Origin of the sequence: Vibrio genomosp. F10 str. ZF-129 (genome assembly GCF_000287055.2) — a bacterium.
Classification (GTDB): domain Bacteria; phylum Pseudomonadota; class Gammaproteobacteria; order Enterobacterales; family Vibrionaceae; genus Vibrio.
Window position 1 is genome coordinate 1 of the sequence record NZ_AJYQ02000127.1, and the last position, 57,671, is coordinate 57,671.

Sequence of the window (57,671 nt, forward strand, 5' to 3'; positions counted from 1 at the left end):
GGCGGTTATGGACGCGATAAATACCGCCAGTGGGGGCAAAAAATGACAAAGAAAATAATGCAAAAGGGCGAAGTTAATAACCCAGTAAAAAAGCGCAGAACAATGGCCCATTGGATCAAGGAGTGTCTGTTCTATATCGTCTTCGTTAGCCTCATTTCCATCGGGGTCGATCTGTGGCGATCGCAAGATATGCCCAGTGCCACAGTCACGCCCATACAGGCACTATCGATGGAAGGAAAATACATTGATGTGATGGAGATGAGTAAAGAGAAGCCCGTTGTCGTCTACTTTTGGGCCACTTGGTGTTCGGCTTGTCAATTTGTTACTCCCACCATCAATCGAATTGGTGATTCTTATCATGTTGTGGGGGTTTCTGGCGCATCAGGAGAAGACCGAAAATTGGCAGGATTTTTGCGGACGCATGGCTACCAGTTTTCAAATATCAATGATAGCCGAAATACCATCTCAAGAGCGTGGGGAGTCACCGTCACTCCCACCATAGTGATCATCAATAACGAACAAGTGACGTCTATTACCACGGGCATAACAACCCCACCGGGGCTTTATGCGCGGCTATGGCTGTCTCACTTATAAGTTTCTCTTCGATTCCCAAACAAATCCCTATTTGCTATGTCGTGATTTATTGCTAAATCATGACCGTTTTCTAGTAGACGAGAATCTGATTTGGCCTTACTATTCGCTTGTTTGGGGAGTAGTCGCCTTTAGTTTACTTATCGTCATCTCGTTAAGCGTTCGCTTTTCCGGTAAGTATAAGTGGATTCATTACTATTGAATCTGACTTCGACAAGACCAACACAATCAAAGCGATATAGAGAACGTTCATGTGCTCTGTATCGTACATTTTGTTTGTGGAGGGCTTCGTTGCTGAGGTTACTGACTTGAGTTTACTGATTTCAAGCTTACTGACCTAAAGTGATCGATGTACGATCCCTCCACCCTGGAGGAATTATGTCCCTAGAAATTTACTTCGTTTTTGGTTTACTCACGCTTATCTTGGTTTTGCTCGACATTTGGCAGACCCGAGGCGGGAATATCTCGATCAAAAAAGCATCTATTTGGAGTGTCGTCTGGTTTGCTTTCGCTTTTGTGTTCGCGCTAACCCTTTTCTTTTTTTGGGATATCTACGCGCCAGACAGTGACTATTCAGCTAAAAAAGCCTCAATGTCTTTTATTACGGGGTATCTGCTAGAAAAGTCGTTGAGTGTCGATAATCTGTTCATCTTCGCCATCATATTTCATCAATATGCGGTTCCTGAACACTTAAGACCCAGAGCCTTACTTTGGGGTGTGGTTGGCGCATTAGTCTTAAGAGCCATAATGATTAGCGTGGGCGCTCAGTTACTAGAGCAATATCATTGGCTACTGTATTTGTTCGCGTTGTTTCTAATATGGACAGGGATTAATTTAGCAAGAGATAACGGCCATGAAGAGCTCAATCCACTGCCAGAGAAAATAATACGTCGTTTGATTCCTGTCACTGATGAGTTCAACGGTAATGCACTGTTGGTGAAAATTAAAGGGGCATGGATGGCAACACCAATGCTGATTGTGATTGGTGTGATTGCGTTTATGGATGTGATGTTTGCTCTGGATTCAATCCCCGCGATCTTTGCTGTAACGCGAGAGCCGTTTTTGGTGCTTGCAGCGAATGTCTTTGCCTTGATCGGGTTGCGTTCCTTGTATTTTGTGCTGCAAGGCATGATGGACAAATTTGTGTACTTAAAACCTGCATTGTCATTTGTGATGGTCTTTATTGGTATCAAAATGCTGCTGGTGGGCACCGATTATGAAATTCCGACCTACATTTCATTGATTGCATTGCTGGTCACCATGAGTATTGCGGTTATTGCATCTGTCAGGCAGCAAGTTCAGAAAAAACCACCTCAATGTGGCGTAGACAGCATCGCTGAATAAGGCTGAATAAGGCATGTTCATGATCCCGAATTGACGATAACCAGGTACTCAAACCATTAAATCTTGGCCTGCGGCTATTGAACCTTTCATTAGCCGCTATTCAGTCGCTATTCGTTGGTCGTTCATTGCGTGCCAATAATAAACAGCTTGCGGGATGGATTCTGAAATGGGCATCCTTTAAAATGAGGCTAATGCTGGCGAACGTTGCCAAACCAAGGAATACAATCAGATGAGCGATCTTACGCTACAACAAGAAAATGCACTCGCTACTTTTAAGAATAACCTGCACTTACCCAACAATGGATTCCATACGTTAATTATTGATTTGAGCAAAGAGTACCATTTGCCTTTTCAAAAGGTGCGAACGGTTTTATTGAAAAGCCAACGATCTATTGAGAAAAAAATCCGTAACGAATTTGAGGCCGTCAGCCATCGTGAACTAACGAAAGAACATTGGCTTGAGTTAATCCACGCCGCCTTACATGACTTAGCCCAACACAATACATCGGTGATGGAACTGCTAGCAAAAGATACCCATTATCAAAGTGCAAAAGCCGCCATGTTGATGCCCATCAGCACAGAAGATGAACGCGAAGTGATTCTAGAAAACCTATTCTATGCCTACGAAAAAATCGTGTTCAAACCGTTAGCCGCTATGCTTCATACTAGCCCACTTTATTGGAAGTTAATGCGGGCTGAAGAGCTGTTGCAAATGACACTCACTCACCGAGAGCACTTTACGGATTACCCGCAGTATATGGAAGCGGCAGCGTGTTTATTCGAACTAGACAGCACCGTTCGCTCGATTGAGTTATCCCAATAATGAGCTAGGCCGCTATTAAGCTGGCCCAGTAAGCAGTATTCGCCCAAATTACCTTAGAGAAAAACAATATGAGACATCTTACGACTATGGTGCATCCGAGTGTCGAGCACCTTGATGATAAAATTATCTTTAAGCGCAATGCTGCCAGAGCTATCGTTGTTGATGGTGAAAACATCTTGCTCCTCTATACCGAGAGATACCACGATTACACGATTCCGGGTGGCGGATTAGACGATGGTGAGGATGTGATTGCGGGTATGGTCCGTGAATTAGAAGAAGAAACGGGTGCTCAAAACATCCATGCCATCAAACCATTTGGCCTAGTTGAAGAGTTTCGACCGTGGTACAAAGATAACGCCGATGTAATGCACATGATCTCTTACTGCTACACCTGCAAAATCGATAGGCAGTTGGGCGACACCAACTACGAAGATTATGAAATTAAGAATGGCATGAAAGCGATGTGGGTCAATATTCACGATGCGATTGCCCATAATGAAAAGACCATCGCGGAAAGTGATAAAAAAGGCATGAGTATAGAGCGAGAAACCTTCTTGCTTCATTTAATTGCCAAAGAGATGATTTAGCCAAACACGAACACTGACATACAAATACCGACATCTAAAAACAAGAAATCCGAGCGTTATCGGCTCGGATTTTAAAAACATTCACCACAAGGTGTTGAATCAATTAGCGTCAGCGACGGTTTAGTCAGAATCGGCTAATCAAGGCGTCTATTTTTTGCCTTGTGTCGATTGCTTATCTTCTTCAGTCAGTTCACGAATACGGCGGCTGATATCACGACGTGCTTTAGAGATTTCAGCACTCTTAATAATGTGGTCATCCACGCGATCTTCATAGTCCGCTTTCATGTTTTTGATGATAGCAACGATTTCGTCGTGGCTCATGTCTGACTTAATGTAATCCATTAAGTTTTCTAGGAGATCGACACGCTTACGGTTATCGCGAACTTTCTTTTCGTTATCTAAAAGCTCACGTTTTAGTTTATTTTTACGACGAGCTTGGTTTACGATTTCAAATACACTACTCATAGGTTCCTTTTCCCAATAATTAATGTTAACTACCAACGATTAAAGCACAAGAGCCCAAGACATAACAGTCTTTAGATCAATACCATTCAGATCTTGCCGAATAATTAACCAACCACTGATGTACGCATTGTTTTCTTAGTTTGAATCACTATATTATGTCGTCCACAGAGAAGAGAACCGAACCCCATGAACCCTTCAGACATCATTGTACCTATAGAGCTTCAAGTTCAATCTATAGAAGAAGCCCATCGCATTGACGAACCTCAACTCGATGACAGTGTTGAAGGCTTGCAAGCGTTATCGTATAAACTTCGAGATGCTTACCGATCTGAACGAGAAAGGCTTGAAGTGACGGAAGTAGAATTAAACCGTTCTCGCATTTTTATGGTTGATAAAAATGGCAATATGAGAATCGTACCGCTAATGTCAGAACATTAGTGGTGTAAATTAGAGTCCAGAATAAGCGAAACCGAGAAGGATGATGAATATATGACGATCGAATTAACGCCACTAGAAGCTAGAATTATCGGCTGCCTGATTGAGAAAGAAGTAACCACGCCTGATTATTATCCTCTCACGCTCAATAGTCTCACCACCGCCTGCAATCAAAAGAGTAATCGTGAGCCTGTTATGGCCATCACCGATGCGGAGGTTCAAGACACCCTGGAAGCGTTGATTGCAAAACGTTTAGTAAGTGATGAAAGTGCCTTCAATAGCCGTACAAAAAAGTACATTCATCGTTTCTGTAATACCGAATTTGGTGATTTGAAGTTTACCGAACAAGAACGAGGCATCGTGTGTTGTTTGCTTCTTCGTGGCGCACAAACACCTGGTGAGCTGAGAACCCGCACCAACCGATTGTGTCAGTTTTCAGATGTAAAAGAAGTGGAGTCGATTCTAGACGCCATGAGTCATCGTGATGCGGGAGCTTTGGTGGTGAAACTGCCAAGAGAACCGGGAAAGCGTGAATCACGTTACCAGCACCTATTTAGTGGCGAAGTTGATATAGAAGCTTTAGCCGCTGCGATTCCAACACCCGCTGCCGGTAATTCAAGAGTTGAACAGTTGGAAGCGGAAGTTTCTGAGTTGAAGCTTGAACTTAGCGATATGAAAAAAGACCTTGATGAAGTCAAAGCACTTCTAGAGAGCTTAACCAGTTAATGACCGATTCTAAAGTGAGTGCTAACTGGTATGTATACTTAGTTAGGACTCCTAGTAACGCATTGTATTGTGGTATCACTACTGATGTTGATCGTCGCTTCCAGCAGCACTGCTCAGGTAAAGGGGCGAAAGCGCTCAAGGGGAAGTCACCTTTGAGCTTAGTTTGGAGTGATGTCGCAGGCATGAATCGCAGCGATGCTTCTAAAATAGAACATCGTTTAAAACGTATCCCAAAAGCGCAAAAAGAGTCCTTGGTTACTGGCGATTTGTCATTGGATTTATTGTTGAAAACCCAATAAATGCAAAAATTCGGTGCAAGTTGTGAACATGTATTAACCTTATTTATGGGAACATAAAAAAGGTTGGTAAGGAAATGAAACAACTAACAAAATTATCAGTGGCGATAGGCTTAGTCATATTGGCAACAAATTCTTATGCTGCAACCTCTGTGGCTGATGCTCGAAGTAATGGTATGGGGAACACCGGTGTGAGCACCGCAGACTACCTTTTAGCGCCATTTCATAATCCAGCATTGGCTGCGGTATACCGAGATAATGATTCCTTTGGAATCCTACTTCCAGCGGTCGCGGGTAATGTTCGAGATACCGATAAGACCATAGATACCATCGATGACTTGCAAGACACGATTACAAAATATGAAGCGAACTCTTCTGACACTTCGACAATTGATGAGCTCAATACACATCTGAATACATTGTCAGGAAATAAGCCGATTGTCGCCAGTGGTGGCGTCGGTGCGGCGGTTGCAATTCCTTTGAATGCTCTATCGATGAATATTTTTGTACGAGGTTATGCAGAAATACTGGCGCTTCCAGAGATAGCGCCAGAATCGGCGGGTATCCCTACTCGATATGAAACTTCAACGGTGGACATGGTCGCCTTTGGATACAGTGAGATTGGGGTGGCATTAGCAAAACGCTTTTCGTTCAACGGGCAGGACTTTGCGCTGGGCATTACGCCCAAATTTCAAGATATGACGACGTATAAGCAAGTGATCAGTGTTGAAGATTTTGATATCGGTGATTACGACCAAAGTGAAACATCGAAAAGTGCGTTCAATCTTGATCTCGGAGCCGTGTGGTTGTACAACCACTTTAGAGCGGCTATCGCTGTGAAAGATCTTATCTCTCAAGAGATTGATACCGTCGTTGCTGTTAATGGCTCTACTCAGTATAAATTAGATACCCAGGTAACCGTCTCTGGTGCGTATGCAATGGAGTACTTCGTCGCGACAATGGACTGGGATTTAACTGATCAATCGCGATTTAGCGGTTACAACGACGATACGCAATTTCTTCGCTTTGGCGTGGAAGGAAATGCATTTGGGTGGGCGCAACTTCGAGCTGGCTACCAAGTCGATCTGGAAGACACGCTTGATGATTCTGTCACTGCAGGCATAGGAATAAGCCCAGGAGACTTAGTCAGTTTAGATTTTGCAGGGAATTATGCAGGTGACAACCAATATGGGCTATCAGCAAATCTAGCGTTTACGTTCTAGTCGTCGCTTTTATTCGTGTATTAGTTTGCGCTTTTTTGCTCTTGTCTGCGCTGAATGGCTTTTGCTTTTGCTTTCGAGAACGAGACGGTAAAAACTAACTCGTTGGATGGCCGGTCTATAATGGCTTTAGCGCTCTTACCTTCCGGGGAAAGAGCGCATAGAATAAGAATTCAAATAAGAAAATGATCTCAATGATGCCAAATATATCGCGTTTAATCACACTGGTTATTTTACTACTACCCTCGACCACTGTTTACGCGCATTCCACACAAGAGCTGTCGGATTACTGGGGTTATTATGAATTTTTAGAGGCGCACCCCTCCGAATACGCGCTAACGAATTCATTAGCGACGCTAGTCAGTGAATCGCCGAAAAAGCTGTCTGTCACTCAGGATCGTCCGGTGACTATTTCGATTATTTACCCCGGTGATCAGATTTCCGATTATTGGGTGCGAAATATCAAAGCCTTTGAATTGAGAATGAAAGAGCTAGGCATTAATTACCAATTAAAAAAGGTGGTGACGCGTATAAACAGCGATGTTCGACAACAAAATGAATCGCTAATGCAAGCGCTTAAAGATAAATCGGATTACTTAGTTTTTACTTTGTATACCGTTAGACACCGCAAGTTTATGGAGCATGTACTGGGTTCGACGGACACTAAATTGATTCTACAAAATATCACCACACCCGTTCGGTCTTGGGATGATAGGCAGCCTTTTATGTACGTAGGTTTTGACCATGCGAGAGGGACCAAGCTTTTAGAACAATATTTTAAACAAAACATACCTGAAAAGAGCGCGTATTCAATGCTCTACTACTCAAAGGGATACATCAGTGATGCGCGAGGCGATACCTTTATTCAAGGGATGAGTCACCAAGGCAATTACACGCTTTCGTCCTCATTTTATACTCAGGCGACGAGAGAGTCAGGCTACCAATCGGCATTACGAGCACTGGACAATCAAAGTGATATTTCATTTATTTATGCCTGTTCAACTGATGTTGCATTAGGGGCGGCTGACGCATTGAAAGAGCTTGGCCGTGATGACGTTATTCTAAACGGTTGGGGAGGGGGCAGCGCAGAACTTAAAGCGATTGAGATGGGTGAGTTAGACGTCACTGTGATGCGAATGAACGACGATACGGGCATCGCCATGGCAGAGGCGATTAAACTTGATCTTGAAGGCGCGAAAGTTCCCGTTCTGTATTCTGGAGATTTTGAGGTCGTCACCTCAGACGATGTTGGTCAGCGATTAGACGAGCTTAAGCGTTACGCATTTAGGTATTCGGATTTAGAATGATATTTAGACTGTCTTTGAGCAATAAATCGACAAATCTAGCGACACTTATTACTAGAACTGTATTCTCGGTGATGGCTGCTGTGACGTTGTTTGTTTTATTCCAAAATTCGCAGGCCACCTCGCGTGCAGTAGACTCAGAAGTAGAAAGAACACGACGCCAAACGAACAGTTTAGTCCAAACTCTATTTAACTTAGAACTGACATCGTTACGAACGCAGCAAGACAGCTACAGCAGAAATGAAACATTAATTAAGGCATTGCACAGAGAGAATACGGATTTACTGGAACAATTCTTTACCGATATTGATGAGTTGAATCCCCAACTCCCCCCCGATTTTCGTTACCTTACCATCCAAGATAAGATCTTTTGGGGGGATGAAAGCTACACTTTTTTTGGGATAGAAGATGATTCATTGACAGAGATGAGCCAAAGCATGAACCGAAGCGGCAACTGGTACCTCGTTAGGGCGTCGTCCTTGTTAGGTTCGAAGATATTGCTATTAAGACGAATCCCAATTGTCGATCTAAGTACGGGTGAAGTATTGGCGATGTATCACATAGGTATCGTTCTCAATAGTAATTACTCTTTAATGGATGCCATAAAGCAGGGAAGTAATTCAGACAATGCATTAATGGTGATGGACAAGGAAGTGATCGCGTCAACCATTGGAAATGTGAATACCGACTATGAGGATCATGATGTCCTTAGCAATTTCGCAGGCTTAGCCACTTCAGGCCGCTATATCGTGGTTGCAACACCTTTGAGCATCAGTGGCACATCGACCTCTATTACCATCTATACCGTACAAAGTCGCATATCCCCCGTTGAATTTAATTATCACTATAACTGGTGGGGTGGTGTCCTCATGGTGTTTATGCTCCTACTCGGTATCGTTACCTGGTACTGGTTAAATAAACGAGTGTCAGCGGAGTTGGATTCTTTGATGGACTATGCAGAAAGCTCTGTCGATAAAAGGGAGATCACACACTTTGTGGGCAGTAAAGTGAAAGAGTTTGATCTCATAGGAAATGCGTTAGAGCACTCTTTTAAACGTTTGACTGAACAAGAAAAGCAATTTGAGGATCTGTTTAACTTCTCTCTTTCGCCGATACTGTTTTGGAATACACAAGGGGAAATAGTAAAAATAAACCCAGCCGGAGAAAAGTACTTTAATGCCCATAAAGCCGGCGATGGTACCCATCAAATCCTGGTTGACCAATTGTGGCCTAAAATAAAAATGGCGGCACAAGGCGCGACGCTGACAGGCGTTAATATCCCCATTGCTGAAAAGACGTTCCGTTGGAATTTATCGCCGATAAAAGTGAATGAACATGTCCGATGGATTATCACTCAGGGACAAGATATTACGAGTCTAATTAATGCGGAAAAACAGAGTGAAGCGGCGCGAGTTCAAGCGGAAGAATTAGCCCGATTACGAGCTGATTTTCTTGCAAAAATGAGTCATGAACTAAGAACACCACTGAATGGCATATTGGGTGTATCGCAGTTACTCAGAGGTTCTACCCTCGATCCGGTGATGCTAGAAAACATCAATGTACTGTGCAACAGCGGTGAGCATTTATTAGCTGTTCTTAATGACATCCTTGATTTTTCAAAAATAGAGCAAGGTAAATATAAGATCAAGCGTTCTTATTTCGCATCGATTGAAATATCCAAAACCATAGAGAAAATATTTTATCCCTTGTGCCAAGAGAAAGGTGTGGAGTTCGTCGTAGAAACAGACTTTGAGGAAAGTGACATCATTGCTACTGACCAAGTTAGATTGAATCAAATTTTATTTAATCTAGTCGGTAATGCCATCAAGTTTACTCACGAAGGTTCCGTCAAAGTAAGCATTACTCACACTGACAATTCCCACACTGAAAATAGTGTAGGCTCCCTGTTACATATCAGAGTCTCAGACACGGGGATAGGCATTGATGCGTCTCTTTTGGAACGTATCTTTGAACCCTTCGTTCAGGCCAGTTCATCCATATCTCGCGAATATGGTGGGAGTGGCCTAGGCCTGACGATTACCAAAAGTCTGATTGAATTGCTTGATGGGCGATATGAGATTGATAGTGATCTAGGACGAGGTACCACGTTCTCAATTGATATTCCGGTTGAAAGAGTGAACCGTGAGGTGTCGACCACAACAGACAATCTTGGAGAAACCGAAACCGCGCCTGCAGAGCTGTTTGACCGATCACTAGACGTATTACTTGTAGAAGATAACCATACCAACGCATTTATCGCCCGAGCGTTTTGTGAAAACTATGGCATGAATATTACGTGGGTGAAAGATGGTCAAGCGGCCATAGAAGAGGTAAAAAATCGACAATACGATTTGGTACTGATGGATAATCAATTGCCTAAGTTTAGTGGAATAGAAGCGACTCGAATCATCAGGGAAGAATTGCAGAGCAAAGTGGCAATTTTCGCTTGTACAGCGGATGGCATGCTCGACACTAAACAAGAATTTTTGGATAAGGGCGCGGATTACATCATTGTAAAACCGATCAAGCAAAATGAACTCTACCAAGCTTTCGTTTACTTAAAAGAAGAGTGCTTGAGCGAGTAACATAGGCAACAGTGTGTTAGGAGCATCCGGTTTATAAAGCGTTTGATAGTACGGCAAGTTCTAATATTTTGTTTTTAATGCTGTCGTTCATTTCGATGGGAGCGCTGAATCGTATCCCGATTTTATGTCCCTCTTTTTGCTTTTGAATATTCGCAATAGTGTATTTAATATTTTTATCAAGCAACTCAGTGACTTCAGATTGCACCTCGATCACGCTGCTTAATGTGAGCTCGTTTTCGCCAGCAAGAAACAGGGCACAGCCTGATACCGAAATATCCACTAAATGACCCTGATAGGTTTTGGTTTCCTCGGTGATAACCGCGGGTATGTCGAAAGAAAAGCGCTCATGGGTGCGAGTCGGTTTTGAAATAAAATGCTTAGGCTGACGTAAAAATATAGCATGCACAGGGCGAGATATTTTACTCAGTATCCGCGTTTTAAATGCGATCACATGGCCCAGTTTGGTATGGCAGATACCTCGAATAATGATCGAAGTATTGTCAATTTTCCTCATCAATAACGCTTCTTTAGCCTTTGTGGGCATATCGATCACGATATAGTGTTCACTCTTGTGCCCAATGATATGCGTCGCAAACGATAAGGTATCGTTAGGGCCAAACTCGATAACTGCCGAAAGCTTTAGCCCGGGGATTAGTAAAGGGTACAGGTCAGTGATGGAGTTTGAACGAGGCTTCATAAGTAAAAATAAACGAAAAGTGATAATTTAAATTATACACATCGTATTTTGAGCTCGCTGTGAAATATCGCCCTAAGATTAAGAATCGAGAAGACGGTAACAGTTCGAGCCAGTGTTCGACCGGCTCGCTCAATGTTATAGAAGTATAAAGCTCATTAACTTAATACTTGAATGTTAAAAACCGAAAGCTACCGAGCCAACTTATGATGAGCCCTGGAAAAATGACCCGCACAAAAAGCGCCCACGATAGAAAGCTCTCCGGCTAAACACAATACGGCTGCGACTTCAGCGAGTGCTTGAGATTTACCGGTACCATGTAACCCCAATATATCGAGGCAGGCTTTTTGACTGGGTAAGTTGGTTCCTCCGCCTACCGTCCCAACCATGATATTAGGTAGAGTGACACTGGCATAAAGCCCACCGTGTTTGTTGAGCTCCATTCGTGTCATACCTACCGCAGATTCTCCGACACAGGCGGCATCTTGGCCGCAAGCGATATAGAGCGCTGCCAGTGCATTGGCATAATGAGCGTTAATGCCTATCGTACCACTCAGCGCTCCACCGACGGTTGTCATTTGCCCAAATTGCATCATTTTTTCAGGGGTGGTGTGCAAATATTTTTGAATCAGCGCTTTTGATAGGTGTACCTCTGCCGTTACTTTTTTACCTCTTACGCTACGAAGAGAATGCGCATTCGGTTTTTTGTCGCCAGATAAATTGCCGTCTAAGAAAGCGTACTCTGGCTCAACGGGTGTTGCCGCTAGAATATGCTCGAAGACGGCGTTGGTGGCGATGGTCACCATATTTTGACCAGAAGCGTCGCCGGTTAAAAACTCAAAGACTAAGTAAACGTGGTTGCCTTCAATGTTCACACTAATATCGGTCAGTTTTCCGTAAGATGTGGTTGCCTGAGCGAGTTGTTTAAAGTGGTCGTATTGTGTGGTGATCCAAGCAACAAATTCGCCCGCCTGTTGCAAATTGTAGAACGCAAACCCCGGTGTGCGCGTGACGCCTTCATTTAATAACATGGCGCTGGCTCCGCCTGCTGCGGTAATGAGCTGCGAACCGCGATTATAAGATGCGACTAATGCGGCTTCGGTGGTGGCAAGAGGCACCAGAAAATCATCGCGTGCGAACAGGCCGTTAACTCGTAATGGGCCTGCAATACCCACAGGGACTTTGACTGTGCCAATAAAATGCTCAATATTTTTCGCATAAGCGTCTTTTTGCTCTAACGTTGATGCATCAAGAAGTTGCGCTTGATCTGTCATAGAGCTTAGCTTTTGCCACCGCTTATCGAGATTTTTGTCCGTAAGAAATGGGCTAGGCGTTAGCCGAAGTGAAGGCTTATCGAGATTAGGCTTAAAAATGTGCTCTAAGTTAAAGGAGCTTTCGTCGCCATGCAGAATGGAAACGTAATCACGTCGGTGTAAATGTAATTTAGGCATAGAAAGTCGAATCTTATAATTTTCAGAGATTCTACTGTGAAAGCAAATAAACTCAAGGCTGTTAGACACTTCACGTTAAAAAGTCATCACTAAATATGAATATCAAGCAAGGTTCCGATCATCTCTTGATCTCTTTGCAACATATTAGTCCCAATTTTGCTGTACTGGGTTGCTTGGTTCAGTTTGATTAAAGGTTCCGTATAGGATGCGACGTATTCATGTTTTGGTGCGTCAAAGTTGACTTCATTAAACTTTAATCCGTCTTTATCGATTGGAGACGTTGGTTCAGTCGGGGTAGCTAAAGAAGATTGAATCGGGAGGGCTTGTATTTCTTGCGCGGCTTCTTCAGCCATCTTAGATGACTGTTCAATAATTGGGTATCCAGACTGTATACTCGAAATTGACATAGGGCCCCCTCTACTAATAAAAGCTTAAGTCCTATTTGCAATTTCTGCAAGTTGTGCTAACCAGATTGAGCTAATTACGAAAAAAGGCTAGAGATGAGGTTGAGCTCTTCTTCAGTGACCAATTTAGCCACATTATTCCCAAGGCTATGTTGAATTTCACTTAACAGGCTTTTCAGTTGCTGCGGTGTCAATAAATGCAACTGAGTTTTCAATTGCTCAAAGTTCGATGGTGTCATAAACAACCCCCCCCAGTGGACTTTTATTTCGGCTTCTATTTGAACGTAATGAGATAGTAAATAACGGGGCCGTAGTAATGTCCGAATAACGTAAGTATTCTGTTATATGGTTGTTTATTGAGCAATCTGTTGCAGTGTTTTTTATCTTTTAACCAGGTTCACACAGTACTCTCAGTGCTGTTACTTTCCTTACTTTTAACTCGAACCGCCAGTTTGCTCGCCAGAGAATGCAGCTCAGGAATCATTCGATAAACCAAATGCAATTGCTGCAACACCATTCTAGCAGATTTATCATCATCTTCTCGCCATTCATTGAGTCGTCGGGTTAAGTCCAAATCGTCAATCAATGTGAGATCGCAACGCTCACATTGGTCAAACAACTGTTGATGAATCAAATTAAGATGTTTATGGACAACACTGTGCGTGTCTAATATTAATTGGTGAATCGTCATATCGTCGATTCTGGTTCTATGTGCGCCTAACGCTGAAATGTAGCTTAACAGGGCATGGTTCAAGGTTAAAAAACGGAAGCTTTCATCCACTAATGTTTGATACTTTCCAGGCTCTGAAAGCATGGCGCTTATTGCGTAGGTTAAGTTCGCATCGGCGTCGTGGGCTTGCCTGCGCGCCATTCGATAATTAAGTGTGTCTTTCTTACCGATTCGATATTGTGCGATGACTTGACCTAAGTACGCATTATTAGAATCGACGGCACTGGCCATGACTTTATGTAATCGTCTTGACTGCCACTCTGGAAAAATAAACATCACGGCAGCGACCGCGAGCGTACAGCCTATAAGTGTATCGGTCAGTCGCGGTAAAAGGACAGCATACCCTTCGCCCAATTGATTAAAACAAAACAGCACCAGCAGAGTGATGAACCCTGTCGCAAAGCTGTAGTTGTTGATGCGAAACGCAAAGAACATCACACCCGATATAATAATCAGTACCAATTGGCTCGCTTGAGAGGGGAATAGTGCTAATAAGGGCGCTCCAATTAACAGACCTGCAATCGTACCAACAACGCGAGAGGTCAATTTTTGTTTGGTGGCGCTGTAGTTGGGCTGGCACACAAACAAAGTGGTCAGTAAGATCCAGTACCCTCGATCAAGATCAAAGGCTTGCAGTATCGCGTAACCCACCGTTAACGCGAGCGAGAGCCTAACCGCATGCTTGAATAAGAGAGAGTCAGTACTAAAGTTGCTTTTTATTCGCAGCCACATACTTTTCAACGTATGGGCGTCCGTATCAAAAAGGCTGTCTTCTTCAAGTTGGTTCACATCTGGAGAACTCACATGGTTCAGCTGCTTTTCAACGGTAGCCAGGTTATTAAATAGATAACCAAGCTGGGCAAGGGATACGCGAGACTTCCCTTTTTCGTCTTGCTCAAGATAAGTCAGGGACTCTTTCAGTTCGTCTAACGCAATGATCGATTCACTCGAATGTTGATAAGGTGTCCCTAAGCGGATCGATTGAGCGATGTCTCGACATGCATTCGCTTGAGCTTGAAGCACATGTTTGAAACGAAACATAACATCTGAACGTTGGAAATCTTGCGCTAATTCTTGGTAACGATAGTGACTAGAGCTGGCGCGTTCATGAATATCTTGCGCCAAAAAGTAGATACTAAAGAAGCGGCTATTTCGATTGTCCATTCTTCCACGTTTTGAGCGTGTTAATAGTGTCGATTTACTGTGATTGAGCGCGGTTACCGTGGTTGCGTTGAGTTTTGCTTCCGCAATACGATGCGGTTGAGGAATCAAATTTGAGACGGGGTGAAATAGATTACTCTTAGATTCAAGGTAGTTGGCTAGCTGTAAGAAAACGTTGGCTAAACTTTGCTGAACGGGCTGCATCGGCCAGAAAGAGTGCCAAACCATAGACATGAAAAAATACCAAGCCGCGCCAGTTAATAGCAATAAGGGCTGAAACCAGATATTGGTACTGGTGTGTGCGCCTAGCATCGCATAAATTGCGATAAGCAGGGAACCAAAGGCAATACTTGCGTATCTAGGGCCAATGGCTCCAAGCATAATGAAGCCAAAAGTAGAGAAGGTTAGGCCTACTGCAAACAGTATTGGGTTTTGAAATAACACCTCAATTGAAATCGCCGCAAAGGCAAAACAACACAGGGTTAACATTGAGAATTTGAGTCGGCCTGTGAATGAGCTGTCGTTTTCCGAAATAGCGGCTGCGATAATACCAAGAATCAGAGGGATAATAAGAGAATTGAGTTGGTAATACCAAGTGGGAATAACAACACCGAGTAAGGTCACCAAAATGAGCAGGCTATAGTTGATGGTTTTATTTGCCCAATAAAGGCGAATCTGATTGGTCAATGACACGAGCACAAGCTTTAAAGTGTAAAACAGCAGTGTAGCAGATTTTTATAAAAAGGCGCTAACCTTATGAGGTAAATAGAAAAACAATAAAGCGTTTGGAATGAAATCAAACCAATGGGATGGGTAAAACGTCAAATTTTGACATTAATTTATCACTTAGACAGACGGCTGTAATATACTCATTCTACAGCAATTTTGGACCACTTTTTAATGCAATTAGCCGCCAGTAGAACCGCCCAGTATTTGATTCAAACCGAATACCATCAGGTCGAACTTCAATCAACTCTGTTGATCCTCTCCTCTCAGTTAGAAGAAGAGCACATTCCATTCCATGTGTGGAATGGCGAAGTCACCTTAAAGCGCGGTTTGTTATGGGGAAGTATTCAGTTTTTTGCGCATGAAGAGTCCGGTGAGCGACACTCTTGGTTGGTACAAGGTTTACCGTGGGAAGAATGCAGAGAATTTGTACGTCATGCTATAGCAAGTTATCAAAGGTGGCATCACGATCAATGCGAGCAACTGAATCAAATTTTGCCAAATTGGGAAAAGGAATTGAAAAGGCTAACCCATCTTCCTTCTTTCTTGTCCCATTCCCAAGTCGCCGCTTGGTCTGAAAACGTATTTAAGGGTTTTTCAGATATAGATATGACACTGGAAGAAGCCACACAACGAATGCCTAATCGAATGAAGGCTCTAGAACCTTGGTTGTTAGAGCCAGAATCGACGTTGCTGTCGCGCAATGATCAGTGGCTAGAAACCGAACGCTTAAACTGGGGCGTGCTGTTTAGTCAGTTAGAATCGTCTCCTTTGAATGTATCTCAGCAAAAAGCGGTATTGCTGAACGATGATCATAACTTAATATTGGCTGGAGCAGGTTCAGGTAAAACCAGCGTCTTAACAGCACGAGTCGCGTATTTGCTGCAAAGTCATACCGCACAGCCCGAAGAGTTACTGTTGCTGGCTTTTGGCCGAGAGGCCGCCAGTGAAATGAGCCAACGAATCGCGGATAAAATTGGCTTAGCCGGTGATCACGTTAAAGTCAGCACCTTCCACAAGCTTGGACTACACATCATCAATGAGGTGGAAAATCAGAGAGTGGAGGTGTCGCCGATTGCCGTTGATACCAAACAGCGAGAAGCCTGGTGTATTGACTGGCTAAAAAAACATTGGATGACCCCTACCAATTTCAAACGCTGGCAAAAGCACCTTTCCACATGGCCGATCGCCTATTTGGCTGGCGACGATGAGCTAGGTAGTCACGTAGAAAACCCGAAATTGATTGCTTGGCTTGAAAAGCAACTTACTCAACTTTCTGCCAGTGGCTTAACCAAAAATCAGATCCAAGAAAAGCTCATTTCTCATCGTGACTATACGCGTTTAAATAGCGAGATAGGGTTGGTTTGGCCATGTTATCAGGCGTGGCAACAGATGCTTAAAGAACAAAATCAGATTGATTTCAATATGATGATACGCCGTGCTACCCAATACGTAGTGACGAACAAGTTCAAGAGTCAGTGGCGTTACATCATGATTGATGAGTATCAAGATATTTCGCCGGATCGCTTGGCACTCATTGAAGCACTCTGTCATCAGCCTCGAAGTGTTCAAGAACGTGAATGTGTTCTTTTTGCCGTAGGCGACGATTGGCAATCTATCTATCAATTTGCGGGCTCAGACGTAGATCTGACCACAGGGTTTGAGGCGCGTTTTCCGCACTCAACAGTGCATTATCTGGATACAACGTATCGATTTAATAGCCAAATTGGCGCGGTAGCAAACCGATTTATTCTACAGAACCCGGCTCAGATGGATAAAACGTTATCCAGCCATAAAGAGATCAAGCAAAAGTCGGTGTATTTGGCGTCTATGAATCGTATTGAAAAAACACTCGATCAGTTGAATAGGCAAGCCAAGAGCAAGAAAACTGTTTTGTTGCTCGGGCGAAATCACTACCACAGACCTGAATTATTAGAAGAGTGGAAAAAACAATATCGGTCACTCGAACTTGAATTTATGACCTGCCATGCAAGTAAAGGTAAGGAAGCTGACTTTGTGTTGATATTAGCCGTCGATGAAGGACAGTTTCCTACCAAAGTGAAATCCCTCCATTTGAATGGCGCATTGACCGAATCTAGAGATTCTTTTGCTTATGCGGAAGAAAGGCGGTTATTTTATGTCGCAATGACCAGAGCCAAAGAAAAGGTTTGGATCTTCCACACCGGAAATGGCTCGGGTTTTGTTCAAGAGCTTTCCGATTCCGATTACCCCATAGTAAAGCAAAAATAGCACGGGTGATCTCCGCGTGACCTCTGCATGGGAAAAACCTGCGATAAGAAACAGCGCCTATTTATAGAGGCGCTGTTAACCAAGAGCGAGCTTAATTTCCTTGTTTATTGACACTAGCCTGTAGATAACCGCCTGTAGATTGTCGTCTACGACCTTTTGACTGCATTTTTCTAAAGCGGCCATGCTATGTGTTAAGTACGGCTTGCTAAGTAAGCCTCGTAATCGGGAATTTCAATCTCAACTTCTTGCTCTAATAGAGGTGACTCGATCAGGAAATTAGCCGTTGCTCTGTTGGTTGCCACAGGAATGTTCCACACACTGGCAATACGCAGAAGCGCTTTCACATCTGGATCATGCGGCACGGCATTGAGTGGATCCCAGAAGAAGATCAACACATCAATTTTCCCTTCTGAAATAAGCGCCCCGAGTTGCTGATCGCCACCCATTGGGCCGCTTATCAAACTCTTTATTGCGAGCCCAGTTTGCTTACTGAGCATATGCCCTGTGGTGCCAGTGGCATAAAGAAAATGACCCTGAAGTTTTTCCTTATTCTCAATTACCCAGCGAAGGAGTTCTGGCTTGTAGTGGTCATGAGCGACTAAAGCGACATTTTTATGTGCTGGCATAGTGCGAGTTGTTTTTTCCATGTAGGGTTCCTTAGTAATTATTATCTCTATCATTATGAAAACCTAGTGGTTAATCAATAGGGCGTACCGAAAAAGTAGGTCTATAACCAGAAGGAGAGAGAGAATTTAAGATCGAGTCAGCCTGAAAGTCCGAACGGGTAATGGATTGGATGGCAGGGGCTTCATTACGCGCATAAGGTTTGTGGCTCAAGAAACGGTATGCCTGTTGGACAGATAATCGACCTTGCATAACCATTTGGTCCGTTGGAGCAAACTCGACTCTTCCACGTACAATGCCACGATACACGCCGTGACTTAAATAGGTCGATACCAATTTGATTTGATCGGTCTTGCCCATAATTCTTATTTCTGAAATGGCGGCTTCAATGGCGACAGCGCTACCAACAAGATAATCAAGATCGTTATTTTCAATCAGCTCCTGCACCAAGTTCCTCTGAAGCTCTTTGTCGTTGTCCGCCCATTGCGTTTCAACAATATGGATATCACTGCCTTCGATAGCATCGATAAACCCTTGAATGACGGGCTTAGTGCCCCCACTGGATACGGGCCCAGGAAGAAGCGCAATATTCACCTTGCCTGATCCAGTAGGGTGTTTCCCTAAAAGGTAATGTCCAGTTGAATGCCCCATCCAATACCAGTCGACACCAACCGTACCTTTTAACAAAGGGAGATTCGCATCATTGAGTTCAAGGTGATTAACGGCAGCAAAAATGGGGGTTGTGCCCGTCAGTTGAAACAAATCATCACGGTATAAATTCGGCGCGACTGTGCCTAGAATAATCGCATCGGCGCTCCAATCAACGCAGTCTTTTAATTGTTGCTTTTGTTTGTCTTTATTTGGGTAGCCACCGGATTCAAGAACCTTCAGGTTGATGGGAAGATTCGCAGCCTCTTCTACCATGCCATAATTGATGGAAAGCCAGTACGAGTCTTTAAGGTGAGGATATACCGCACAAATCTTGTAGGGTTTGTTCTCTTCAGTTTGGGTTATTTGGGCTAATAGCTGTGTTGGAAAGAGAGTTAAGGCAACACTGACCACGGATAACAGGGCATATGAAAGACGCTGTAGAAATAGAAAAGTTACAGACACCGAAGGTACAGCCCCAGTCGTTTTCGACACAGACCGGGTAGAAATAGATCTTGTAGACATAGAACGTCTGTACATAGTGTTATTCGTTGGCATCTTCATCATAAACACTGCAAAATATGGTGGTTCATCAAAAAAAAAGAAGTGAAGTTTATCATGTTGTTGGCTAAAGCGAGTATCGGACGTAAGTTACTTTTTGCCTTTTCTGCAATGGCAATGATACTGCTACTCTCGGCGCTTGTCGGGGTATTGGGTTTTTCGTATGTGGCTAACACGGAACGCAACGTCGTTAACAGAACCATCCCGTCTATGATTGAGGCGCGGAAAGTGTCTGAACTCAGTGCTCGAATCATCACTTCTGTCCAAACGCTATCGAACGCTCAATCGGAACAACAGCACAAACAAGCGGGACAAGTCTTGTTTGGTCAATTGGAAACGCTGCTCTTTCATATTACTCAACTGGGTTCCGACGCTTTCGACTCTGCACTACTGGATACGCTTGCTCATGATGTTCAAGTAATTATTGATTCGTTGGCAAACCTCGGTTTAGCCGTTGAACAAAAGCTTCAATACTCTAACCAGATTAACGAACAAGTGGTTGCCATGCGCAAGTTGGCTTCTGAACTTGAACAACTTGCGCGTACTCAAGTATTTAATACCAGTACCGTGGCTGTTGCCAATGTGACGCATATTTACGATCTTTTGGATAAGAACGAACCCAGTCTGGTGTATCAAGCCCTCGATGATTTAGTCGAAATTGATTTGGATTTATCAGAACGTTTACACGAATTTCATTTATTGGCGTTTAAGGCGCTTAATCAGATAGAAGAGATCCAGTCTATTACCGATATTGCTCGAATAGAGCTCATCAACCAAGAATTTGCCCATAACGTGTCTATTATGCAAAGACGAGCAAGAGTGGTTGAGGATCCAACCCGATCTCGGCAGATGGCACATTTATTAGAAGGGCTGAAAGAGAAAAGTCAGGTTTTTGAACTGCTGAAATCACGTCACCAAACACAGCAATTACTCCAGCAATTGATGCAAGAAAATATGCTTGAAATGGCGACGCTCAATAACACGGTGAACCAGCTTGTCGATGATTCAAACGCCTCGACTACCGCAGCAGTCGCGAACGTAAAATCAACATTGAACACCGCACAGTGGACGCTGACTCTACTGGCACTTATCGGTTTCATTATCGCTGTCTTGATTGTGTGGCGAGTTGTCTATATTCAGGTGGTTAAACGCCTAGATGAATATTCCTCAGCCTTGCTTTCGATTGCCAATGGCCAATTGCATGTTCAGGTAGAAGTGTCTGGTCATGATGAACTTGCCGATATGGGGCGAGCAATCGTCACCGCAAGAGATACCGCTCAGGCATTACAAAAAGCGGCGGTCAGAGAGTCTGTTGCCAAACAAGCGCTGCAAGATCATAAAGAGCATTTGGAAGAGTTGGTGTCAGAAAGAACCGAGCAACTACAAGAATCTAATAACAAACTCAATGTAGCGGTTGCGGACCATGCAAAAGCTAGAGAATCGGCAGAGCAAGCCAATCGGGCTAAATCAGCGTTCTTGGCTACCATGAGCCATGAAATCAGAACGCCGATGAATGGGGTTCTGGGTACCGTCCAGTTGCTTCAGGACACACGGTTAAATGATCGACAGAATCACTACGTCGAAGTGATCAATCGAAGTGGTAAAACCTTGTTAGCCATTTTGAATGACATTTTAGATTACTCAAAAATTGAAGCGGGCCATTTGGACATTCGCCCAGTCACATTTAATTTGCACGATGTTGTTCGCGACAGTTACCAATTATTTATGGGCAAAGCGAATGAGAAATCGTTGGATTTAAACCAGTGTATTGAAAGTGATATTCAGCCTTTATGGCAAGGCGATGCCACTCGTATTAGCCAAGTTCTTAACAATTTGATTGGTAACGCTATTAAGTTTACCGACAGTGGGTATGTGGATATCTATATTCATATGACGCAGGAAGATGATCGTAGCGGGCATATCGTCTTTGAAGTGAGTGATTCGGGAGTAGGGATAGCCAGTGGTGATATGCAAGGGCTGTTTGATGCATTTACTCAGGCGAAAAAACACGACGCCTCACTAGGTGGTACAGGGTTGGGTTTAGCGATCAGCCACCGATTAATTGAGGCAATGAACGGCACGTTAAGCGTAACCTCAGAGCAGGGGAAAGGCAGTTGTTTTCAGTTTGAACTGCCTTTGTCGAAAAGTGATGAACAACAAATTAGCCGCCATACGGAACCGACCTTGTATAGCGGCAACCAAGGGAATGAACAAAATAACGCTCTGCGCCCATTACGAGTGTTATTGATTGAAGATAACCCGGTCAATAGCATGATAGCGGAAGGTTTTCTAAACAGTATGGGGCATCAAGTTGTTGTCGCAGAAACCGGTTCAAAAGCAAGAACGTTATATTCAAAAACAAGAGCGCCATATTTAGAACCGTGCTTGAGTGATCAGAAAACCAAAGAAAAAAACGCTATTCCCCGTTCTTTTGATGTCTTGTTGATTGATATTAACCTCCCGGATTGCTCTGGGGTTGATCTTTTAGCGGAATTCAAAGCGATCGGTAGTGACACCCCAATGATTGCGGTTTCCGCGCATGTTTTCAAAGAAGAAGTTGAGCGCTATTTAGACGCTGGCTTTGATGGGTATCTACCCAAACCACTGGAACGAGATTCCCTTAGAGCGCTGCTTGGGGCCCTTTTTCTCGATGAAGCCGTTGTTAATGAAACCGTTCTTTATGGATCAGACCTTGATGAATCGGTCCTTGATCAAAGGGTCCTTGATCCAGTTGTGTCAGTTCAAGAAGACCCTGTTCAAACGATTGGAAAAAAAGAAATGATAAATACACAAATAGTGGCTAGCGATATTGAGGTTCTGGGCATTGAGAGTGTGACTAAGATAGTGGCATTATTTGACCAGGGGAGTGCAGAAGCACTCAGTAGTTTAGAAAACGCGATGAATGCACGCAGCCAGAGTGAAGTGAAATCCATTGTTCATAAGTTGAAGGGTTCAGCCTCTAGTTTAGGGTTAGATGCCTTGTACCAACTGTGCGTTGATATTGAAAAGAGCGTGGATCCGTTGGCGACTTACTCAAGTACTGAAGCTGAACTTGAACGGGTGATTCATCAATCGAAACAGGCGCTTGAAGACTTACTTACTCAGACAAGCGCTTAGGAGAACACAGAGTTCAAACGCTGAATGAGTAAGTAATTTGAAGGAAGGAATTAACGATCCCAGTAGGTTTCTTCTAAGCTATCTTCTCGCTCTGGAAGCGATCGTGATAGACGAGGCGAGTGTTGTGTTAACACCTCATAACTGACACGGTTCGCGTATTTACAAATTTGTGATAGTGAAGAGTAAGTTAAATACGGGTGGTCGTGTTTTGCTGAATTCGGGACATTCGACTCGTGGTAACTGTTGGCAGCCATGTCATGTAGCAAAGCTGACAAGGCACCATCTCCAGCACCATTGGTATTTTTAATCTCTAGCGGCCCACCAAGATACGGCCCAATATGAGAGTAAATTTTCACAGGGTTCGTGCAATCTGATTTTCGCATCGCTCGGCTAAATTCGAATTCATTAAATTCGGGGATGTTTCCTGGCAATAACGCAAGCTCTGTTACACGTTTAGCGGAATCATCAACGTATCCCGCCATATACAAGCCGATAGGTCCTGCCGTACAAAGCACGAGATCAACCCATTGAAGCGCCTTATCAGCAGCGAGTAGAGGATCCTTTTCACCGGTTAGAGCTTCGCCTTCTTCTTCGTTCATCGCAATAATCGTGACATTTTCTTTAATGTACTCTTGCCACCATTTTTCTGCACCTTCAATCACATACTTAGTCCCTAGGGTAAGAACAACCGGTATGTTTTTCTTTTTCGCTATTTCAATGGATCGAGCCACCGCTTGAGGCATAGGATCTTCGGGTTTGCCACGCATTAGGTAAGAAGAAACAACAAGCGCAGACGCTTTGTCGAAAACATCCTCAGGAATACTGTCAGGGCGCAGTTTGTTCATGTGCCCTTCGTTAATCGCAAAGGTACGTTCACCATCTTCGGTAATCAGCGTATAACAACGACCAATAGGACCGTCGACCATTTGCAGATGATTCAAGTTCATGCGTGAAGAGGTGCGGCAAAGGTAGCGGTACGCATAAGAACCGACTTCAATGTTTTTCGACATAACACCAAGCAATACTGATTTACTGTCGGCAAGAACCGAGTAGTTGTGAAGCGTATTACCGATGGTATCACCAGGGTATTGGTGCGTGATGAGTTCTTTCTCAACCAGTTCTTGATACAGCTCATCGGCTTTACTTTCTTCCAAAACCAATGAATGCCCTTTACTGAGTTCATACTTTTCTAAGAATTCAGTATCGACTCTTGCTTCGATATCAACGATCGTTTGACCAACACCAACAATGATTGGTCGGTGCAGCTTTGGCGTCTGTTGAATTTGATTGACCAAAGGATCTCTAGCATGAGTGGGGAAGTAGTGCTTTGACTTGCGTTGTCCGGGAAATTTCATGGGAAAAGAACGGTTGAGGATTTTGTTGAATTATATCACATAATAAAACTATCGTTACATAGAATTACACGAATTAAGAGAGGCTCATTGGATAACCATCCCATGAGCCTGAGCAAACTCTAATTAGTCAGACAAGCTTGAAGTTACATATAAAGCTAATGCTACTTAGTTAGTTTTCGCATCACCTACATAGCTGTTATAGGCTTTTGTTCCCCATAAAGGCACTGTCGATAAACTGTGTTTGAAGCTGCCCTCGGTTTCTTTGGTCGTATACGACAAATAAAGCAGAGTTTGGTTTTCAACGTCGAAGATGCGTCTCACTTTCATTGTTTTAAAGAAAATGCTTTTAGACTGTTTAAACACAACTTCACCGGATTTACTCTTATCAATCGTCGCCAGCATTTCTGGGGTGATATCACCGGTTTGACGACAAGATATGGAACTGTCACTCGGATCAGAGAGACTTAAGTTCGCTTCCACAGAGGCGATGTGGCAGGTGACGCCAGGGATTTTATCGTCATCTAAGTTGGAGATCTTAATGTCTTTTAGGGTGAAGATTCCTAAACTGACGTCGCCAACTTCGTTGCGGTCACAGCCTGTAAGCATGAGTGCAAGCGCTGAAATCAGTGCTATTTTTTTGATCATTAAAGTAAGCTCTTGTAAAAAAGAAGACAGCGATCAGTGTATAAGAGTTAGACAGTTTAGGTAAACCTGTTTAGCTATCTAATTGGAAGAGAGAGCGTCTGTCACGCATTTTCGTAGCGTGAATTTTAGGCCCAATAAACCATTCCCGAACGTGAGATGATAATAACGCTTGTAGGGTTTAGCGAGTGTCGCTATTCTCGATGGACTGTTCTCGCTCGGAAAAAAACATGACTATCAGATCGTTACCTATTGCTGACACTAAAAACCAGTGGTTATCTCAGCACATTGATGTGAAATTTCCGACCAAAGAAAGCGTATCGGGCTGTGCGTTATATCAGCGTTCTCTAGAGGGGCGAACTTACCAGATTTGGCAGTCGGCCCCAAGCAATGATGACAATGCTTTTGAGTCACAAGAGATATATCTTGTGGATTTTCATCGCTTAACGGTCATGTTTTCGATTTTGCAATCACAACAATGGTCAGATAAAAAAGAACAGGCCGAAGTATTGGAATTCTTAACCCAAATTATCCTATCTCCCCCTTGTGATCTCTACGTTGCTTTCAACGATGGGATACCCGCAGCAGCGGCAATAGTGACCCAAACAGACGATACTATTTTGATCTCTGATATTGTGGTTGCTGGTGAGCAAGTTAATCACAATCTTGCCCTGTCGTTCGCTTCACAGCTTGTTAACCATATGTATTACGCGGAGATTGACACTAAAACGATTTACATCGAGAAAAAGTGAAATGTGAGCTTTCAAAAGAGTGACTAAGCCTTAACTTTCTATTATTCAACGACACGATATGAGCTTTGTGTTACCTAGCTCCTTTTTTAGTAGACCACTTTTAATATGATGGAGTGAATCTAACTCGAGAGGTTAACCGATGGCTCAAAGTATTAAATGCGTTATTTTTGATTGTGATGGGACTTTAATTGATAGCGAACGATTGTGTTGCCAAGCGTTAGTCAACGTTTTTGCACGGTTTAACATTGCGCTTTCGCTTGAGGAAGCGCTTAGTCAGCATGAAGGAGGCAAGTTGGCCGATGTATTGTCAACGGCCTGTGAACATCTAGGTGTCACCATCTCTCTTGATACATTGGAGCCACTCTATCGAACCGAATTGAAAATTCTTTTTGAAAAAGACCTTAGGCCGATGAAAGGGGCCAAAGACTTGCTTGATTATTTAAGTAATACAGGGATTGAGTACTGCGTGGTTTCGAATGGGCCTTTAGAAAAGATCCAATACTCCCTCGATTTAACTCGCCTTCTTCCGTATTTCAAGGGGAAAATGTTTTCGGCATTTGATGCGAATAGCTGGAAACCAGATCCAGATTTAATTTGTTACGCAGCAATGAACATGGGGTATTCTCTTTCAGAATGTATCTACGTCGATGATACGCCAAAAGGAATAGAAGCGGGCGTGAGTGCAGGCGTTAAAACGTTTCTACTCGGCAATGCTCATAATCAGAACCCCCAAGTAGAAACATTTTCAGAATTACCATCGATTAAAACTTGGCTTAATTAACAGCATAACCGACCGGGTGTATGATTTTACTGTTTAATGAAGCGGTTGGCAGTATGAGTGTCGCTTGTATTGTAGATAGATGCTCAAGGTGAGAGCCGCAATGGGCGCAAAGTAATGTTTCGTTGTCCTCTGATATTAGAAAGTCGTCGCTTGCACATAGTGGGCAGCATGTAGGTACATTTTTTATCTTATTATTATTTTTCATATAGTATCTCGGCAGCGTTATACACCTTGATTTAGGTGCATGAATCTATCTTAGCCTACATCTCACTTTGTTAAATATCGGCGTCGTTTTGCATACAAACTTTGAGAAGCAATTCATATATTTGTTACTTTTCAGCAAACCTTTTAACAGAGGGTGCCGATTTGGTGTGGTTGACAATGTGTATTTTTGCCGCAGGGCTCATGTCGTTGTTGGCAAAATTTATGAATAACTCGACAAATATGCTGCAGTGCTTTTCAATTAAGAGAAGACTTCCCAAGTAGTTACTCTATGACAGAACAAAATGAACTGACAGCCTGCTTTCAAACTTACATGGAAAACCCACTGGTTTGGCCAATATTGGAGGTGTTGAAAAAACAGCCCTCGGGTTGGAAAGTCCATACTTTAGCGGCCCATATTACCGAGCTAGGGTTTGTCCCTATTCTTGATGCACAGCCAGAAAAAGACCTATTCAAGCGTAATTTTTTGATTATGAATGCGCTCTATCAACTTCAGGAAACCTTGTACCCTGATAGTTGGTTGCAGGTTCAAGCCATGGACATTGCACTGTTGTCGAATTCCAATGCGGCCCAACACGCCATAGATACGAGCGACCCGTTACGAGACTATTACACACAGTGGATAAACTACGAAGCAGAAGAGGGCGAAGTTAAGCGGCTACTGAATGAATTTTGGTCGCGCTATCGTCAATTTGTAGGCAGTAAAAACAGTCAGGATATGGACAGAGCAAGAGCGTTAACTCTGTTTGAATTGCACCCCGATGCCAGTTCAGCTCAAATTCGTAAAACTTGGCGAAAGCTTGCTCTCAAGTGGCACCCGGATAGAGACAATGGAAACGCGGAGCGGTTTAGAGTGTTGTGTGAAGCTTGGAATATCCTTCGGCACTAAATGTCAGTAAAGCGGTTTTAAAGTAAAAAAGATGGAGAGCAATCCCCATCTTTTTGCATTTTGACCTAAGCGTTGAATGTTAAGCTTAGATACGGTTCTTGGAAACTGAGCTTAGACATCGAGATCAGAGCCGGTTTAATGGTTTGGCTTGAATTGCGATTTTCTCATGCGGTTAAGGGCCGCCATTACATCAAGAACACGAGGCTTTGCAAGATCCCCATGATTGGGCATATTAACGTGCCAATCATCGTTCAATAACGCACGGATTGAGTTAGCTGGCGTTGCGCACCACCCTGGTGTTTGAGCAAACTGAAACCATGTCCAACCGATAGCGTTAAGCTCAGAATTCGACTCAAGTTGCTCTAGAGCCGAAATATCGGTGATCTCCTTACCAAAGCGAAGAGTGTCTGTCCCTTTTGCGGAAACACGGAACTTTCCATCAACGAGCAAAGTTTGAAGGGCAGCGCAATGGAGCGAACGAGGCTTATAGTTTTCAAGTGGCGTTTCACACTCATTCGTTCTTTCTGTTGGGTGCTGCAAAATGACTTGCTTTGCTTTCTCTGTGACATCAACCGGTTGGTAGTCATGCATTTGAATCACAGTGTCAGCAACATCCAAATAATCGCCAGAACCACCCATAACAACAATGGTCGAAATATCAAGAGAATCACGCAATTGACCAATGCGATCAACGAGAGGTGTAATCGGCTCTTGCCCTTTTGATACTAATGCCTGCATGCGTTCATCACGTATCATAAAGTTAGTCGCAGAGGTGTCTTCATCGATCAATAATGCTCTAGCACCCGCTTCAATCGATTCTTGTAACCAAGCCGCTTGAGACGTTGAGCCCGACGCATCTTGAGTTGTAAACTCTGCGGTATCTTTACCCATTGGCAAGTGATTGATGTAGTTAGAAAGGTTGAGGTTATGAACACAACGTCCATCTTCTGCACGGATCTTCATAGCTTCAGGATCGGTCACAATGCCTTCACGGCCATCCCCTGGAATATGGTTGTAAATTGAACGTTCTATGGCGTTAAGCAGTGTTGATTTACCATGGAAACCGCCACCAACAATAAGCGTAATACCTCTTGGAATACCCATGCCAACGATATCGCCTTGGTTTGGCGTTGTCAGCGTTACCGTTAACGCGTCGGGCGCAATAAATTTCACCGCATCTTTCATTGGCAAATCGCAGTTACCTGCAATACGTGGAAGAATACTGCCATTGGCAATAAATGCGGTTAAATTATTTTTCGCAAGTTGAGCGCGCATCGCGGCTTGATCTTCAACGACCTGACAATGTTGGACCATTTTGTCTTTAGCCAGCTCTCGATCGAGTGTGCATTTACGAATGAATTTAGGCAGATAAAACGTGATGATGTTAAGTGCTTTCTTGGCTAATATGCTTCGACCGTCGGCAGGTAAATTGATGCGAAAGCGAATTTCGATACCTTCATCGGTAAAAACCACGGCGGTATTATCGAGCACGGTTTGGCCAGAGTGGGCGATGCTGACGTTGTTGTCTTGTTTCGCGAACTCAGCAAAACTGCGCGCAATGAAATCTCGAGCGGCAATTTGGTAATCAGTCGATTGTTCTTTTAACCATTCTAAGCCGGTTAATGACCATGCGCGTGTGGCACGGAATCGAGAGGCAGAGGCGTACGGATCAGCTTGGACATGGTCAATGTGTAACACAAAGTCACCGAAGTCGTATTGGCCTTTAATCTGCTGATACGCTCGATAATTTTGCTTTTCTAGTTTTTTAAGGACAGCGGTAAGTTGGTCCATATCCAATTTGCTCACATATAAAGATAAAGGCGGCGATTATAGAAACCACCGCCTAGAGAGTAAAGACAATTCAGTACATTAATGCGGTACCGCTATTTGCCCATTATCTTGTTGATTCTGGCTCAGTAAACCAAGTTCAAATTCATCACAGGGCATTGGCCTTGCGTATAGGTAACCTTGCCCAAATTCACACCCTTCACTAATAATGAACGCTTCTTGCGCGAGAGTTTCTATCCCTTCAGTTGTCACGCGTAACTTGAGCTTTTTCGCGACGCTAATAATGGAACGAACAATGGCACGATCTTCCTCACTATTTTCGAGTTGCTGTATAAAGCTTTTGTCTATTTTTATACAATCAAAAGGATATTTCTTGAGGTATTGGAATGAGGCGTACCCCGTGCCAAAATCATCAAGCGACAGGGTCACTCCAAGTTCATGAAGAGCCATTAGGGTGTTGCTCGCTTTGACCTCATCACCGATGAGTCCACTTTCTGTCACTTCAAGCTCTAAGTAGCGAGCGGGTAGTTGATAGGCATCAAGCAGGTCTTTTACTTGTTGTGAAAAGTTAACGCTTTGAAGTTGAATGGCCGAAATATTGATCGCAACTGTAAAGTCACTCACATGATTCGCCCATTGCGCCGCTTTTTCTATCGCTGAACGAAGCACAAAGTTTCCGACCTCAAAAATAAGCCCATTTTGTTCTGCGATGTGGATGAGTCGTTCATTGGATATGTCGCCCAATATTGGGTGACGCCACCGCAGCAAAGCTTCCGCACCTGTCCAACGGTGAGTCGTTGGGCAGACCTTTGGTTGGAAATAGAGTAGTAAATCATCGCTTCTTACGGCTTGTAAAAGATAGCTTTCTAGCTGATTCATATGACTGTGATTGTCAGAGAAAGCCTGCGAATAAAAACTGAATTGATGCCCTGAGTCCTTGCACGATAACATGGCCTCGGCGGCATATTTGAGTAGATCAGCACTTTGATTGGTATCACTTGACGTCGCAATACCAATATAGGCATGAAGGTGGACACTTTCTTGTTCAATCACAAATTCTGAATGCCCAACATCGACCAAAGTTTGGCAAAGTCTTTCCAGCGTAACCGCCAATTCTTTTGATTTTACAATAAGAACTAAGTCGGTCGAGGTCGGTCGAGCGGTGATAAGTTTGAGCGTTTGAATATTGGCACTCAAACGGTAGCGATAGTGCGTTAAAATCCTATCCCACTCTTTATAGCCATACTTCGACTGTAAGCGTCGGCCATTAGTAAAACCAATGTGCACTACCGCCAGTTCTTTTTTCTTTTCCGCTGCGGTAGTCAGTTGGTTTGGCAACTCTTTTTCCAACGCTTTACGATTGAGGAATCCCGTACCAATATCGTGTAGTTTTTGATATTGAACTTGTTCTTCCGCTGCGCGTCTTTTATCGATTTCTTGGTTGAGCGAATAGTTCAAGCTTGCGAGGTCTTGAGTCCGGCTGTTTACCCGGTTCTGTAATTCATTGTTGAGTCGTTGAAGTTTTTCGTGTTGGTAGAGCGTTTTTAGCTGCGCTTCAACGGAGATACGAAAGCTATCGAGTAGGCGACGATAGGTTGGTGTAAATGGGTTTTCTTTTTCATCGAGGATACAAATGGTGCCAAATTGTTCACCAGTTGGCCAATGGAGAGGCAAACCACAATAGGAAATCATGCCAAGTTCAATGTCTGGGTTATCTTTCCACTCTGGATTTGTATTCGCATTCGGAACCAATAATTCAGCATCTCGGTTCATGACAGTTTCACAATACAGCCCTTGCCCTAGAAATTCTTGGTCTCCGACATTATAGGGGTTAGCCACATTGTTATTTTTGCAGCATACTTCAATGGTTGCTTTTTTGACTCGCATGATCAACGCAGCAGGAACCACAACAATTTCTGAAAGTAGGTTAAGAGTGCTCTGCCAACCTGCAAACATTGCGTCCGGAATTATCAGTTGCTGAGCATCGATCTTTGACATCTCTATTGCTCCATTTTTATCAAAGTCTTCTGTTGCATCCAATGCGTCGAGACCGAATAGTTGTTTACCCAATGCAATCCAACTTCTTAATTATAAGAGCCTTTTGTTAATGTAACAAAAAAAAAGCCCCAGAAAATTAGCGGGGCTTTGCTTATTATCGCCTATCTCAGATCTGAGACCCTTTATTTTTTAGTCACTTGTAGTTACAAATGACTCAATATCAATCGGAGCAGTGTAATCAATTTTCTCAAAATTAAAACCGTTTAATTTTAGAAAATCAGACTTAAAGCCTTGATAATCGCCAATCTGCCTAAAGTTATCGCGTGTCATTTTTTCTAGTATGCGGGAAACATCGTGCTGAACTTGGGCATTCAGCTCCCAATCATCCATTCTCAATAGTCGTTCGCCATCAAGAGGAATGCGCTGTTCGCCGTATAGTTTGTCGCAAAAGAGACGCTGCATTTGTTCAATGCACCCTTCATGAAGATCGCGCTCTTTCATTACTTTGTACAAGGCTATCATGTACGGTGTTAAGCCTGGGATAAATACACTGGCTTTAGTCACCAGCGCCTTGCATACCGTCGCATAAGCACCGCCGGAGAAGTTGGCAAGTTTCAAATTGAGTGAATGACTGGTCTGATGTAAGTCGATTTTGGCTCGCCCTAAAGTACCATCAAGATACAATGGGTGCGTAACCTCTGGGCCAATGTAGGAAAAGGCGATGGTTTTGCACCCTTGGGCAATCGACTCGGCATTAATTAGGGTATCAATCCAGCTTTCCCAATCTTCGCCGCCCATGACTTTTATGGTGTCTTCGGCTTCTTGCTCCGTCGCCGGTGGCAAGGTCACATCAGACCATTCGTCTGTCTCAAGGCTAATGAGAGAGCTGTTAATACTTTTACCAATGGGCTTAATCGCAGAGCGCCACAACTCTCCGGTGTCAGGATTTGGCCTGGCTCCTGTTGCTAGACTGTATATGACAAGATCGACTTCGCCTTCAAAGTAAGTTTCAATGGCTTCAATGACTCGGGTGCGAGTTTCAGCAGAAAAAGCATCGCCTTCAATGTTGATGGCGACTCTTCCGGCCCGTTCAGCGTGGTGTTTGAAATAGTAGTTATTATACCAGCCTGCTGTTGCGCCACCTTTTGCCGTTGGACCGCGCTCTAACGAGACACCAATGGTATCGGATTCAGATGCGCCAAATGAAAGAGCAATCCTGGATGCAAGCCCAAACCCCGAAGATGAGCCGATAATGAGCACACGTTTCGGTCCTTGTTGAATGGGCTTCGCCGTTTTTACAAATTCAATTTGATCGAGCACGGCTTGTTCACAACCAAGCGGATGAGCAGAACGAGCGACCATGCCTTGAATAATGGGTTTAATAATCATTTTTAGCGCCTTTTAAAACAAATTGACTCTCACTAGCAGCAAGTCACTAAAATAGCGCAGCTGAAAGAGGTTTTAATTGAGCTAAACCATTAAAATTAAAGATGTACCGATATTTTTTCAGCGACAAACTCTGCAATCCATGGCTGAGCAACCGGTTTAGGGTGTAGGCCGTCTTCCATCATCCACTCTGGTTTGATAACGACTTGCTCTAAAAAGAAAGGGAGTAATGGTATGTTTTCTTGCTCGGCTAGGTTTGGGTAAATTTGAAAAAATGCATCGCTATAGCGCTTCCCATAATTGGGTGGAATGCGGATTTGCATTAATATTGGCTGAGCCCCTGCATCTTTTGTGATCTTTATGAGTTCAGTCAACGTATTAGAGATCAAATTGGGTGGAAACCCGCGCAAGCCATCATTAGCACCAAGTTCGATGAGAACATAGTTAGGTTGATGCTCTTCAAGCAATAAAGGTAGGCGTGATAGGCCATTACCCGTAGTATCACCTGATACGCTTCCATTAACGATTTCAATGGTTTTATTATGGTTAGCCAACGCATTACCCAGTAGTGAAGGCCAAGCCTGCTCAATTGGCATGTTATATCCAGCGCTTAAGCTGTCGCCGAGAACGAGTAGCGTTTTACTGTGTGCAATGCTAGAACAGAGAACAAGAAGAATTAAGGAAAATAGCCGAATCATGCAAACATCCATTATTAGTACAAAGTCAGTATCAAAGGTTATCTCAAATAACCGTGAGTCTCTTACCATCCTTAACGATATTGATATGGATGTCAAAGAAGGGGAAAGCATTGCGATCGTAGGCACATCCGGTGCGGGTAAATCAACTTTGATGACGCTCTTAGCCGGACTCGACACTCCTACAAGCGGCTCGATTGAACTGCTTGGGAAATCGATCAGTCAAATGAGTGATGACGAACGAGCATCATTGAGAGCCAATGACATCGGTTTTGTATTTCAAAGCTTTTTGTTGGTGCCTACGCTGTCAGCGATAGACAACGTCACTTTGCCTTGTCTTTTAAATGGAAGCTCAGTAGACAAAGAAAGGGCTAAAATGTTGCTTGGCCAAGTAGGGCTGACCAATCGCATGGAGCATTTACCTTCTCAGCTATCAGGTGGCGAGCAGCAACGCGTCGCACTGGCACGGGCATTCATGATTAATCCTAAAATTTTATTTGCAGATGAACCGACGGGCAACCTGGATCAGAAAACGGCGGCAACAGTGATTGATTTGCTTTTTGATATGAATAAGCAACATGGCACGACGCTTATTCTTGTGACACACGATCTTTCTTTGGCTGAACAGTGCGATCGAACCATTTACGTTCAGTCTGGCTCTATCCAGCCAATGCCTAATAGTTTGCAACAGAGTGCGCATGATCTGTTACAAACGGAAGCTTCCACAAAACAGAGCGTGCCTAACGGAAACGACATCGATTCACAAGGTCATTCAGTATGATTAAAATGTCTACAGACGATCGTGGCATTTCTAAAGCCACTTGGCTTGTTAACTGGAGCCTCAAAGAAATACGTCATGGACAGCTTTGGCCCATCGCTCTTTCACTCTCTTTGATCATTGCGTGTGTCTTTGCCCTGTCTGCGCTTGCAGAACGTATTGAACAGGTTGTCGTTAAACAGGGTAAAGATGCGCTCACGTCTGATTTAGTGTTTCAATCTTCTAATCCTCTTCCACAATCATTAGAGGATGCGATATTAAAAGCGCCAATTGAGGTAAGCCGTGTTACCCGTTTTGCTACCATGGCGTTTAGCGCTACCCAAATGCAGCTTGTTACGGTAAAGGCATTAGAGTCGAATTACCCGCTTCGCGGAACAATGAGGCTCGCTTCAGATGTTCAGGAGTCGCAGCAAGTCAAGAAAAACGAACTTTGGCTTGATAAGCGACTTCTTACCCAGCTTGATGTTGTTATAGGAGACTCACTGGCTATCGGTGACGCTGATTTTATCGTGAGCGGGACGATAGAAGAAGAGCCTGGGCTGTCGTTTAATCCCTTTCAGCAAATGCCAACAGTGCTTATCCACTATTCTGATATCGCTCAAACCGGTGCGATTCAAATCGGTAGCAGGGTACGTTATCAGCTCTACATTAACGGCAATGAACCCGAACTTGAGCAGTTAAAAAACCAGGTAACGCTGACGGCGAGCGAACGCTGGAAAGACACTAATACAGCCAGTCGAACTAACGATATCTTCATTAACACAACGCAATATCTCTCGCTCAGCGTCGCTATTGTGATTTTAATGGCGGCAGCAACGTTAGTCTTAACCTGTCAAAGTTATGTGGCGTCGAGAAGAACCACCATTGCTATGCTGAAAAGCCTGGGGGCCACCAAGCGTTGGCTTACTCGATGGATACTCCTTCAAATCGGTATTTTGCTACTGGTTTCCATTGCACTCGGTTTCAGTGCTGGGATGCTCCTAGAATACCTGCTGAGATTGCCTTTGGTAGATATCTTGCCAGAGCAACTTCCTTTCTACGGTTTATCGCCTTATCTGTTATCGGTCGCGACGTGTGTGCTTATCGCTGTACCTGCATTAGGCATTCCACTGCTGAATTTGTTTAACATTAGTGCTTCGCAAGCAATGCAACCGGCGAGTAAACACATTTTCAAACGTCGCTATTATTGGTTAATCGCGATTCCAGTTTTACCTTTACTTAGTTATTACGCGAGTAATGCCTTGGTATGGATGCTGTTCGGCGGGCTGGTTGGGATTATTGTCACCCTTGCTATTATCAGCCTCGCTATCACCAAGCTGATGACGAAATTGCCCTTGGGCGCAACGTTTAAACTTGCTTTGAACCGGATACACAGAACACCTGTCATGACTGGGCTTCAATACAGCGCTCTCGGTCTGTCGTTGATGCTAATGGCGACACTGTGGTTAGTGAGAACGGATCTGCTGCAAGATTGGCAAAAGACACTACCAGCGAACGCGGCGAATGCCTTTTCATTGAATATATCTGAGCAAGACCGGGAAAGCTATTTGGAGCAACTGGACCAGAATAAGGTTGAGCGTTCACAGGCGTTTCCGATCATTCGTGGCAGGTTGACCCATATTAACGGTGTTGATGCCAAAGAAATTGAGGGAGCAGAAGAAAAGAGTGATGCACTTCGAAGAGAGCTGAATTTCACCTGGGGAGATACCATTCCAGAATACAACCCAGTGCTCGAAGGGGAGTGGAGCGAGGTCGGTGGTGTTTCTGTGGAATCTGAAGTCGCACAGGACTTAGGCATTAACATCGGTGACACGTTAACGTTCACGATCAGTGCACAGACCATCGAAGCCAAAGTCAATTCAATCAGAAAAGTAGAATGGCGGGAAATGAAGCCTAATTTCTATTTCATTTTTACCTCTGATCTTATGGCCGATCACATGGCGAGCTACTTGATCAGTTTTAGAATTGACCCAGAGCATGACTCGCTGATGCAACGCCTGTCTCGAGAATACCCAACGGTCAGCTTCATGGATATTAGGGAAGTGGGCAGTAAGATTGAGCAGTTACTCAGACAGTTTGTATGGGCGATTACTTTACTTGCTGGGTTGGGTGGTTTGGCGGGCTTATTGCTTATATTCACGCTACTGCAACTGAGTCTTTCTCAAAGACAGCAAGAGCTTCGTTTGTACCGAACTTTAGGTGCGACTCAGAAGTTTATAAAACGTACCATCTGGGCAGAATATGGCCTCATGGCATTGGTTGCGGGTATTGTAGCGAGTTTAGGTGCAGAGTTGTTGGTGGCGAGTATATTAAAGTTTGGCTTTGATCTATCGGCAACTTGGCATTTTATGCTTTGGATAGCCTTGCCGCTGGTCGCTTTTTGCACACTTTTTGTGGTTGTCAGAAGTTTGGTTAAAACTCTGTTAACCCCTATGAGCAAAGAGATTAATTAACCATTCATTCTCTGTATTTGGCAGTTATCCACAAAAACGGTGGATAAAGTTTTGGATAACTTAGCCTGTAGATAACTGTGGTTTGGTTACAGCCCTTTTAGGACGGAATGTGAAGGATTATTGTTATTCACATAATCGAAAAAAAAGGGCTAGCCATTTATTGCGTCAAGTGTTTTTTTGCAAATAATTCATTTTTATTATGAGTCTGTTTGTTTACTGGTGTCTGTTAAATAGCGGTTGAATAGTGGTTAAAAGCCACTAAAATACGGCGTGAATTAAATAGTTGGTGTTTACTATGAAAAATGAGGTTGAACGCTCTAATTACGTTCAAGTCGCGATCATTGGAGGCGGCGTAGCGGGGTCAACTGTTGCTATTCATTTGGCTGAACTTGGCGTTTCTTTAGCATTGCTTGAGAAAAGCGAGAGTCTTGTCAATGGCCCTCCTATTTGTCATCTCCATGCCGGTGGTAACCTTTATAGAGAGATTTCCTCTAAGCAGTGCTTAGAGCTCTTGGAGCAGTCGATTAATACCGTGAGACTTTTTCCTCATACCATCAATCGTAGGCCTACTGTCATCGCGACTCCTATTAGCGATGATGGGAACCCTCATGATATTATTGAGCGGTTAAAGTTGGTGAAAAGTTGCTACCAAACGCTTGTAGATAAAGATGGCCGTAATCAGGTTCTTGGCAACCCTGAACAATATTTCAAATCCTACAGTAAGGCCGAGCTTCAAACGTTGGCCCTTAGTAAGCAGCCCAAACACCCTCTAAGCCTTGATGACTGGATGATACCGTTTGCACAAAATGCCGAATTAGATCGACTGAAATACCCCGTCATCTCAGTACAAGAATACGGTTGGAGTGTGTTTAGGCTGGCGGCGAGTGCTAGCTTGATTTTGGAACAGATGGATAAGTGTGATGTTAAAACCAACACAACGTTAATTCGAACACAGTTCATTGATGGTATGTGGCTTCTGACTTATCAAGATTCTAACGGTCAAGAGCACCAAATGTATGCTGAGCACCTGGTCAATGCGTGTGGCTACCAAACAGGTACCGTCGACGATCAAGCCAGTTATAAGCGAAATCGCATGGTCGAGTTCAAAGCGGCCTATATGACTCATTGGGAAGCTTGCAATCAACAGTGGCCAGAGGTTATTTTTCATGGTCCCCGCGGCACAGCAAAGGGAATGGCTCAACTTACGCCTTATGCCAATGGTGTTTTTCAGCTGCACGGCATGACAGAAAATATCACTCTATTCAAAGATGGCTTGGTCTCCTCCACCTCAGAATCTGCTCAGCCTAATTTGCCTGAAAGATTGAAAGGAAAGCTATCTAACGGGTGGTCTGATGAAGCGATGATGGAAAGAACCTTACGTGCTATCGGCCATATGGAACAATTTATTCCAACGTTTGGCTCTGCTACCAAGTTATCGAAACCACTTTATGGTGCGCAACAAATCCCTGGAAGCGATGCGACTTTACGCTCAACAGACGTGACGTTTGAAGAACAAAACTACGCGCGTGTAGAAGTGGTCAAAGGGTCGTCGGCGCTAGATGCTGCCAAAAAATTGGTGGCTCATTGGTCGCTTTGTTTGGCGAAAGAAAGCTCTATTGAGAATACACATCCGACGGCGCTCTCTTTGAGTTATCAAGACGTTGAAACTAAAGCATTAGAGCTGGCTATTGAGCGTTCTTACCCTAAAGAGTTGGCATTACTCGCTGGCGCTATCGGTACCATAACATCAGAGCTAGTAACCAAAGAACCGAGCCCATTGGCACCATGCGTCTTGTAACCCTAACAAATCGCCTTTAACAAATTGAATATCTTGCCCAGGTTTAGCTTGGGCAAGTCTTGGTAAGTCTATTCGTGCAACGCACCCAATTTTTGGGTAACCTCCAATCGTTTGACGGTCATTGAGCAAAACTATCGGTTGCCCATCTGGTGGGACTTGAATCGAGCCTAAAGCAATGCCTTCGCTCAGCAGTTCTGTTTTTGGTGGCGTAATCTCTTCACCTGAAAGTCGATACCCCATCCGATCACTATGCTGGCTCACGGTAAAACGTTGCTGATAAAATTTTTGCAATGATTCGGTAGGGAACAGGGCACTTTGATAGCTTTCTATCACTCGTAATTTCAGCGGCAAATCATAGTTTGGGGTATATCGAAAAGTCAGTTGGATGGGCTTTTTATGTTGAGTGTGTGGTGAGCATTGAAAAACATCACCGGTGTTAATGGGCTGACCATCTTGATTCAGACCACCAACGCCGTCTCGCACGACAGTCGCGCAGCTGCCAAAATGATCTACAGCCTTAAAACCACTGACAATGGCTAGATACGTTCGTAAGCCATTCTTCGTGAGCCCGAATTTTAGTCGTTGCCCTTTGTTGGCATTAAACGTTGACCAATTTGTAATGGTTTCACCATCAAGCGTGACTTGCTGGTTTGCGCCAGTGATGGCGAGTGTACAATCAGTAAGAATTTCAAATTCCGCCTGACCGAGCGTTATTTCTAATGTAGGGCTGTTCACCGTATTACCTAATAAATGGTTAGCCCAACTATAGGCATAATCATCCACAGGCCCACCCTGAGTCAGCCCGAGATGACTGCCCCCAAAGCGCCCGAAATCTTGAATAAGAGTAAGCGGACCGGGTTTAACCACTTTCAAAGCATTGCTGTGCTGTTTCATTGAATGTCCTTTTCGGGGATCACGCCACCTAGCGATATAAACTCTTGTTTGGAAATGGGTCTAAATTTAACGGTTTGACCTATCAAGAAAGGTGTCATCGGCTCTTTAGATGGCTCATAGAGGCTGATGGGGCAATTGCCTATGATGTTCCATCCACCAGGAGAAGCGTTGGGGTAAACCGCAGTTTGCTTATTAGCAATGGCAATACTGCCTTTAGGGACACTCAGTCTAGGGGAGGCTTTTCTGGGCTTTCGTAATAGCGGATGAACGTCAGATAAAAATGCGAAGCCGGGTGCAAAACCAATCGCAGAGACCGTGTATTCAACCTCGGTATGCAGCTCAATGATCTTCTCTAAAGAGAGGCCATCGCTTAAATATTCAGTCAGGTCTGCCCCAACAGATAGGTCGTAATAGGCAGGAAGAATCACCGTGTTATGACTAAAATGGGTAGGTTGATTCTCTTGACTGATATGGTAATTAATCTTGGCTAAAAATTCAGTAAGCCCAATGCGGTGAGGGAGGTAATCGATGAGTATCGTGTTGTATGATGGAGTAATATTCATTATCCAATCGGAATAGGACTTCGCTAACGAGTGAGTAATGGCTCCGATAAAAAGAGACAAATGGGATGAAGGATCCGCATCAAACGTGACTAAGATGGAGCATTCTGCAACGGGGTTAATGGTAAAAGAATACGTCAAATTATACTCCCTGTATGGTTTGAGTCATCACGTTTCACTTTGAATGAGAGTGAATTAATTGAGCTATTTCTTTAATAAGCTCTATCGAATCTGAATTATCGCCATGAACACATAGGGTGTCAGCGTCAATAGGGATAACAAAACCATCAAGAGTGGTCACTTTCTGGTAATTCAAGATCTGTTTAAGTTGGTTCAATATGTCTTCTTTGTGTGATAAAACCGCACCACTTAGACTTCTCGGGGCGAGCAGTCCATTGGCGAGATACGCTCTATCAATAAATGCTTCGAATAACAGAGGCACATCGTAGCGATCTGCGATATCAAGTTTAGGTTGATTATGTGGCGAGGCTAACGTCATGAGAGGAATATGAAAGCATGAAACAGCATCAACAACGGCCTCAAAGATCGTTATGTTCGCTTGCATGTCGTTATAAAGAGCCCCGTGTGGTTTAACATAATCCAAGGTCGTGTTCTTACTCTCGCATAAGGCTTTTAAAGCACCAATTTGATAGATCAGTAAATCGGTCAGTTGCTGTGGCTCGAATGGGATAGAGCGACGCCCAAATCCTTGTAGATCAGGATAGCTAGGGTGGGCACCAATAGACACCTGATGTTGTATCGCAAATTCGATAGTCTGGCTCATAATACTGGGATCTGAGGCATGAAAGCCACAAGCGATGTTTGCCATATTAATGTGAGGCATCACTTGTTCATCGGCGCCCATCTTCCATTCGCCGAAACTTTCGCCCATGTCACAATTTAGAGTAATCGTTGCTTGTGTCATTTGTTGCCCTAGTTGTTTAATCTTGAGTCATGTATGTTACCTATTAGTCATTACTAATAATAAGTAAAACGGCATAAAATACGGTGATATAAGTACCAATCAGGTTATTTTTTGTTTGTTGCCTTTGCAGGTATAGGTCTTCCTGTTGCGGAGATCGGGTCACACTTTGTATTGAGATACATAGGAAGAGTGCAGAACAAGTTTGCATAAGAAAGAGATATAAGTCGCCTGGTATATGGGTCAAGTAAACTATTTATATGTCATTGATGAAAGGAGGACGATATGGTGCGGTATCTTTCACTGCGAAATAAGCTGACGATTCCGATTATATTGTTTGTCTTCATCACTTATATAGTCGCCCAAGGCTATGGCTTTATTGCGACCTATACAATGCAAAAGAATGCGCTTTTAGAGCGTATTGATGTCGTCGCTAGCAGTATCGCACTTAATCTTCAAACCACTCTTTTACTCGATGATCCCGCTGTGGTTGGCGAAACCTTGTCTGTATTTTCTGCCGATGAGAATGTACTGAAAGTTAAGTTGTACAGTATCAACGACGATTTATTGGGTATGTATCAACAGCAAGGAGCATCGACTCCCACTCCTAACGTTGAACAGCAAAAAGAAATTCTATCATCTGGCTTCTCGTCATCCGGGGATTTCATTTATGTGTTAACACCAGTCAAGTTAAACGGAGAAACCATTGCTCGATTAAGAGTGACGATCAGTAAGGCAACGTTCAAGCAGTTGTACAATCGCGTGTTATTGAATGGATACTTCTCTCTATTGCTGCTGGTTGTTGCTGGTTTTGGTCTTTATCGCTTAATTGAAAAATTCATATTAACCCCTGTATTTGCTCTAAACCAAGCCATAAGCACCTATATTAATCATGACGGTAAAAATGAGCGGATTGAAGTTTCGTCTAACGATGAAATTGGCGATCTGGTGAGTGCGTTTAACACCATGCTCGACAGAATCAGTATGAGAGAGCGACAGGTCGTTGATACACTGGATAAGTTGGAGCAGGAAAAATCCTTTGTGAATGAAGTTGTTGAAACAGTGCAGCATGGTCTAATCGTTGTTGATGACAAAGGAAATATTCTCCATTTCAATGCAGCTTGTAATGATGTGTTCAAATGCACCCCAGCTTATCTCACAGGGGCTAACCTTCTTGATGTGATCAACGTAGATAAGCAGAGCCAGTTGTACAAAAAGATCTTAAGTGGTAACGAGTTTGATGATGTATTGCTGATTAGGAAAGACATATTTAACCATGAACAAAGGTTAGAAATTACTTGTCGTAAACTGTCTAAAGAAGGGCAATTTCTATTCGCAATTCAAGACGTCACAAAAATCCAGTCAGTTCTGAGTCGTCAACGTTTAGCGGCGGGTGTGGTCGAGAATAGTCAAGATGGATTGATGGTGATCAATCAAGATGGTTATATCACGATGGTCAATCCGGCGGTCACACAACTGTTGGGCTATACCCAAGATCAGTTAGTCGAGCGTCGTCCAGAAGACGTGATGGATTGGCACCAAGCCGCCTCATTAATGCCGATCATTACTGAATCGGTCGTCAATTTTGGGCAATGGCAAGGAGAAATATCAGAGAAGCATCGCAACGGCAATCTGGTCCCCATGTTTGTCAAAGTCAACCGGATAGTCAGCAGTGATAAAGATTCAATTTATGATTGGGTGTTCATGCTGTCTGATTTATCCAATATTAAAGAACTTGAGCGGTTAGAATACTTAGCTCACCATGACTCTTTAACTGGCCTTGCTAACCGAGCCCATCTGTACCGTGTCCTGGACGAAGTTATTACCAATGTAAGAAATAACCAACAAGGCTTTGCGTTACTTTATCTTGATCTTGATGGCTTCAAGCAGGTCAACGACACATACGGACACGATGCGGGGGACGAAGTGCTAAGGCAAGTGTCACAGAGATTGCTGTCTCAAGTTCGTTCTCAAGATCTTGTCGCTCGCTTATCCGGCGATGAGTTTGTGGTGGTGATCAACCCTTGCCTTGAGTCACGCATCGGACAGTTTTCGCAACGACTGATTCATCTTCTGTCTGAAGATATTGTTTACAATGGGCAGGTGATGACAATTGGTGCCAGTGTGGGCGCTTGCCACATCAACGATTCGACACAAAGCCTCGATACTATTTTAAAGGTGGCGGATAGGGCGATGTATCAAGCGAAATCCTCAGGGAAAGGAAAATATATTCTCATCGGTAATACAGATTAGATGCTAGGGTCCTTTTCCTGTTAGGCGTAGTTATCTTTGTATATAATCAAGAAAAATCATAAGGGTAGGTGACATGAACGTTTTAGTAACTGGTGGTATGGGCTACATAGGCAGCCATACGTGTATTCAAATGATTGAATCAGGCATGACACCGATTATTTTTGATAATCTTTACAACAGTAAGAGCAGCGTATTAGAGCGTATTGAAAAAGTATCGGGTACTCGACCTAAGTTTGTGGAAGGCGATGTGCGTGATAAAGATCTGCTCATTCAGGTTTTAAACGAACACAACATCGAGAGCGTGATTCATTTCGCGGGATTAAAAGCCGTTGGAGAATCTGTCGAGAAGCCATTAGAGTATTACGACAATAATGTGAATGGCACCCTGGTCTTAGTCGATGCTATGCGCCAAGCGAATGTAAAAAGCTTAGTCTTCAGCTCCTCTGCAACGGTTTACGGTGATCCGGCTTCAGTGCCTATTACCGAAGATTTCCCAACCAGTGCGACGAACCCTTATGGTCGAAGTAAATTGATGGTTGAAGAGTGTTTGGCCGATTTTCAAAAAGCGAACGAAGATTGGAGTATCACTTTACTGCGTTATTTTAACCCTGTGGGCTCTCATCCAACCGGGCTTTTGGGGGAAGACCCACAAGGTATTCCGAATAACCTGATGCCTTTTGTTTCTCAGGTTGCGGTAGGTCGTCGAGAGTATTTGTCGGTGTTTGGTAATGATTACCCAACTAGCGATGGTACTGGGGTGCGAGATTATATTCACGTTATGGATTTATCCGACGGCCATGTTGCTGCGTTGAATAAAGTGGGCGAAAAGCAAGGGCTGCATATTTATAACCTTGGTACTGGTAATGGTTACAGTGTACTTGAGATGGTTTCTGCTTTTGAAGCAGCATCAGGCAAACCTGTGCCGTATAAAGTGGTTGAACGACGTGCGGGTGACATCGCTGAGTGTTGGGCAGATCCAAGTAAAGCCATTAACGATCTAGGTTGGAGTGCGAAACGTTCACTAGAGGAAATGACTCAAGATACATGGCGTTGGCAGTCTTCAAACCCAAACGGTTACCCAAATAGCTAAAGTTTCCCAGGTAACACTAGTTTTCCAGGTGACTAGCTTTCCAGGTGACAAGTTTTCCAAGTAAGAAAGTGACTCAGCAGTAAAGTGGGTTAGCAATAAAAAGTGACTCGGAAGTAAAGTGGCTAAAAGTAAAGTCGCCGAGAGATCTAGGCTATCAAGCAAAAAGCCACCGTCTGGTGGCTTTTTGTTGTCTGTCGAACCGAGGCTATACTTCTTTATCTTTACCCAACGACAGTAGCCAAAGACTCACAGCGGCAACACCAACGAAACCACCTAGTATGATTACTGGCATCGCACTATAGCCTAGAATGTGCCAAATCACAGATTCAAATGTACTCATATTCTGCTCCTTATTGCCAGCCTTCGACACCATGCATGTCTGGCAGTTTGTGTGCGATACCCTTGTGGCAATCAACACACGTTTTATCGCCAGAGGCGAGTGCGGTGGAGTGCTGTTTAGCACTGCGAGAAGTTTGTTCTGAAAAATCCATAAACTCAAATTCGTGACAATTACGACATTCCAAAGAATCGTTGCCTTTTAGTCTGGCCCATTCTCGTTCAGCCAGGTGACCCCGTCTTGCTTCAAACTTTTCTTGTGTCCCGATAGTGTCGAGGACATAGTGAGCAAAAAGCTCTTTCGATGCTTGAACTTTACGAACGATTTTATCGGTCCACTCATGGGGCACGTGACAGTCAGAACAGATTGCGCGCACACCAGAACGGTTTGAGTAGTGAATCGTTTCTTGAATCTCTTTAACAATAGGTGCGTGGCAACCTGAGCAGAATTCCTCAGAGTTGGTGGCTTCCATCCCCGTGTTAAACGCCCCCCAGAAAAGTAAACCACCTGCAAAACCCATGAATAAAACAACCCCAACGGCGGCTTTACTAGGGCTCAATAGGCGTTTCCAAAACGCTTTAAGTAATTTCATATAATAGCCTCTCTATTACTTCGGCTACGATTAACGCAACGAATCAACAGGTTTAAATTCATTTTCAACCAACGGTTTAGCTGCAGCTTGAGGAACGTGGCACTGAAGACAGAAATAGCGACGAGGTGATACGTCGGCTAATACGGCATCTTCACGATTGACATAGTGAGTCACACTGATTTTTGTTGCGCCCATCTCTTTTGCGTTTTTCCAGCTGTGGCATGCTAAACATTTGTTAGCATTAAGAGACACTTCGTAACCTCTGATCGAGTGAGGTACAAGAGGGGGTTGATACACGTATTCGCTATCTAAAACCTGCTCTTTTGGATATTTTTTAAAATCATCTGCCGGTCGTGTTGCTTCTAATTCACTTGCACCACGCAGTGATTCAACGCCGCCAATCCCACCCGGGTTATCCGTTTCTGCTTGAGCGATACCAGTTAATACCACACCAACTGACAGTAGAGCTATAATCAGTTTTTTCATGTTAATTTCTCCGCCTAATGGCTAATTCTTTGATAGGCAGTTATTGATGATTAAAAGTAAACAACTGCCATTCATTCTAAATTCTCGAGTTATGGGTCCGTGAATAACTCGGATACCCACTACCAATTAAGAAACCGATTACCAACGACTAAATTTTGGTGATCTTGACTGGGCATTTTTTAAAGTCAGTCTGTTTTGACAGTGGATCTGTCGCATCTAAGATCAGTTTGTTAATGAGAATTCGTGCGTCAAAGAAAGGCACGAAGACCAAACCTTTTGGAGGACGGTTTCGACCGCGAGTTTCAACACGCACGCGTACTTCGCCGCGTTTGTTTTCCAGGAGCACTTCATCACCTCTGCGCAATCCTCGCTCTTTTGCGTCATCAGGGTGGATGTAACACAGAGCATCAGGCACTGCTTTATAAAGTTCAGGAACTCGGCGAGTCATGGTACCGGTGTGCCAGTGTTCAAGAACACGCCCTGTACACAACCAAAGATCAAACTCGGAATCAGGGTGCTCAGGTGCAGGTTCAAACGGTGCGGAGATGATCAGCGCTTTTCCATCGGGCTTACCGTAGAAATCCCAGCCAGAGCCTTTTTTCGCATAAGGATCTGAGCCTTCTTTGTAGCGCCAAAGTGTCTCTTTACCGTTAACAACAGGCCAGCGAAGACCGCGTGATTCATGATAGGCATCGTATGGGGCCAAGTCGTGACCGTGATCGCGACCAAATTGTGCGTATTCTTCAAATAAGCCTTTTTGAACGTAGTAGCCAAAGTGGTGCGCATCATCGTTTAACTCACGCGCTTCTTCAATTGGGAATTTATCAACTTGCCCATTAGCAAATAGCATGTCGTACATGGTTTTACCGCGGTACTGAGGTGCAGCGGCGAGCATCTCTTCTGTCCAGACTTCTTCCATCTTGAAGCGTTTTGAAAACTCCATGATTTGCCACAAATCAGACTTAGCTTCGCCTACCGTGTCCACCTGTTGGTACCAGGCTTGAGTGCGTCTTTCGGCATTTCCATAAGCACCCTCTTTTTCAATCCACATAGCGGTAGGAAGAATCAAGTCTGCCGCTTGTGCGGTGGCGGTTGGGTATGGGTCTGAGCAGACGATAAAGTTTTCAGGATTACGGTAACCAGGAAGACGTTCGCCATTAATATTAGGCCCTGCTTGTAGGTTGTTATTACACATCACCCAATACGCGTTCAGTTTTCCATCATTTAACATGCGATCTTGAAGAACAGCATGGAAACCAGGCTTGGGTGGGATAACACCATCCGGGATATTCCAAATGCCTTCTGCAATTTTACGGTGTTTCGGATTCGCAACAACCATATCTGCTGGTAAACGGTGAGCAAATGTACCGACCTCACGAGCTGTACCACAAGCGGATGGTTGACCTGTTAATGAGAAAGGACTGTTACCCGGTGTGGCGATTTTACCGGTGAGAAGGTGGATGTTATAAACCAAGCTGTTCATCCATACGCCGCGAGTATGTTGGTTCATGCCCATTGTCCAGAGTGACATTACCTTGGTGTTTGGATCTGCGTACTGTTTCGCTAATGTAATGAGGCTCTCTACCGATACACCTGAAATCTCGGATGCTTTTTCAGCCGTATAGGGAGCAACCGACGCTTTATAGCCTTCAAAATCAAGCGGTAGCATCTCGCCAGAGTTAGGGTTTTCAGCCTTCATTTGAATTGGATCATCGTCACGTAGCCCATAGCCGATATCGGTTTTGGCTTGTTTAAAGTTGGTATGTTTGTTGACGAAATCCCAGTTAACCGCGTCGTTTTCGATGATGTAGTTGGCGATGAAGTTGGCAATCGCCAAATCGCTCTGTGGCTCGAAAATGTAACCTTGATCAGCCAGTTCAAAAGAGCGGTGATAGTAGGTAGACAAGACATTGACTTTAACGTGAGGGTGGCTTAAACGGCGGTCTGTAATACGTGTCCAAAGTACGGGGTGCATTTCTGCCATGTTAGAGCCCCAAAGAACAAACGAGTCCGCATGTTCAAAATCGTCATAACAACCCATTGGCTCATCAATACCAAACGTACGCATAAAACCGACGACGGCTGATGCCATGCAGTGACGTGCATTCGGGTCAATGTTGTTAGAACGCAGGCCCGCTTTCATCATTTTAGCAGCGGCATAGCCTTCCATTACCGTCCATTGGCCAGAACCAAACATGCCGACACTAGTTGGGCCTTTGTCCTTCAGTGCTTGTTTCCATTTCTCTGCCATAGTATCAAACGCTTGATCCCATGAAACAGGCGTAAAATCACCATTTTTATCGTACTTTCCGTCTTTCATACGGAGCAATGGTTGCTCTAAACGGTCTTTTCCGTACATGATTTTGGAAAGGAAGTACCCTTTAATGCAGTTCAACCCTTTGTTTACTGGAGATTCTGGGTCACCTTGCGTGGCGACAACTTTTCCGTTTTGAGTCCCAACAAGGACTGAGCAGCCAGTACCACAAAAACGACAAGGTGCTTTATCCCATGTGATTTTAGTTTGATCGGAGCTAGCAATCAGGTTCGTTGCGGTCGCTGGCAATGTTACGCCCGCTACGGCAGCGGCTGATGCTGCTGCGTTTGCCTTCACAAACGCGCGTCTTGTCATTTTCATACTTCACCCTCAGTGTGGGAATGGTTAGTTCCGGTGTCCATATCCATATCGTCTAGGTCTTGTTCTATTTGGTGATATACCAATGCTGTGCCCAGAACGTTTGGTAAGTTGTTAATTGCGTCGATGGTATCTGTTACAAATCCTTGGTTTTCAGTTTCTAAAACCACGATAATTTTTCCTTCCGCGCTGTCTCCATAAATTTCAGCGTTCTCGAACTCTGCGATCTGAGTTTTAATGGTTTCTATATGCACAGGGGCAACGTGAACCACTAAACTTGAAATGTGCACTTCATTTAGTGCCTTAATTAATGTCATAGTTATCTCTCATTATTTTTGACATTGCTTACTTTGATGGCCGAGGTTGGGCAAACTGACACACAGGCACCACACCCGGTACACTCATCAAGGTTTAATTGGGGCTGTGCTACTTTTCCTAATTCTGGTTTGAATTTTATGACCATAGCGTCACACACATCACTGCAACTTCTGCATTCAACGTTGTTGTACGCTAAACATTGGTTATTAATGGTTATTTCGGCCAACCACGGTGTGCTCTCTTGACGTTCAAATAGGGGCTCAGGACAGGTTTCAGCACATTGATAGCAAAACGTACATTCATCGATAGAAAAATTGACAGTAGGGAAGCCACCATCGCCTTTTTCAATGATCTTGTTTTCACATGCCTCAACGCATTTGCCGCAGCGTGTACAGTCTTGAACAAAACTATCGACACTGGTTAACCAGGGGAGTCGAAGTGAATCATCATCACTTGATGCTCTGGAAAATAATCGTCTTCTTGAAAGGTTAACCACTTGACGCCTTAAAATTTACAAACACCTATGAAAAGGTAGTTCATTATTGCTGTTAACAAACAGTATTTATCTATACATAAATTGTAGTTTTTGAGGCTGTTGAATAAATACCTATAAGGGGTTAATTGGAGGGCTTTTATGTTTTAGATCAATATAACCCATGGCGTTAGGTCACATATTTATACCAGTGAGCAAATCAGGTAGAGTAGGGTTGAGCATTTTAACGACAAAAGGAAGCCGGTTTGCCGAAAAGGGTTAAGCATTCAGTCACAAAAACAATCGCAAAGTCCATGTTGTTGATTGTTCTTTTATCGTTAGTGACAACCAATTTAGCGATTGTTACTTTAGCGTCGAGTATCAATGATGCTGAAGCGATCAACGTAGCGGGTTCGATGAGAATGCAAAGTTATCGATTAGGTTACGATATAGAAACGGATTCTGATGAATTTTCAGCGCACATCGATCAGTTTGAGCGCTCTATTTATTCTTCGTCGATGAAGCAGTTGCAGAAATTTTATGTGCCCGACGACATCACCCAAGATTACTATCGGTTAATTTCCCGTTGGCACCAGCTAAAAACCATTCTTAACAGTGATGATCAAAAAGAATATGCAATTGCGCTTGAACAGTTTGTGTCGCAAATTGATGACTTTGTCTTTAAATTACAAACATTCTCAGAGCGTAAACTGATTATTTTGGCTTGGGTTGGTGGGCTTGGCTTAAGCTCGATCTTTCTCGTGAGTGTGTTTGTGGTTCGATATGTACGCAAGGAAATTGTTCGACCACTGCATTCATTAGTCAGCGCAAGTGAACAGATAAAAAATCGCACTTTTAACGTGTTACTTGATGGTTCTAGAACAAATGAAATGGGTATTTTGAATCGCGCGTTTAACCAGATGGCGATTGATCTAGATAGTCTTTATAAGGGGTTAGAAAAGGCGGTTAACGAGAAAACGCATAAATTGCAGCATGCCAACTTGTCGCTCGAAGTATTGTATAAATCTTCGCAAGAATTGACCGCTTCAAGAATTACCCATGACAATTTTGAGGCGATACTGTTTCAAATCTCAAATGTTGAGGGCATAAAGGGCGTTAGATTAGAAATCCGCCAACCCGGTGAAAGAAATGATGTGTTGGAAGTAGGACACATCAGCTGTTCTGACAGTAAACAAAAATCATTGCAGTTAGATGGTGTTCATTTAGGCACTTTTTATTGGCAAAGTGAGTTACCTTGTCCCGATCAAGCTTTAATTGATAATTTCGTTCATATCTTGTCTCGAGCCATTTATTATAATCAGGCTCAGCAGCAATCTGAGCAGCTGCTTATTATGGAAGAGCGAGCGACAATTGCTCGAGAACTCCATGATTCTTTAGCTCAATCCCTGTCTTACCTCAAAATTCAGGTCACACTATTGAAGAAAGTACTCGCTAAGCAAGATCCTAACCCACATACTGACAAAATAAACGCAGTGATCAGTGAGTTACACTCAGGGGTTTCTGAGGCGTATACTCAGCTTAGAGAGCTTTTAACGACATTTCGGTTGACGCTCAACGAAGGCAGCTTCGGTCTTGCTTTACAAGAAATGTTGGTTCAACTTGGTGAGCAAACAGACGCAAAGATTCATCTTGATAACCAATTATCAACGATTGAGCTAGAAGCTAATAAGCAAGTGCATCTGATCCAATTGATACGTGAAGCGACGCTAAATTCTATTAAGCATGCGCACGCGACCAAAATTGACGTGGAGTGTATAGAACAAGACAACACAGTGACGGTATCTATTACTGATGATGGGATTGGCTACGACAAAGATATCGAAAAATTAAATCATTATGGAATGGCCATTATGCATGAGCGGGCTTCTCGCCTTAATGGTCATTTAGAAGTCAGATCTATTCGCCCGAAAGGGTGTGCCGTTGTTCTTACCTATCAACGATCTTAAGGGTATAAATTTTGACAAATTGTAAAGTCATGCTGGTGGATGATCACCCGTTAATGCGTAGGGGAATCAGTCAATTACTGAGCTTTGACGATGAGTTCGATGTCATCGCAGAAGCAAGTAATGGCGCTGATGCTATCGCTAAAGCTCATGAAATTGACCCCGATCTTATTTTACTTGATTTAAATATGAAAGGGATGTCTGGATTAGATACGTTGAAAGCGTTGAGAGCCGACGGTTCGACAGCGGTCATCGTGATTTTAACCGTTTCGGATAATGGCTCTGACATTGAAGCAATAATCAATGCAGGGGCCGATGGGTATCTATTAAAAGACACAGAGCCTGACGAGTTGATCGCTTTGTTAAAGCAAGCTTCGACAGGCCAGAAAGCCTACAGTGATGAAGTGCTAAGGTATCTTTCTAGCCGCAATTCCGAAGAAGACATCTTCTCTCAACTTACCGCGAGAGAGAAACAAATCCTGCAAGAAGTAGCAAAAGGTTTTAGAAACAAACAAATTGCGGATCGTTTATTCATTTCAGAGTCCACAGTTAAAGTGCACATGAAAAGTTTACTGAAAAAATTAAAAGTACCCTCTAGAACCGCGGCGACTGTGTTGTATCTTGAACGATCGGGTGATATTTCAGGATATAGGCAGGGTAATTGATAAGATGTAATACGGTGTATCTTGTTAGTAATGCAGTTTGAATGGATATCGAAAAAAGTAGGCCGAGCAATAGAAATTGTTTGGTCTAAAAGCGTATATTAAATGACATGCTTTACGCTGGTACGAATCGGCTTGGGGGTTGCTAGGTAAAAGCCTTGAAACATATCCAAATCAAGTTTTGTCATCGCTTCTAACTGCTCGTAGGTTTCAATGCCTTCAATGATAACCTCAGCGCCAATAGAGCGCGCTAGAGCAATCCCTTCATCAAGGCGCTTGGCGTCACCATCCATATACGCTAACAATAACTCTCTATCGATTTTAACGATATCAGGATGTACATCAGTCACCCTTTCTGAAGTGGAAGCACATGCACCAAAGTCATCAATCGCAATACGGTATCCTGCAGAAGAGAGCTTTTTGATCGCTTCAACGAATAAAAGCTCATTGTTTGCATTAATCTCAATAATTTCCATCACTATCTGAGAGCGATCAATGCCCAGCTCTTTCAACCGTTTGGATAAGAGACAATGTTCAATGTCGGCAAGAGCAAAGTACTCACTGACATTAGGTAGAATATTTAAAAATAACGATGAGTCTTTATATTTAGAAATGGAAAAATTGCGTATATGAATGACTCGACTCAATTTATCGACATTAATCTTATCTTTAGTCGAAATAGTATCTGAGCCGAAAAACAGATCGGGCCGAACCGCTTGCCCTTTGTCGTCATTGATGCGAATCAAAGCTTCGACACCGACCAAGCGATTGTTACGACCGAAGATCGGTTGGAAAACACTGGTTAAGCTCCAGCAAGAATATTGAGCCACATACTCACCATTCTCATTCGTGGAGATTAAAGGAAGAAACTGTGCTTTCGTCGTTAAGATCATAGAGCCTTTATAAAGTTACTGAAAATGTACTCATTGAGTAATCGCATAATAATTATTGAACGCGATAGATACACTGGTTTAGTGAACAAATGAGAGCGTGACTCAAATTCTATCGTTTAATATATAAAAATTCAGACAGAACTCAAATTTTTCAACGTTCGTCAAAATAATCTTTATTACGAATGTATTTACTCATTAGGTGATAAGTAAAAGGCCTCAGTACCCAGGAAGTAATAGACCGTCCCAAGCGTAATAGGGTCGGCGTGTTCTCATATATCTTGCCATTATATAACCAAAGTTGTTTACCAACGTGTTGATAAAAGTAAGGTACTGGAGGCAGAAAGGTCACAATATCGAGATCGCAACAGACTCGATAAGTTTTGTGTTGAAGTGCATAATTATGCGAAAAATCATGACCTCCAATCGCTGGCTGGCCAAAAGTAACAATACGCTTAATGGACTTAGGAAACCTCTTTTCGATTGCGTCTCCAATGACACAACCAATCGCGCCCCCCGAAGAATGCCCGGTTATTGATATCCGCTTTCCTTGTTGGATTAACGGTTTAATGATCAGAAATAGTCGGTCAAAAACAGAGAGTCCCAAGGAGTCGTGGTTGTATTTTGGGCGGCTTTCTTGAGACAAAAGGTAATGAAACCCTGCGTGAATAGAATACGGCAAGCCAAAGCAGTGACAGGATTTAAACCATATTGAACTTGTGAGTAGCCAATCCCACAAGTTGTGAGAGCCTTTAATGACGATAATGACTTCTTCATTGTCTTGGTGCCAAAGCACTCGTATAAAGGTTTGGCCCAATCGATTATTGATGATCCGCTGGCCTTTGGGTGAAAATCCGTAGTTACTCTGTTTGAGTACTCTTCGATAGGAAAGGTTACAAAGAACAGCGTATCTTTCATATTGATATCGTTTCAGTGTTTTCACTGGATGTTTGATTAGAGGAATGTAACGTTCAGTGTAGTCGGAGTAAATGAAAGAATAATGACGCAGGCTAACGTGATGGTTTGATCAGTTCCATTGAATGACTGCGTAAAGTTGAATGTACTTTCTGACCATTTGTTGGTTTTTAGAATGTTTGAGAGGGTGAGAAAACTTAATATAGTAGGGGCTCAACTTATATTGACTCTCAAGAAGGTATGTTAGCTGGGAATCACTTTCATAGAGCGTGATTCCTTGAGCATTATACTGGTCGATTTCATCCGGAAGCTGACCTGTCCACCAGTGAAGCAACTCTCGACTTTGTTTACTACGACTGATCCAATGATCAGATAGCAACAACAAAAGATCGTTGGGTTGAATTGCGAATCCGTATTCTTGCTGCCATTCACCGATGTCTTTCATGAGCCTTTGGCGGCATGTCTTGCCCGCACTGACCATATGATGAGTAAGAATCCAAACTGTCCCTACATCTGAGCTCACTCTATAGTGGTGTGGTGCGTCAGTACTCTTAGTCGATTCGAGCGAACCGTAGTCACAATGGTGCCCAAATTCATTGAGTGTTCGTGCCAGCCTACGTGAAAATGCTAACCCAAGGTGGTGTTGGCTCATCCCTTGATTGTGGATTGTTGGATAGTGTTTTTCACATAATTTCAGGCAGTCAGCTTGAAATTCATTAACACTCTGAATGAGTACATCTAAAAGCACCTGAAGTTCTCCCAAGACATTGGTGGCCAGAATTAATTGTATCTAAAGGTTACCATAGCTATGATTTAGTTCTGTGTAGAATTGTTTAACTTCATGATCCCCCGCGCTTTTTATTATGTATTTAAGTGCTGTTTTTACCGTTATCGCGTCTGTTTAAAGGTGAGAGGACAATGTATGTCAGAAATAGAGTTTAGCAATCAACAAAAGAGCGCCATGAGTGAAGATCTCCGACGATACTTAGAAAACGAGTGTGATTTGGAACTCGGTCAATTTGACGCTGAATTTCTGTTTGATCATATCTGTAAGCGCTTTGGCCCAGCCTTTTACAACAAAGGTCTACAGGATGCTCAAGCCATAATTGAACGAAAGGTCATGGATATTGCCGATGATATCTTTGAGTCGGAAAAAATGTCCGATTTTTAGACATTGATGATAAGTATTACGCTAGGCAACGCATCTTGGTCAAAATATTTGAACAAGTTAATCAGTAACGTGTGGTTTTATGTATGTAAAATTTCGTAAATAATCTATTAACAAACTAATATTGTACGTATTGTTATTAAATTAGATTCTCATTCTCACTATCGAAACGACTGGAACAATTAATGAGTAGTAATGTAAACGGATACAACCTACCAGCCCGATTTTTTCACTGGGTGTCAGCATTTACGGTAATTGGCATGTTTGCCGCTGGAATTTGGATGGTTGATCTAAGCTATTACAGCGAATGGTATCGGTTGGCACCGCATTGGCACAAATCGACAGGAATTTTGTTAGTACTGCTTACCGCTTTACGTCTTATATGGAAGATACTATCGACATCGCCAGAGATTGAAGGGGCAAAGCTCGAGAAGCTTGCTGCTAAGTTCGCTCATCGAGCAATGTACGGTTTGTTGTTGGTTATTTTTACTTCGGGGTATCTGATTTCTACTGAAGATGGCCGAGGAATAGACGTATTTGGTTGGTTTACTGTGCCTGGGATGGGTGCATTTTTTGACGGGCAAGCCGATCTGGCGGGTCAAATACACAGTTATGCGGCATGGACGCTCATTGTCATGAGTGGCTGCCATGCGTTAGCTGCATTGAAACATCACTTTATCGATAAAGATAATACGCTCAACAAGATGATAGGGATAAAAAAATGAAAAAAACACTAATGGCTACAGGCCTCGCTATGGCATTGCTTTCATCAGTCGGTGCTCATGCAGCAGATTACGTGATTGATACTAAAGGCGCACATGCTTCGGTTAACTTTAAAGTCAGTCACCTTGGCTACAGCTTCATCAAAGGTCGTTTCAACCAATTTGATGGTGTGTTCTCTTACGATGGAAAAGATCTATCGAATTCAAGTGTGACGGTGAATGTTGACACGCGTAGTCTGGACTCTAATCATGCAGAGCGTGATAAACACCTACGCAGTGATGATTTCATTAATGCATCGAAATATTCGACAGCAACGTTTGTGAGTAACAAAGTTGTCGATAACGGTGATGGACAGTTTGATATTATGGGCGATTTATCGCTTCACGGGCAAACGAAACCAATCATCATCAACGCAGAATTGATCGGTGAAGGAACAGACCCTTGGGGTGGTGAACGTGTTGGTTTTGTTGGCACAACAAGATTAGAGTTAGCAGACTTTGCCATTAAAGTGATGGGCGATTCTAGCTATGTTGACATGGAATTGCATGTTGAAGGTATTAAGAAGTAAGGCTAAAAGCCTGAATCTATAGAAATACACAGTGACTGAAAAGATACAGCTATTAAAAAACCCGTTGAGTTTAACCTCACGGGTTTTTATTTTTTACACAGTGGAACAGGACACGATGTCATACGCACTGAATAACAAAAATTCTACGCATTCCCGCGCTCATCGTTTTTAATCAAAATAAAACTCTCTCCATACACTGGACGAAGTGCTCTTAAGATTTCATGGCGACTAATGACTCCAATGAATTGTTCACCTTCTAGTACAGGAATAATCTGCGGTCTAGCAACTTTCATCGACTTTGCTCGTTGCTCTAGCGATAAGGTACTAAAATGGGTTGCTGTACCGATACCGGCACTGCTCGTGGGGTAGAGTTTATCTTTATCGATGCATAGGAACTCGGCAACATCAATCAAACGTTCATGTGCCTGTATAGCAATCACATCCCGTGACATCAAATCGACGACTTTTTGATTGCTGGCGGCGACATAATCCTTGCACCATAAGTCAACCATGACATCGTGTGCGGAAAAAAATCCGACCAGACGGCCCTCAATATCGCAAACAGGGGCACCATCGAGATTGTTCTCCAACAGCAAATCTATCGCAACTGATGTTTGCATGTTGGCACTTAGAGTCATCGGCAAAGGCATCATAATTTCTTTGACCGATAGTTGGTTGTTAAACGAGATTTTTTTAACTGGATCTAAGGTCGCCGCGGTGGTGATGGTCGACAAATTGGCGGCTTTAAGTTGTGGACGTCTGTAAATTGTCCAGTTAGCCAGGCCAACAAGAACAGCGCCGCCAACAATGTTACCCAGTGTAACTGGGATCAAGTTAGCCGTAATGAACTGATAGATATTGAGGTCAGTGTACTGACTTGAAGTGGCGCCAATCTGTAACCAAAAGCTGTCAGGAGCGAAATTTTGTAAAACAATACCCAGTGGCACCATAAACATATTGGCGACACTGTGTTCAAAACCACTGGAGACGAACATCGACACCGGAAGTACGATCAATATGGATTTTGTCATTGCATTGGCTGAGCAAAATGTTAACCAAATCGCCATACAGACTAATAGGTTACAAAGAACCCCTAATGCAAAGGCTTGAACAGGAGTGTGGTGTAGTTTATGTTGCGCGATACTCAGGGCGTTCAACCCCCATTGGCCTCCATCGAGCTGATATAAGCCTGCTGCCGTAACGAGAAGCAGCACCAGCATGGCACCCAATAGGTTGCCGATATACACTTTACCCCAAATCGATAGCATCTTTGTAAAAGTGATTTGCTTATTCGCCCACGAAATCGATGACAGTACCGAGCTTGTGAACAGTTCGCCACCGCAAAGGACGATAAGAATCAGTCCCATACTGAATGCAACTCCGCCAGCAAAACGGCTTAATCCCCAACCTGCGGCAGCGCTTCCTGTTGTGACGGTGATGTAGAAAACAAAGGCAAGACCAATAAACGCACCAGCCATCATGGAAAGCCCGAGGATCATACCGTCCGTTTTTTTTGCTTTACTTAAAGCAAACTTTTCAGCTTCAGCCATCATTTCACTGGGTGAGTAAAGTTGATGGTTGTCGTTTTTTTCTAAAGTCACAATGACACCCTTGCTCAAATTGCAGTGTTTGCTTTGCCCAAATGAAACAAATTCTTCTGCACAACCTATTTTATGCAACCAACTGTAACAGAAAAATTGATGATATATTTGCTGTCAATCAAATTAAATGATGATATTTAAAGAGCAGACAAGATGAATCCACCAACAACTCGTCTTAAAATCATCGACTCAGACTCATTAAATCGATTTCATTCACATTTTTATGAAATCATTAGTAATAAAAGTTACATTAATGTGATGAATATCTTACTGTGGCTCGTTGCTTTGCTTTAGTATCTCCTCTTGATTAACGATTGTTCCTTGATGCAACTATCGAGGATGGAG

Annotated in this window: 51 protein-coding genes and 1 pseudogene; 25 read left to right on the forward strand and 27 right to left on the reverse strand. The window is 43.4% G+C overall.

Features of this window, described 5'->3' with window-relative positions:
• From A1QO_RS16690 to A1QO_RS16705, 4 genes are all read left to right on the forward strand, one after another.
• A partial coding sequence (locus A1QO_RS16690) for a thioredoxin domain-containing protein (RefSeq protein ID WP_017041395.1) occupies positions 1-594 on the forward strand: 594 nt, incomplete at its 5' end.
• Between the two features lie 375 nt (positions 595-969).
• Positions 970-1,935, forward strand: coding sequence for a TerC/Alx family metal homeostasis membrane protein (locus A1QO_RS16695; RefSeq protein ID WP_017039806.1), 966 nt, complete (start codon positions 970-972; stop codon positions 1,933-1,935).
• A 229-nt stretch (positions 1,936-2,164) separates the two neighbouring features.
• Entirely contained in the window at positions 2,165-2,758 is a 594-nt protein-coding gene (locus tag A1QO_RS16700; RefSeq protein WP_017039654.1) for a hypothetical protein, read from the forward strand.
• A gap of 68 nt (positions 2,759-2,826) precedes the next feature.
• Positions 2,827-3,345: an NUDIX hydrolase gene (locus A1QO_RS16705; RefSeq protein WP_026026652.1), complete on the forward strand. Its 519-nt coding sequence runs from the start codon at positions 2,827-2,829 to the stop codon at positions 3,343-3,345.
• Positions 3,346-3,492: 147 nt separating this feature from the next.
• Here A1QO_RS16705 and A1QO_RS16710 read toward each other — a convergent pair whose 3' ends face one another.
• On the reverse strand, positions 3,493-3,810 hold the full coding sequence (locus A1QO_RS16710) for a DUF496 family protein (RefSeq protein WP_017033709.1): 318 nt from the start codon (positions 3,808-3,810) through the stop codon (positions 3,493-3,495).
• A gap of 186 nt (positions 3,811-3,996) precedes the next feature.
• Between A1QO_RS16710 and A1QO_RS16715 the strand changes: the two genes are divergently transcribed.
• The 6 genes from A1QO_RS16715 to A1QO_RS16740 all read left to right on the forward strand — a co-directional run bounded on the left by A1QO_RS16715 (position 3,997) and on the right by A1QO_RS16740 (position 10,376).
• Positions 3,997-4,248 (forward strand): hypothetical protein, encoded by a 252-nt coding sequence (locus tag A1QO_RS16715; protein ID WP_017041396.1) that lies wholly within the window; start codon positions 3,997-3,999, stop codon positions 4,246-4,248.
• Between the two features lie 51 nt (positions 4,249-4,299).
• On the forward strand, positions 4,300-4,971 hold the full coding sequence (locus A1QO_RS16720) for a YceH family protein (RefSeq protein ID WP_017033707.1): 672 nt from the start codon (positions 4,300-4,302) through the stop codon (positions 4,969-4,971).
• Positions 4,971-5,270 (forward strand): GIY-YIG nuclease family protein, encoded by a 300-nt coding sequence (locus A1QO_RS16725; protein ID WP_017033706.1) that lies wholly within the window; start codon positions 4,971-4,973, stop codon positions 5,268-5,270. The genes A1QO_RS16720 and A1QO_RS16725 overlap by 1 nt, the downstream gene beginning before the upstream one ends.
• Before the next feature lie 74 nt (positions 5,271-5,344).
• The gene (locus A1QO_RS16730; RefSeq protein ID WP_017039653.1) at positions 5,345-6,490 is read left to right on the forward strand and encodes a conjugal transfer protein TraF; all 1,146 of its coding nucleotides are present in this window, start codon (positions 5,345-5,347) and stop codon (positions 6,488-6,490) included.
• A gap of 182 nt (positions 6,491-6,672) precedes the next feature.
• Entirely contained in the window at positions 6,673-7,794 is a 1,122-nt protein-coding gene (locus A1QO_RS16735) for a substrate-binding domain-containing protein (RefSeq protein WP_017039652.1), read from the forward strand.
• A complete protein-coding gene (locus A1QO_RS16740) occupies positions 7,791-10,376 on the forward strand; it encodes a LuxQ periplasmic sensor domain-containing protein (protein ID WP_017039651.1) in 2,586 nt (861 codons plus the stop codon). Before A1QO_RS16735 ends, A1QO_RS16740 begins: the two co-directional genes overlap by 4 nt.
• A gap of 31 nt (positions 10,377-10,407) precedes the next feature.
• Here A1QO_RS16740 and A1QO_RS16745 read toward each other — a convergent pair whose 3' ends face one another.
• The 5 genes from A1QO_RS16745 to yccS form a co-directional block, all read right to left on the reverse strand.
• Positions 10,408-11,073: a PilZ domain-containing protein gene (locus A1QO_RS16745; RefSeq protein ID WP_017038187.1), complete on the reverse strand. Its 666-nt coding sequence runs from the start codon at positions 11,071-11,073 to the stop codon at positions 10,408-10,410.
• 188 nt (positions 11,074-11,261) lie between these two features.
• Positions 11,262-12,521 carry a hydroxymethylglutaryl-CoA reductase gene (locus A1QO_RS16750; protein WP_017033701.1) on the reverse strand — a complete coding sequence of 420 codons (1,260 nt, stop codon included), beginning with the start codon at positions 12,519-12,521 and terminating at the stop codon, positions 11,262-11,264.
• An 89-nt stretch (positions 12,522-12,610) separates the two neighbouring features.
• Positions 12,611-12,928 (reverse strand): hypothetical protein, encoded by a 318-nt coding sequence (locus A1QO_RS16755; protein WP_017033700.1) that lies wholly within the window; start codon positions 12,926-12,928, stop codon positions 12,611-12,613.
• 74 nt (positions 12,929-13,002) lie between these two features.
• Entirely contained in the window at positions 13,003-13,164 is a 162-nt protein-coding gene (locus A1QO_RS20485) for a hypothetical protein (protein ID WP_017033699.1), read from the reverse strand.
• Between the two features lie 158 nt (positions 13,165-13,322).
• Positions 13,323-15,509: a YccS family putative transporter gene (gene yccS / locus A1QO_RS16760; protein ID WP_017033698.1), complete on the reverse strand. Its 2,187-nt coding sequence runs from the start codon at positions 15,507-15,509 to the stop codon at positions 13,323-13,325.
• 207 nt (positions 15,510-15,716) lie between these two features.
• Between yccS and helD the strand changes: the two genes are divergently transcribed.
• Complete coding sequence (helD, locus tag A1QO_RS16765; RefSeq protein ID WP_017041397.1) at positions 15,717-17,792, forward strand: DNA helicase IV; 2,076 nt, start codon at positions 15,717-15,719, stop codon at positions 17,790-17,792.
• A gap of 191 nt (positions 17,793-17,983) precedes the next feature.
• On the opposite strand, the gene A1QO_RS16770 is transcribed toward helD, so the two are convergent.
• Together A1QO_RS16770 and torT are read right to left on the reverse strand one after the other, a co-directional pair.
• On the reverse strand, positions 17,984-18,439 hold the full coding sequence (locus A1QO_RS16770; RefSeq protein ID WP_017033696.1) for a methylglyoxal synthase: 456 nt from the start codon (positions 18,437-18,439) through the stop codon (positions 17,984-17,986).
• Positions 18,440-18,488: 49 nt separating this feature from the next.
• The gene (torT, locus tag A1QO_RS16775; protein ID WP_017033695.1) at positions 18,489-19,604 is read right to left on the reverse strand and encodes a TMAO reductase system periplasmic protein TorT; all 1,116 of its coding nucleotides are present in this window, start codon (positions 19,602-19,604) and stop codon (positions 18,489-18,491) included.
• A gap of 78 nt (positions 19,605-19,682) precedes the next feature.
• On the opposite strand from torT, the gene torS reads away from it, so the two are divergent.
• A complete protein-coding gene (gene torS, locus A1QO_RS16780) occupies positions 19,683-22,742 on the forward strand; it encodes a TMAO reductase system sensor histidine kinase/response regulator TorS (protein WP_017039649.1) in 3,060 nt (1,019 codons plus the stop codon).
• Positions 22,743-22,792: 50 nt separating this feature from the next.
• Here the strand turns inward: torS and A1QO_RS16785 are convergent, their stop codons facing one another.
• Both A1QO_RS16785 and A1QO_RS16790 read right to left on the reverse strand, forming a co-directional pair.
• A complete protein-coding gene (locus A1QO_RS16785; protein ID WP_026026649.1) occupies positions 22,793-24,097 on the reverse strand; it encodes an inosine/guanosine kinase in 1,305 nt (434 codons plus the stop codon).
• Positions 24,098-24,262: 165 nt separating this feature from the next.
• Entirely contained in the window at positions 24,263-24,742 is a 480-nt protein-coding gene (locus A1QO_RS16790) for a CreA family protein (protein ID WP_017033692.1), read from the reverse strand.
• Positions 24,743-24,969: 227 nt separating this feature from the next.
• Between A1QO_RS16790 and A1QO_RS16795 the strand changes: the two genes are divergently transcribed.
• The 3 genes from A1QO_RS16795 to A1QO_RS16805 all read left to right on the forward strand — a co-directional run bounded on the left by A1QO_RS16795 (position 24,970) and on the right by A1QO_RS16805 (position 27,383).
• Positions 24,970-25,491, forward strand: coding sequence for a hypothetical protein (locus A1QO_RS16795; protein WP_017039647.1), 522 nt, complete (start codon positions 24,970-24,972; stop codon positions 25,489-25,491).
• Between the two features lie 139 nt (positions 25,492-25,630).
• Positions 25,631-26,272: an HAD-IA family hydrolase gene (locus A1QO_RS16800; protein WP_017033690.1), complete on the forward strand. Its 642-nt coding sequence runs from the start codon at positions 25,631-25,633 to the stop codon at positions 26,270-26,272.
• A 493-nt stretch (positions 26,273-26,765) separates the two neighbouring features.
• Positions 26,766-27,383 carry a DNA-J related domain-containing protein gene (locus tag A1QO_RS16805; RefSeq protein ID WP_017033689.1) on the forward strand — a complete coding sequence of 206 codons (618 nt, stop codon included), beginning with the start codon at positions 26,766-26,768 and terminating at the stop codon, positions 27,381-27,383.
• A gap of 135 nt (positions 27,384-27,518) precedes the next feature.
• Here A1QO_RS16805 and A1QO_RS16810 read toward each other — a convergent pair whose 3' ends face one another.
• The 4 genes from A1QO_RS16810 to tesA all read right to left on the reverse strand — a co-directional run bounded on the left by A1QO_RS16810 (position 27,519) and on the right by tesA (position 33,253).
• On the reverse strand, positions 27,519-29,174 hold the full coding sequence (locus A1QO_RS16810) for an ABC-ATPase domain-containing protein (RefSeq protein ID WP_017039646.1): 1,656 nt from the start codon (positions 29,172-29,174) through the stop codon (positions 27,519-27,521).
• 78 nt (positions 29,175-29,252) lie between these two features.
• The gene (locus tag A1QO_RS16815; RefSeq protein ID WP_026026865.1) at positions 29,253-31,169 is read right to left on the reverse strand and encodes a bifunctional diguanylate cyclase/phosphodiesterase; all 1,917 of its coding nucleotides are present in this window, start codon (positions 31,167-31,169) and stop codon (positions 29,253-29,255) included.
• A 189-nt stretch (positions 31,170-31,358) separates the two neighbouring features.
• Positions 31,359-32,558: an enoyl-ACP reductase FabV gene (fabV, locus tag A1QO_RS16820; protein WP_017039644.1), complete on the reverse strand. Its 1,200-nt coding sequence runs from the start codon at positions 32,556-32,558 to the stop codon at positions 31,359-31,361.
• 95 nt (positions 32,559-32,653) lie between these two features.
• Positions 32,654-33,253: a multifunctional acyl-CoA thioesterase I/protease I/lysophospholipase L1 gene (gene tesA, locus A1QO_RS16825; protein WP_017033685.1), complete on the reverse strand. Its 600-nt coding sequence runs from the start codon at positions 33,251-33,253 to the stop codon at positions 32,654-32,656.
• Between tesA and A1QO_RS16830 the strand changes: the two are divergent.
• The 3 genes and pseudogenes from A1QO_RS16830 to A1QO_RS16840 form a co-directional block, all read left to right on the forward strand.
• Positions 33,252-33,917: pseudogene (locus tag A1QO_RS16830) on the forward strand (ABC transporter ATP-binding protein); the annotation flags it as partial. The gene tesA and the pseudogene A1QO_RS16830 overlap by 2 nt on opposite strands.
• Before the next feature lie 110 nt (positions 33,918-34,027).
• Positions 34,028-36,481 (forward strand): ABC transporter permease, encoded by a 2,454-nt coding sequence (locus A1QO_RS16835; protein ID WP_017039643.1) that lies wholly within the window; start codon positions 34,028-34,030, stop codon positions 36,479-36,481.
• A gap of 295 nt (positions 36,482-36,776) precedes the next feature.
• Positions 36,777-38,279: an FAD-dependent oxidoreductase gene (locus tag A1QO_RS16840; protein ID WP_017039642.1), complete on the forward strand. Its 1,503-nt coding sequence runs from the start codon at positions 36,777-36,779 to the stop codon at positions 38,277-38,279.
• Here the strand turns inward: A1QO_RS16840 and A1QO_RS16845 are convergent.
• The 3 genes from A1QO_RS16845 to A1QO_RS16855 are packed head-to-tail and all read right to left on the reverse strand — an operon-like array spanning position 38,235 to position 40,658.
• Entirely contained in the window at positions 38,235-39,173 is a 939-nt protein-coding gene (locus tag A1QO_RS16845) for a biotin-dependent carboxyltransferase family protein (RefSeq protein ID WP_017039641.1), read from the reverse strand. The genes A1QO_RS16840 and A1QO_RS16845 overlap by 45 nt on opposite strands.
• The gene (locus tag A1QO_RS16850; RefSeq protein ID WP_026026864.1) at positions 39,170-39,874 is read right to left on the reverse strand and encodes a 5-oxoprolinase subunit B family protein; all 705 of its coding nucleotides are present in this window, start codon (positions 39,872-39,874) and stop codon (positions 39,170-39,172) included. Before A1QO_RS16850 ends, A1QO_RS16845 begins: the two co-directional genes overlap by 4 nt.
• 34 nt (positions 39,875-39,908) lie before the next feature.
• Positions 39,909-40,658 (reverse strand): 5-oxoprolinase subunit PxpA, encoded by a 750-nt coding sequence (locus A1QO_RS16855; RefSeq protein WP_017033679.1) that lies wholly within the window; start codon positions 40,656-40,658, stop codon positions 39,909-39,911.
• Positions 40,659-40,940: 282 nt separating this feature from the next.
• Here A1QO_RS16855 and A1QO_RS16860 point away from each other — a divergent pair, with 282 nt between their 5' ends.
• Together A1QO_RS16860 and galE are read left to right on the forward strand one after the other, a co-directional pair.
• Complete coding sequence (locus tag A1QO_RS16860) at positions 40,941-42,908, forward strand: diguanylate cyclase domain-containing protein (RefSeq protein ID WP_017039639.1); 1,968 nt, start codon at positions 40,941-40,943, stop codon at positions 42,906-42,908.
• Between the two features lie 73 nt (positions 42,909-42,981).
• A complete protein-coding gene (galE, locus tag A1QO_RS16865; RefSeq protein ID WP_017038173.1) occupies positions 42,982-43,998 on the forward strand; it encodes a UDP-glucose 4-epimerase GalE in 1,017 nt (338 codons plus the stop codon).
• 205 nt (positions 43,999-44,203) lie between these two features.
• Here the strand turns inward: galE and A1QO_RS16870 are convergent, their stop codons facing one another.
• From A1QO_RS16870 to napF, 6 genes are all read right to left on the reverse strand, one after another.
• Positions 44,204-44,338, reverse strand: coding sequence for a TIGR02808 family protein (locus A1QO_RS16870; protein ID WP_017033676.1), 135 nt, complete (start codon positions 44,336-44,338; stop codon positions 44,204-44,206).
• Between the two features lie 10 nt (positions 44,339-44,348).
• Complete coding sequence (locus tag A1QO_RS16875) at positions 44,349-44,927, reverse strand: NapC/NirT family cytochrome c (protein WP_017039638.1); 579 nt, start codon at positions 44,925-44,927, stop codon at positions 44,349-44,351.
• A 30-nt stretch (positions 44,928-44,957) separates the two neighbouring features.
• Positions 44,958-45,413: a nitrate reductase cytochrome c-type subunit gene (locus A1QO_RS16880; RefSeq protein ID WP_017033674.1), complete on the reverse strand. Its 456-nt coding sequence runs from the start codon at positions 45,411-45,413 to the stop codon at positions 44,958-44,960.
• A 148-nt stretch (positions 45,414-45,561) separates the two neighbouring features.
• A complete protein-coding gene (gene napA, locus A1QO_RS16885) occupies positions 45,562-48,048 on the reverse strand; it encodes a periplasmic nitrate reductase subunit alpha (protein WP_017039637.1) in 2,487 nt (828 codons plus the stop codon).
• Complete coding sequence (locus tag A1QO_RS16890; protein ID WP_017039636.1) at positions 48,045-48,362, reverse strand: chaperone NapD; 318 nt, start codon at positions 48,360-48,362, stop codon at positions 48,045-48,047. Before A1QO_RS16890 ends, napA begins: the two co-directional genes overlap by 4 nt.
• 2 nt (positions 48,363-48,364) lie before the next feature.
• The gene (gene napF / locus A1QO_RS16895; RefSeq protein WP_017039635.1) at positions 48,365-48,859 is read right to left on the reverse strand and encodes a ferredoxin-type protein NapF; all 495 of its coding nucleotides are present in this window, start codon (positions 48,857-48,859) and stop codon (positions 48,365-48,367) included.
• A gap of 242 nt (positions 48,860-49,101) precedes the next feature.
• Between napF and narQ the strand changes: the two genes are divergently transcribed.
• On the forward strand, positions 49,102-50,802 hold the full coding sequence (narQ, locus tag A1QO_RS16900; RefSeq protein WP_017039634.1) for a nitrate/nitrite two-component system sensor histidine kinase NarQ: 1,701 nt from the start codon (positions 49,102-49,104) through the stop codon (positions 50,800-50,802).
• An 11-nt stretch (positions 50,803-50,813) separates the two neighbouring features.
• On the forward strand, positions 50,814-51,464 hold the full coding sequence (locus A1QO_RS16905; protein ID WP_026026863.1) for a response regulator: 651 nt from the start codon (positions 50,814-50,816) through the stop codon (positions 51,462-51,464).
• 98 nt (positions 51,465-51,562) lie between these two features.
• Here the strand turns inward: A1QO_RS16905 and A1QO_RS16910 are convergent, their stop codons facing one another.
• The 3 genes from A1QO_RS16910 to A1QO_RS16920 all read right to left on the reverse strand — a co-directional run bounded on the left by A1QO_RS16910 (position 51,563) and on the right by A1QO_RS16920 (position 54,014).
• Positions 51,563-52,354, reverse strand: a complete 792-nt coding sequence (locus tag A1QO_RS16910; protein WP_017041398.1) for an EAL domain-containing protein — start codon at positions 52,352-52,354, stop codon at positions 51,563-51,565.
• Positions 52,355-52,505: 151 nt separating this feature from the next.
• Positions 52,506-53,294, reverse strand: a complete 789-nt coding sequence (locus A1QO_RS16915) for a lipase family protein (RefSeq protein ID WP_026027069.1) — start codon at positions 53,292-53,294, stop codon at positions 52,506-52,508.
• Between the two features lie 84 nt (positions 53,295-53,378).
• The gene (locus tag A1QO_RS16920; protein WP_017041400.1) at positions 53,379-54,014 is read right to left on the reverse strand and encodes a hypothetical protein; all 636 of its coding nucleotides are present in this window, start codon (positions 54,012-54,014) and stop codon (positions 53,379-53,381) included.
• A 174-nt stretch (positions 54,015-54,188) separates the two neighbouring features.
• Between A1QO_RS16920 and A1QO_RS16925 the strand changes: the two genes are divergently transcribed.
• The 3 genes from A1QO_RS16925 to A1QO_RS16935 all read left to right on the forward strand — a co-directional run bounded on the left by A1QO_RS16925 (position 54,189) and on the right by A1QO_RS16935 (position 55,725).
• Positions 54,189-54,437 (forward strand): DUF2164 domain-containing protein, encoded by a 249-nt coding sequence (locus tag A1QO_RS16925; protein WP_017033665.1) that lies wholly within the window; start codon positions 54,189-54,191, stop codon positions 54,435-54,437.
• Between the two features lie 182 nt (positions 54,438-54,619).
• Positions 54,620-55,159, forward strand: coding sequence for a cytochrome b (locus A1QO_RS16930; protein WP_017041401.1), 540 nt, complete (start codon positions 54,620-54,622; stop codon positions 55,157-55,159).
• Positions 55,156-55,725, forward strand: a complete 570-nt coding sequence (locus A1QO_RS16935) for a YceI family protein (protein ID WP_017041402.1) — start codon at positions 55,156-55,158, stop codon at positions 55,723-55,725. Before A1QO_RS16930 ends, A1QO_RS16935 begins: the two co-directional genes overlap by 4 nt.
• Positions 55,726-55,868: 143 nt before the next feature.
• Here the strand turns inward: A1QO_RS16935 and focA are convergent, their stop codons facing one another.
• Positions 55,869-57,326, reverse strand: coding sequence for a formate transporter FocA (focA, locus tag A1QO_RS16940; protein WP_017033662.1), 1,458 nt, complete (start codon positions 57,324-57,326; stop codon positions 55,869-55,871).
• Between the last annotated feature and the right edge of the window lie 345 nt (positions 57,327-57,671).

Bases quoted from the DNA above. Each gene is read 5' to 3' on its own strand.
- A1QO_RS16870 (WP_017033676.1), bottom strand. From the start codon at position 44,338: ATGAGTACATTTGAATCTGTGATTTGGCACATTCTAGGCTATAGTGCG.
- A1QO_RS16750 (WP_017033701.1), bottom strand. From the start codon at position 12,521: ATGCCTAAATTACATTTACACCGACGTGATTACGTTTCCATTCTGCAT.
- A1QO_RS16935 (WP_017041402.1), top strand. From the start codon at position 55,156: ATGAAAAAAACACTAATGGCTACAGGCCTCGCTATGGCATTGCTTTCA.
- tesA (WP_017033685.1), bottom strand. From the start codon at position 33,253: ATGATTCGGCTATTTTCCTTAATTCTTCTTGTTCTCTGTTCTAGCATT.
- A1QO_RS16875 (WP_017039638.1), bottom strand. From the start codon at position 44,927: ATGAAATTACTTAAAGCGTTTTGGAAACGCCTATTGAGCCCTAGTAAA.
- A1QO_RS16835 (WP_017039643.1), top strand. From the start codon at position 34,028: ATGATTAAAATGTCTACAGACGATCGTGGCATTTCTAAAGCCACTTGG.
- A1QO_RS16790 (WP_017033692.1), bottom strand. From the start codon at position 24,742: ATGATCAAAAAAATAGCACTGATTTCAGCGCTTGCACTCATGCTTACA.
- A1QO_RS16755 (WP_017033700.1), bottom strand. From the start codon at position 12,928: ATGTCAATTTCGAGTATACAGTCTGGATACCCAATTATTGAACAGTCA.
- A1QO_RS16705 (WP_026026652.1), top strand. From the start codon at position 2,827: ATGAGACATCTTACGACTATGGTGCATCCGAGTGTCGAGCACCTTGAT.
- A1QO_RS16735 (WP_017039652.1), top strand. From the start codon at position 6,673: ATGATCTCAATGATGCCAAATATATCGCGTTTAATCACACTGGTTATT.
- A1QO_RS16805 (WP_017033689.1), top strand. From the start codon at position 26,766: ATGACAGAACAAAATGAACTGACAGCCTGCTTTCAAACTTACATGGAA.
- A1QO_RS16700 (WP_017039654.1), top strand. From the start codon at position 2,165: ATGAGCGATCTTACGCTACAACAAGAAAATGCACTCGCTACTTTTAAG.
- A1QO_RS16925 (WP_017033665.1), top strand. From the start codon at position 54,189: ATGTCAGAAATAGAGTTTAGCAATCAACAAAAGAGCGCCATGAGTGAA.
- A1QO_RS16715 (WP_017041396.1), top strand. From the start codon at position 3,997: ATGAACCCTTCAGACATCATTGTACCTATAGAGCTTCAAGTTCAATCT.
- A1QO_RS16720 (WP_017033707.1), top strand. From the start codon at position 4,300: ATGACGATCGAATTAACGCCACTAGAAGCTAGAATTATCGGCTGCCTG.
- fabV (WP_017039644.1), bottom strand. From the start codon at position 32,558: ATGATTATTAAACCCATTATTCAAGGCATGGTCGCTCGTTCTGCTCAT.
- helD (WP_017041397.1), top strand. From the start codon at position 15,717: ATGCAATTAGCCGCCAGTAGAACCGCCCAGTATTTGATTCAAACCGAA.
- A1QO_RS16710 (WP_017033709.1), bottom strand. From the start codon at position 3,810: ATGAGTAGTGTATTTGAAATCGTAAACCAAGCTCGTCGTAAAAATAAA.
- A1QO_RS16890 (WP_017039636.1), bottom strand. From the start codon at position 48,362: ATGACATTAATTAAGGCACTAAATGAAGTGCACATTTCAAGTTTAGTG.
- napA (WP_017039637.1), bottom strand. From the start codon at position 48,048: ATGAAAATGACAAGACGCGCGTTTGTGAAGGCAAACGCAGCAGCATCA.
- A1QO_RS16730 (WP_017039653.1), top strand. From the start codon at position 5,345: ATGAAACAACTAACAAAATTATCAGTGGCGATAGGCTTAGTCATATTG.
- A1QO_RS16815 (WP_026026865.1), bottom strand. From the start codon at position 31,169: ATGTCAAAGATCGATGCTCAGCAACTGATAATTCCGGACGCAATGTTT.
- A1QO_RS16840 (WP_017039642.1), top strand. From the start codon at position 36,777: ATGAAAAATGAGGTTGAACGCTCTAATTACGTTCAAGTCGCGATCATT.
- A1QO_RS16795 (WP_017039647.1), top strand. From the start codon at position 24,970: ATGACTATCAGATCGTTACCTATTGCTGACACTAAAAACCAGTGGTTA.
- A1QO_RS16725 (WP_017033706.1), top strand. From the start codon at position 4,971: ATGACCGATTCTAAAGTGAGTGCTAACTGGTATGTATACTTAGTTAGG.
- A1QO_RS16855 (WP_017033679.1), bottom strand. From the start codon at position 40,658: ATGACACAAGCAACGATTACTCTAAATTGTGACATGGGCGAAAGTTTC.
- torT (WP_017033695.1), bottom strand. From the start codon at position 19,604: ATGTACAGACGTTCTATGTCTACAAGATCTATTTCTACCCGGTCTGTG.
- A1QO_RS16745 (WP_017038187.1), bottom strand. From the start codon at position 11,073: ATGAAGCCTCGTTCAAACTCCATCACTGACCTGTACCCTTTACTAATC.
- A1QO_RS16810 (WP_017039646.1), bottom strand. From the start codon at position 29,174: ATGGACCAACTTACCGCTGTCCTTAAAAAACTAGAAAAGCAAAATTAT.
- galE (WP_017038173.1), top strand. From the start codon at position 42,982: ATGAACGTTTTAGTAACTGGTGGTATGGGCTACATAGGCAGCCATACG.
- A1QO_RS16910 (WP_017041398.1), bottom strand. From the start codon at position 52,354: ATGATCTTAACGACGAAAGCACAGTTTCTTCCTTTAATCTCCACGAAT.
- A1QO_RS16785 (WP_026026649.1), bottom strand. From the start codon at position 24,097: ATGAAATTTCCCGGACAACGCAAGTCAAAGCACTACTTCCCCACTCAT.
- A1QO_RS16930 (WP_017041401.1), top strand. From the start codon at position 54,620: ATGAGTAGTAATGTAAACGGATACAACCTACCAGCCCGATTTTTTCAC.
- A1QO_RS16740 (WP_017039651.1), top strand. From the start codon at position 7,791: ATGATATTTAGACTGTCTTTGAGCAATAAATCGACAAATCTAGCGACA.
- A1QO_RS16695 (WP_017039806.1), top strand. From the start codon at position 970: ATGTCCCTAGAAATTTACTTCGTTTTTGGTTTACTCACGCTTATCTTG.
- A1QO_RS16860 (WP_017039639.1), top strand. From the start codon at position 40,941: ATGGTGCGGTATCTTTCACTGCGAAATAAGCTGACGATTCCGATTATA.
- A1QO_RS20485 (WP_017033699.1), bottom strand. From the start codon at position 13,164: ATGACACCATCGAACTTTGAGCAATTGAAAACTCAGTTGCATTTATTG.
- A1QO_RS16770 (WP_017033696.1), bottom strand. From the start codon at position 18,439: ATGGAAAAAACAACTCGCACTATGCCAGCACATAAAAATGTCGCTTTA.
- A1QO_RS16845 (WP_017039641.1), bottom strand. From the start codon at position 39,173: ATGAAACAGCACAGCAATGCTTTGAAAGTGGTTAAACCCGGTCCGCTT.
- torS (WP_017039649.1), top strand. From the start codon at position 19,683: ATGTTGTTGGCTAAAGCGAGTATCGGACGTAAGTTACTTTTTGCCTTT.
- A1QO_RS16800 (WP_017033690.1), top strand. From the start codon at position 25,631: ATGGCTCAAAGTATTAAATGCGTTATTTTTGATTGTGATGGGACTTTA.
- A1QO_RS16880 (WP_017033674.1), bottom strand. From the start codon at position 45,413: ATGAAAAAACTGATTATAGCTCTACTGTCAGTTGGTGTGGTATTAACT.